Below are 47,792 nucleotides of genomic sequence, written 5' to 3'. Positions count from 1 at the left end.
CTGAAGTTGGGAACAGATGTCCTCCGGAACCGCCATACCCAGACAACGAGCCCGCACCTGTAAAGCAGCACCTTGATTCTTTACGGCTTCACAAGATCGCCAATGTTGCGAACGCCCTGCCGAAGTCCGCCCAGCCCGACGCGAAGAAGGCCCTGCAGGAGATCTACAACGCCGAAGACCGTGACCTCGCGGTCAAGACCGTCGCCGCGTTCTCCAAGACCTACGGCGCGAAATTCCCCAAGGCCGTCAAGAAGATCACCGACGACGTCGACGAGCTGCTGGCGTTCTACGACTTCCCTGCCGAGCACTGGATCCACTTGCGCACAACGACTCCGATCGAGTCGGCCTCCGCCACGGTCCGGCTGCGGACCAAGGTCACCCGAGGCGCCGGCAGCGCGGTCGCTGCCTTGGCCATGGTCTTTGAACTCGTCGAGTCCGCCCAGGCCCACTGGAGAGCCGTGAACGCACCCCACCTCGTCGCCCTGGTCCGAGCCGGCGCCCGCTTCGAACCCGGACAGCTCGCCGAGCGATCGGAAGGGCGAGCAGCATGACCGACTCCCACATCGACGAGGAACCAGCCGAGCACCGGCGCTTCGCCCGTTACCTCTCGGCCCTGGAAACCGTGGCCGAGGCAGACGAAGCCGAGCTGGTGACCGCCGTTCTGCAAGACGAGGACGCACCGATGGCCCAGAGCGTGGTGGTCCGCCACGTCGACCGCCGGGCCGCCGAGCTGCTGGCCGATTCCCGGTTCACGGCCTGGGCCCACACCTTGACCGGCGTCATCGCCGAGCACGACTTCCTTACCCGCCGCCTGCAGGAGTGGAGCCTGCTCAGAGCCATCACGCTGGGCGATTCCTGGGCCCCCGAGGAACTGACCACCGCATCCGACTGGTGCCAGCGCACGGTCACGGCCGGGCAGGTCGCCACTTCGCCCGAAGCCCTCACGCTACTTGCCGAACAGGGACGGACTCGCCGCGTTCGAAACGCAGCCACCCGCCGCCTCCAACACCCCGCGCAGCCAATCTGACTTGATCCACAAGTCTTGACTATTACTCCGAAGAGACGGTGGCCGGGGGCCAGAGCATAGATCCCGCGCGTTGACGGGAGGCGTTCGAGGTGGCCGCGGGGCGCTTCGCGCGGGTCGAGGCACGGCTGCGGGCCCGGTGGCTGCTGGTGCTGGGTCTGCTGTCGGACCCGCCGCGCAAGAACTGCCGGACGATCGCGCAATGGGCCGGTGAGACGGCCCCGTACGGCATGCGGCACCTGCTGTCCCGGGCCGTCCAGGACGCCGAAGCAGTCTGTGATGACGTGCGCGAACACGCCATTGAGCACCTCCACGACGAGGCCGCAGTACTGGTCGTCGACGAGAGCGGCGACGTGAAGAAGGGCACCCCGACCCTCGCCGTCCAGCGCCGGTACACCGGTACCGCCGGCAGGATCGACAACTCCCAGGGCGCGGTCCACCTCGTCGACGCGGGCGATCGGGGACACACGGCGGTGGACCGGAAGCTGTACACCCCGCGCTCCTGGGCGTGCGACCCGCAACGATGCCAGGCAGCAGGGCTCGGCGAGGACCCCGTCTTCGCGACCAAGCCGGAACTGGCCCGCACGATGATCGAACGGGTGCGCCGCTACCCCACCTGGACTCGCTGGGTCACCCCCGCCATGCTCGCCCATGCCTTCCTCGCTGTCGTCCGCGCCGACGAACACTCCGGCAGTCCCGCCCCGGACGGGCCGGTCCCCATGTCCAGCAGCGACGTCTTCGCCGGCCTCCGAGTAAAAATGCCGATGACCGGCATGCTCAACCTCGAAGATCGGAAACGACCCACGCGAAAAGGGCCCTCACAGGCTCGCGCCTGCGAAGACCCTTCGCACCGTCGGGACGACAGGATTTGAACCTGCGACCCCTTGACCCCCAGTCAAGTGCGCTACCAAGCTGCGCCACGTCCCGATGCGTTCACTCGCGGTGACCCGCGTGATCGCGTGAACAGCACCTTACCCCACGTACCCGCGCGGGCAGAAAGAGGGCGGGGGACGGCAGGGAGACAATCGGTCGTATGGGAGACGCGGGAGCAGACGGACGGGACCGGGACGCCGAGGGGCGGGCGCGCAGTGCGCGGCCGCGGGACGGGCTGGGGCGGCCGCTGCCGTACGGCGCGCCGGGTGTCGAGCGGCAGCCCGAGGGGGTCGTACGGACTCCGCAGGCGACGGTCGCCGAGGCGCAGGCGCTGCTCGACGCCGGGAAGCCGTTCCACGCGCACGAGGTGTTCGAGGACGCCTGGAAGTCGGGGCCCGAGGCGGAGCGCACACTGTGGCGGGGACTGGCCCAGCTGGCGGTGGGGCTCACGCACGCGGCCCGCGGAAACGTGACCGGCGGGGCGCGGCTGCTGCGGCGCGGCGCGGGTGCGGTGGAGGAGTGGGCGGGCGGGGGCGGGGGGTCGCAGCCGTACGGGATCGATGTCGACGGGCTCGCGCGGTGGGCTCGGGAGCTGGCCGGGCGGGTGGAGGGCGGTGCCGGGCGCGTGGACGCGCAGGGCGAGGCGCCCCGGCTGCGCGGCTCCCGGTAGCACCGGGGTGACCCGCTGTCAGTGGCATGCGGCAGACTCGGAGGCGTGCGAGAGATTCATGTCATCGGTATCGGCGCGGGCGACCCCGACCAGCTCACCCTCCAGGCGGTCCGGGCGCTGAAGAGCACGGACGTGTTCTTCCTCCTCGACAAGGGGGAGGTCAAGAGCGACCTGACACAGCTGCGCCTGGACATGCTCGACACACACATACCGGACGGCGGTTACCGGGTGGTCGAGGCGCGGGATCCGGAGCGGGACCGGGCCGCGGGCGGCGGGGCGTACTCGCCGGCGGTCGGCGACTGGCGCAGCGCCCGCGCGGACATCTACGAGCGGCTGATCCGCGACGAGCTGGGCGAGGAGCAGACCGGCGCCTTCCTGGTGTGGGGCGATCCGTCGTTGTACGACAGCACGTTGGCGATCCTGGAGGAGGTGCTGGCCCGGGGTTCGGTGCGGTTCGGGTACGACGTGGTGCCCGGGATCAGCAGTGTCTCGGCGCTGGCGGCCCGGCACCGCACGGGGCTGAACCGGGTGGCCCGGCCGGTGCAGATCACCACCGGGCGGCGGCTCGCCGAGGGGCTGCCGGACGGGGTGGACGACGTGGTGGTGATGCTCGACGCGCACCAGGCCTTCCGCCGGTACGCGGACGAGGACATCGACATCTACTGGGGCGCGTACCTCGGCACCCCGGACGAGATCCTGGTCTCCGGTCCGATCGCCGAGGCAGGTCCGCGCATCGAGCGGGTGCGGGCCGAGGCACGTGAGCGCAAGGGCTGGATCATGGACACGTATCTGCTGCGCCGCCACCCGGAGGTTCCGAAGGAGGGCTGAGCGGATCGCTGAGCGGATCCCGGTGACCCCTTCCGGTCTGCGTCGGTAGCGCGCCGCCGGCGTGGAGGTGACCTCGTGGCAGTGACCGAGGAGTCCGTCCGGTCCGACGCGTCCCAGCCGCCCGTGCTGGACGCCCGCCGCCAGGACGGCCTGACGTCCGGACGCCGCGACGACCGGACACTCGGGCGTCCGGGGGTGGTCACGCGGGGCCGAGCCCGAGCCGTTCCAGTACTCCGGAGACGTCCGGCACCGCCACTCGGGCGTCCGGGGGTGGTCACGCGGGGCCGAGCCCGAGCCGTTCCAGTACTCCGGAGACGTCCGGCACCGCCGTCACGCCGTCCGGCAACGGGGGCCGCCGTACAACGACCACGGGCAGCCCGAGGTCTCGTGCGGCGGTGAGTTTGGCGACCGTGGCCGCTCCCCCGCTGTCCTTCGTGACCAGGACGTCGATCAGGCTCCCGGTCAGCAGCGCGGTCTCGTCGGCGACGGTGAACGGGCCGCGCGCCAGCAGCACTTCGGTGTGCCGGGGCAGGGGCGGCTCGGGGGGTTCCACGGACCGTACGACGAAGTGCCGGTCGGTCAGGTGGGCGAAGGCGGACAGTCCGAGGCGACCGGTGGTGAGGAGGACGCGGGGGCCGAAGCGGGGCAGGACGGCCGCCGCCGCGGGCAGCGACGGGACCGGGTGCCAGTCGTCGCCGGGACGTGGCTGCCAGCCGGGGCGGCGCAGGACGACGGAGGGGATCCCGGTGGCCTGGGCGGCGCGGGCCGCGTTCGCGGTGATCGTCGCGGCGAACGGGTGGGTGGCGTCCACCAGCGCGTCCACATGGTGTTCGCGCAGCCAGTCGCCGAGGCCGGCCGCTCCGCCGAACCCGCCGATCCGCACCTCGCCGGCGAGCGTGCCGGGCCGTGCGACCCGGCCCGCGAGCGAGGTGGTGACCCGGACTCCGGGGCGCCCCGACAACTCGGTGGCGAGACGGCGGGCCTCGGCGGTACCGCCAAGGATCAGGACGTGCGGGGACATGGGGCGAGCGTACGGGGGGCTCCGCGGGGGCGAGGCCGTGGGGCCGGTCGACCGGCCGGCGCCGTCACGCGCGACGGCCGCCCGGCGGGGTGCGCCGGGCGGCCGTCGTGGAACCGGACCCCGGTCAGCCCTGACGGGCCTTGAACCGGGGGTCCTTCTTGTTGATCACGTAGACCACGCCGCGTCGGCGGACCACCTGGGCGCCGGGCTTGGCCTTCAGTGAGCGCAGGGACTTGCGTACCTTCATGGTTCTGTTCTCCTCGGGTCGGTCGCCGGGCCGGATCAGCCGCGGGCGGCGGCGGTGCGGCCGTAGCGGCGCTCGAAACGCTCCACGCGGCCGGCGCTGTCCAGGACTCGCGCCCTGCCGGTGTAGAAGGGGTGCGACGCGGACGAGATCTCCACGTCGACGAGCGGGTAGGTGTTGCCGTCCTCCCACTCGATCGTCCGGGACGAGTCGGCGGTGGAGCGGGTCAGGAACGCCGTGTCCGCGGCGCGGTCCCGGAAGACCACGAGACGGGACGCGGGATGAATGCGGGCCTTCATGGGGTTTCCTCTCTCGGCTGCTCTCGGTGCGCCTACGGTCGGTTTCAGCGCTCTTCGCGGAAGTCGACGTGCGCGCCGGCCACCGGGTCGTACTTGCGCAGGACCAGCCGGTCGGGGTTGTTCCGGCGGTTCTTGCGGGTCACGTAGGTGACTCCGGTCCCGGCCGTCGACTTCAGCCTGACGACGGGACGTGCGGTGCTGCGTGCCATGAGGTTCTCCCTTCGCCCACACCCGAGGTTCTTGATCCGGGCATGTCATTCACGACCGGTCCAACAACGCCTCCCGCCGTCGCATTCCCGGGTCACCGGACCGGTCGGTCGCAGGACGGGGCGGCGGACCGGTCAGCGCAGCAGGAGCTGCAGGCCGCCCAGGACCGTCGCGGCGATGACCAGCTGCTCGAACAGCCGCTGGTTGATCCGGTGCACCGCCCACCTGCCGATGAGCGCGCCCGGCACGACGAACACCACGAGCGCGGCGTCCAGGAGCAGCGAGTTGCCGTCGATCAGGCCGAGGCCGGCGCTGAAGGGCACCTTGGAGAGGTTCACGATCAGGAAGAAGAACGCCGAGGTACCGAGGAAGCCGAGCTTGCGGAAGCCGGCCGACAGCAGGTACATCGACATCACCGGGCCGCCCGCGTTGGCGACCATCGTGGTGAAGCCGCCGAGCACACCGTACGAACCGGCCTTCGCCCGGCCCGCGCGGGTGGTGACCTGGTCCGGGTCGTCGGGGCGGTCTGCCGTGCGGCGCCGCCACAGGGTGACCCCGGCCATCAGCAGCAGGATCGCGCCGATCGAGGTCCGTACGACGCCGTCGTCGGCCCAGACCAGGAACAGCGTGCCGATGACCACGCCGGCCGCGACCGCCGGGAACAGCCGCCACAGCGTGGGCCAGTGGGCGTGCCTCCGGTAGGTCGCCACGGCCAGCACGTCGCCCGCGATGAGCAGCGGGAGCAGGACGCCGGTCGAGGCGCGGGCCGGCAGGACGGCGGCGAAGACGGCGAGGCTGACGGTGTTGGCCCCGCTGACGGCGGTCTTGGAGAAGCCGACGAGCAGGGCGGCGAATGCCAGGGCGGCGAACTCCCAGCCGGATATGTGCCAGAGCGTCATCGTGTTCATGCGGGGACCGATGTTATGTCCGGACAACCGGATGGTGTAAGTACCGTCTCGCTGGTCGGCTGCGTTTGCGGCCGTTGCGCCAGGGCACCCGCGCTTCGACGACGGCACAGCTCAGATGGGAGACGCGCACCATGTCCGTGGTGAAGAACACGCTGCCCGACCAGGCGCTCCGGGTCACCGGCGGCGCACTCCAGGAGACCCTGGTGGATCTGCTCGGACTGTCGCTGATGGGGAAGCAGGCGCACTGGAACATCGTGGGGCCGCGGTTCCGCTCGATCCATCTCCAGCTCGACGAGGTGGTCGCCACCGCGCGCGCCTACTCGGACACCGTCGCGGAGCGCGCCGCCGCCCTGGGCCTGCCGCCGGACGGCCGCCCGGAGACCGTCGCCGCCGCCTTCTCGCTGCCCGGCGCCAAGGACGGTTGGCTGCGCGACGACGAGGTCGTCGACCTGATGGTGCGGACCCTGGAGGAGGCGATCGGGCGGCTGCGCGAGCGGATCGCCGCGACCGACGAGCCCGACCCGGTCACCCAGGACCTGCTGATCTCGATCACCGCCGACCTGGAGAAGCAGCGCTGGATGTTCGCCGCCGAGAACAACTGATCCTGCCGAGGACTCACCTGGGCCGATCCCGACGAGCCGCTCGGTCTTCTCGATCCGGCCGGTCTTCTCGATCCGGCCGGCCTTCTCGATCCGGCCGGTCTCCTCGATCCGGCCGGTCTCCTCGATCCGCTCGGCCTACTCGGTCCGGCCGGTCCGATCAGTCCGCCCGATCCGATCAGTCCGATCAGTCCGATCGGTCCGGCGCGTCCGCGTCGAGGGCCGCCGCGCGCAGGGCGGCCGCCACCCGGCTGACCGCCTCGGTCGGCGGATGCGGCAGCCGGGCCAGCAGCTGGCGGCGCTGCTCCTGCGGCCCGCCGCGGACCGGCAGGATCCGGACGCCGGCCGGCGCCGCGGAGGCCAGGGCGGCCGGTACGGTGGTCAGCCCGCAGCCGGCGGCGACGAGATGAAGCTTGGCCAGCCAGTCACGGGCGACGTGGACGATCTCCGGCCGCTCGTCCAGGCCGGGCCACACACCCATCAGCCGGTCCTCGCCCGAGGCGGAGCCCGCGATCCAGCGCTGCCCGCGCAGGTCGGCCACGTCGACGAAGTCGCCGCGGGCCAGGGGATGACCGGCCGGCAGCGCGAGGCACAGGGCACGCTCGGTGAGGGTCTGGAGCACCAGCGGGGGCGATTCGGCGTCCGGCGCCCGGAACGGCGGCGCCGACGCCAGCAGGGCCAGGTCGATGCTGCCGGCGCGCAGGGCACGCACCAGCGCGGGCGTGGTGCCCTCGCGGCCGACGACCTGGAGGCCGGGGTCCGTCCGGCGGAGCGCGGTCAGGGCGAGCGGGACCAGCACGGCACCCGCGGTGGGGAACCAGCCGAGCCGGACCGTCCCGCCCTCTCCGGGCAGCCCGGACAGCTCCCTCGCGGTCGCCTCGATCTCGTCGAGCACGGTCGTCGCGCGCCGCATGACGATGCGGCCGGCCGCGGTGAGCCGTACCCCGTCGCGCCGCCGCTCGAGGAGTTCCGCGCCCGCCGCGCGCTCGATCGCGGCGACCTGCCGGGACACCGCGGACTGGGTGTAGCCCAGCGAGGCCGCGGCGGCGGTGAAGGTGCCCTGTTCGGCGACCGCGCGGAAGACCCGCAGCGCGGTCAGTGACACATCGTTGAAGTCCATGACGTTCACGCATACTAGCCGTGCGTAACTCTCGTTGGACTCATGGACGCGCGGTTCCTAGCGTGGGATGCATGAACGCTTCCCGCATCGCTCTCGTCACCGGCGCCAACCAGGGACTCGGCCGCGCCCTCGCCGAAGGCCTCGCCGCCCGGCTGGGCCCGGACGACCTCCTCCTGCTCACCGGGCGCGACCCGGAACGGGTGACGGACGCCGCCGCCGAGGTCGCCCGGCTGCCCGGAACCCGCGCCCGCGTCGAGGGCCGTGTCCTGGACGTCACCGACATCGACGCGATCGCCCGGCTCGCCGACGACCTCGGGGCCCGGTACGGCGGTGTGGACATCGTCCTGTCCAACGCGGTGGCCCGGGTCCTGCCCGAGGACTCGCAGGCCGAGCGGGCCGACGAGTTCATCGACGTCTCGAACACCGCCACCCATGCGGTCCTGCGCTCCTTCGGCGCGCTCCTGCGCCCGCGCGGGCGGCTGCTCGTGGTGGCCAGTTCGCTCGGCACCCTCGGTCACCTCGACCCGCGGCTGCACCACCTGTTCGACGGGGCGAGCCTCGACCAGGTCGAGTACGCCGTCGAGTCCTGGCGCAGCGCGGTCCACAACCGCACCGCCGCCGAGGCGGGCTGGCCGGTCTGGCTGAACGTGCCCTCGAAGGTGGCCCAGGTCGCCGCCGTCCGCGCGGTCGCCGCCGAGCGCCGCGAGCACGACCTGGCCACCGGCACCCTGGTCGCCTCGGTCTGCCCCGGCATGGTCGACACCGCCACGTCCCGCCCCTGGTTCAGCGACTACAGCGGGGCCCAGTCCCCCGCCGAGGCCGCCCGTGCGGTGCTCGACCTGGTCTTCGCCGAGGACGTCGACCCCGCCCTCTACGGCGAGCTGGTCCGCTTCGGCAAGCCGCTGCCCTGGCACGACGGCACCCCTCCGGTGGAGCAGGACCGCCTCGTCAGGCCGTGACCGCCGGACCCCGCGCCGTCCGGCGGCGCACCAGCCCGGTGGCCCACGCGCGCCGCCGGTGGGAGCTGTCGGAGGAACTCCTCGCCGGCTGAGCCGTGAACCCCGGGTCTGCGGGAGCCGGACGCGCCGCCGGGGCCGACTCCCCGGCGCCGGTAGCGCAGTTCGGCGCGGTCGGCGTGAAACCCTGGCCGGGACGCGTGCATCCGAGCCCGTCGAGGAGGACGTCGTATGCCACCCCTGGTCGACCCCGTACCCGGCGGGAACCCCGGCGATCTGGCCCGGGCCCATGCCCTCGCCCACGAGCTGTCCGCGCAGGGCGTGCGCGGGATCGTGCTGGCCTTCGTGGACACCGCCGGGATCTGCAGGGTGAAGACCGTCCCCTGGCAGGGGCTGCAGTCGGCGGTGGCCTGGGGCGTCGGCATGTCCCCGGTGTTCGACACCTTCCTGGCGAACGACGCGATCGTGCGCACCGACGTGCTCGGTTCGCCCGACGGCGATCTGCGCCTGGTCCCGGACCTGGACCGGCTGGTGGTGCTTGCCGGGCAGCCCGGCTGGGCCTGGGCGCCCGTCGACCGGGTCACCCAGGAAGGTGAACGGCATCCGGGGTGCAGCCGCACCTTCCTGCGCCGGGTCGTCGCCGACGCCGAGGACCGGCACGGCATCACCTTCAAAGCGGGGGTCGAGATCGAGTGGACACTCGGCCGGGCCGCCGCGCCCGCCGACGAGTTCGCACCGGCCACGTCGGGTCCCGCGTACAGCGCGGCCCGGCAGACCGAACTGAGCGACTACGCCGCCGACCTGCTCGCGGCCTTCGAGAAGCAGGAGGTGCCGGTCGCCCAGCTCCATCCCGAGTACGCGCCCGGCCAGTTCGAGCTGTCCACCGACGCCCTGGACCCGGTGGCGGCGGCCGACCAGAGCGTGCTGGTCCGGCAGACCATCCGTGCCGTGTCGCAGAAGTACGGACTGCGCGCCTCCTTCGCCCCGGCCGTCACCGAGCGGGGCGTCGGCAACGGCGGCCACCTGCATCTCTCCCTGTGGCGCCGCGGGATCAACCTGCACGCCGGGGGCGACGCCCGGTACGGCATGACGGCCGCGGCCGAGTCGTTCATCGCCGGGCTGCTGGCACACCTGCCCGCGCTGACGGCGGTGACCGCCCCGAGCCCGGCCAGCTATCTGCGGCTCAGGCCCTCCCAGTGGGCGGGGGTGTACACGGCCTGGGGCCGGGAGACCCGCGAGACCGGCATCCGGATCGTCACCGGCACGGCGGGCCACCAGAGCCATGAGGCCAACCTGGAGGTCAAGCCGGTCGACCTGGCCGCCAACCCGTACCTGGCCCTCGGCTGCGTGATCGCCGCCGGACTCGACGGGCTCGCCTCGGCCGCGCCGCTGCCCGAGGAGGTCACCGACGATCCCGGCCGGCTGGTGCCGGACGAAGCCGTGGCCCGGGGCGTGCGCCGGCTGCCCACCTCGCTCGCGCAGGCCGTCGAGGAGTTCCGTGAGGACAAGGTGCTGCGCACCGCGCTGGGCCCGGTCCTCGCGGACGCCGTGATCGCCGTACGCGAGGGCGAGTCGGGGTCCGTCGCCGGGCTCGACGACGCCGGGGTGGCGGCGGCCTACCGCTGGAAGTACTGATGCCGGGACCGGTCCGGGAGGCCCTCGACGCGCTCCCGCTCGTCGACCACCACTGCCACGGGGCGGTCACCGCCGACCTCACCGGGCCCGAGTTCGAGTCACTGCTGACCGAGGGCGAGGCCTGGCCGGGCGTCTCGCCGTTCGACAGCCCGGCCGGCATCGCCGTACGACGGCACTGCGCACCCCTGCTCGGGCTGGACCGGCACGCGCCCGCCGCCGACTACCTCGCGCGCCGGGCCGAACTGGGCTGGCAGGAGGTCAACCGACGGCTCCTGACGGCCGCGCACACGGAGACGTTCTGCGTGGACACCGGGTACGCCCCGCACCCGGTCACCTCCCCCGCCGAACTCGCGGCGGCGGCCGGGGCACGCGCCTACGAGGTCGTACGGCTGGAGAGCATCGCCGAGGCGGTGGCCGCCCGGGGCATCGACGCGGCCGAGTACGCGGGCGCCTTCCGGGCGGCGGCCGAGGAGGCGGTACGGCGGCCGGGCGTGGTCGCGGTCAAGTCGGTGGCCGCCTACCGCACCGGCTTCGCCCTGGACCCGGCGCGGCCGACGTACGCCGAGGTCACCCGGGCGGCCGCGCTGTGGTTCGCCACGGGCGGCAGGCTCACCGACCCGGCGCTGATGCGCCATCTGCTGTGGACCGCCGTCGGACTCGGGCTGCCGCTCCAGCTCCACGCCGGTTTCGGCGACTCGGACCTGCGGCTGCACCACGCGGATCCGGCCCTGCTCACCGACTGGCTGCGGCTGACCGCCGGGACCGTCCCGGTGCTCCTGCTGCACTGCTGGCCCTACCAGCGCCAGGCCGCCTACCTGGCCGCGGTGTTCGAGCACGTGCACCTCGACGTCGGGCTCGCCCTGCACCACGTGGGCCCGGCGCGGGCCGGGGCGGTGCTGGCGGAGGCGATGGAGATCACCCCGTTCCGCAAACTGCTGTACAGCTCGGACGCCTATGGTGTCGCCGAGTTCCACCACCTCGGTGCGCTGTCCTTCCGGCAGGGGCTGGCCGGAATGCTGCAGGCCCGGGTGGACGCCGACGAAATGAGCCCGACCGACGCGGTGCGGATCGCCGCCTGGACGGGACGCGACAACGCCCGTCGCCTCTACGGACTTCCCGCATCCGACCCCGGCCGCGACTGACCGCGTGCCCTGTCCGGAAAGTATGATCAAGCAATGTCTGACATGACCGAAACCACGCCCGGTTGGCTGTCCTCCGACGAACTGGAGATGGCACGCGCCCGCATGCCGATCCTGTACGTGGAGGCCGTGCCCGTGCGCGTCGACGACAGCGGCGAAGTCACCAGCATCGGCCTGCTGCTCCGCATCGGCCCGGACGGAACGGTCAGCCGGACCCTCGTCTCCGGCCGTGTCCTGCACCACGAGCGGGTCCGTGACGCCCTGCTGCGCCATCTGGAGAAGGACCTCGGCCCGGTGGCGCTGCCCCGGGTGCCGGCCTCCCTGCAGCCGTTCACGGTGGCCGAGTACTTCCCGACGCTGGGCGTCACCCCGTACCACGACCCGCGTCAGCACGCGGTGTCACTGGCCTACATCGTGCCGGTCACCGGTGACTGCCGGCCCCGGCAGGACGCCCTGGACCTGGTGTGGTTCAGTCCGCAGGAGGCCACGCTGGAGGCCGTGCAGAGCGAGATGCCGGGCGGTCACGGGGTGTTGCTGAAGCAGGCCCTGGCCCATGTGGGGTTCGTGAGCTAGGGAGCCTTCCGGGGTACCCGGCCGGCGTGCCGCCGACGGCGTTCAGCCGAGCTGTTCGGCGGCCCAGCGGGCCCAGTCCCGCTCCATCTCGGCCCAGCGCAGGCCGTATTCCAGGGCGATCCGGCCGTTGGTGGTCAACGGCCCCTCGTCCTGCTCCAGTTCGGCTCTGAGCTCCGCGAGCTGCTCGTGGTAGACCCCGGCCAGCTGCTCCCGCTCGGCGAGGACCGCGCGGGCCTGGTCGTCCGACGCCAGACCGAAGAAGAACACCTTGAGCAGCAGTTCGCTGCGGCGCGGCTGCTCCGGGGTCGGGGCGGCCAGCCATTCCCGCAGCTCCTTGAGCCCCTCCTCGGTGACCCGGTACTCCTTGCGCCGGCGCGGCCCCTCGGCGGACACGTCGACCAGCCCGGCCTCCGCGAGGCGGTTCAGCTCCCCGTAGACCTGGCTCTGGGTGGCCGGCCAGACGTGGGCCAGCGAGGTGTCGAACAGCTTCAGCAGGTCGTAGCCGCTGGCGGGCCGGTCGACGAGGAGTCCGATGAGTGCGTGGCGAAGGCTCATGATTCCATCGTAAATCCATTATTGACAGATTCAGTAAGACATCTTGGATTCGACCTGTCAGTGCTGGAATATCAGGGGGCCGGGCCGGGAGACGTTCGAAGGGTTGCCGCGGCAGGTACGGGCGACCACGGGGGCCGGTCGGGGCCGCCGCACGCCGCTCCGGCTAACCCTGGTCCAGCGCGGCGCGCAGCGCCTCGTCGATGCCGGGCCGCCGGAAGGTGAAACCCGACTTCAGCAGACCGTCCGGAACGGCCCGACAGCTGCCCGTGATGCCCTCAGCGAACTCGCCGAGGACGATCCGCAGCGCGAAGGCGGGGACGGCGGCGAGGGTGGGCCGGTGCAGGATCCGGCCCGTCGCACGGGTGATCGCGCGGTTCGTGAGCGGTTCGGGGGCCGTGAAGTTGAGGGGACCTGCGACGTCCTCGTGGTCGATCGCGTGGCGCAGGGCGGCGATGTGGTCGGGCAGCGAGATGAACGGCCAGAACTGGTCGCCGGAGCCGAGCCGGCCGCCGAGGCCGTACCGGAAGAGCGGGAACAGTTTGCCCCAGGCGCCGCCGTCGGCGGAGACCACGAGACCGGTACGCGGGTGCACGACCCGGACGCCGGCCCGCTCGGCCGGTGCGGCGGCGGCCTCCCAGCCGACGCAGACGGAGGCCAGGAAGTCGCTGCCGGCCGGGTCGGACTCGGTGACGACGCGGTCGCCGGTGTCGCCGTAGTAGCCGGTGGCCGAGGCCGAGATCAGCACCCGGGGCCGCACGGCCGCCTCGGCACAGGCCTCGGCGACGGTCCGCGTCCCCCGGAGGCGGCTGAGCCTGATCTCCTGCTTGTACGCCGCGGTCCAGCGCCGGTCGCCGACCCCGGCTCCGGCGAGGTGGACCACGGCGTCGACACCGTCCAGGACGGCCGGGTCCAGCCGGGCGCCGGGCTCCCAGGTCGCGGACCGGCTGCCGTCCGCCGCCCGGCCCGCGGTCCGGGCGCGGGTCAGGCGCAGGACACGGTGCCCGTCGGCGAGGAGGGAACGGGTGAGGGCGGAACCGATGAGTCCGGTGGATCCGGTGATCGCGACGCGCATGACGTTCTCCGATGAGCAACCGTTTGAGAGTTCAAACCAGCGGTCGTCAGAGTACTCCGGCCGGATGTCCGCACGGCATAAGCGAGCACCGCGAACTCCGCCCGCGCACAGGTGCCGACGGGCGGCGGACGCGAAAAAGGGCCCTCACAGGCTCTCGCCTGCGAAGACCCTTCGCACCGTCGGGACGACAGGATTTGAACCTGCGACCCCTTGACCCCCAGTCAAGTGCGCTACCAAGCTGCGCCACGTCCCGGTGCCCGTCTGACCTGGGGTTTCCCTGGCCGAAACGTGCAGGGAAACAATACCGCACTCGGGTCCGTGGTCGCGCACGCGTTTCGTCCGGGGCCGGGATCGGCTCGGCTCCGGGTCCGGCGCCGCCTGCGCCGAGGCACCGAGGGACCGAGGGATCAGCCTTCCGCGTCGGGCAGCCCCAACTCCGGGTAGGAGTCCAGGAGCCGGGGCGGGGCCGCCTGCCGCCAGGAGTCGGCGAGGATGTCGCGCAGCTCACCCTCGTCCTCCAGCGCGGCGAGCCGGACCCGGACCCAGGCGAACTGGGCCTCGTGATCGGCGATCCAGAACTTGCCGGGCTCGGCGAGCACCAGCTCGTCGCGCTCCTCCTTGGGGCAGCGCACGGCGATGGAGGTCTCGTCCTCGGGCAGCGTGGCGAACATCTTCCCGGCGACCCGGAACGTGGGCATGCTCCAGGCGATCTTCTCGCCGGTGTCCGGCAGGGACAGGGCGACTCGGCGTACGTCTTCGGCGTCCGGCATGCCCCGAACCGTAACCGCTGCCACTGACAGTCACCCGCCCGCAGTGCCCACGCGCTTGTAGTAGAGGGTCGTCGGGCGCAGTACGCCGGCGGGGTCGAGGGCGTAGTCGGGGATGACGCCGGCGCGGGTCCAGCCGGCCGAGCGGTAGAGGTGCTCCGCGGGGCTGTCCGTCTCGGTGTCCAGATGGAGCAGGGTGATCCCGGCGGCGGCCGCGGCCTGCTCGGCGACGGCCAGCAGGCCGCGTCCGACGCCCTGGCCCCGGGCGTCGCGGTGGACCATCAGCTTCACCAGCTCGGCACGGTGCGGGCTGTTGGGTTTGCCGGGGTGGGGGAAGGCGAGGCCGACCGTGCCGACGGTCCGGCCGGCGTCGTCCAGTGCGACCCAGACGGCGAGCTGCCGGGCGGCCACGGCGGCGGCCCGCTCCCGCCACCAGGCGACGGCCGGCTCCCGCCCGAGGGTGGCGAGGAAGCCGACGGACGCCCCGCCGTTCACGGTGTCGGCCAGCAGCTCGGCCAGCGCCCCCACCCGCTGTGGCAGTTGGTCCGCGTCCAGGCGCAGTGTCCTCACGGCCGCACCACCGCCAGCACGTACCGCACCCGCGCCGGTCCCGCGCACCGGAACCGGGTCGGCCCCCACACCCGCAGCCGCAGGCAGTCCCCGGCGGCCAGGAGATGCTCGGTGCCCTCGGCCGTCACGGCCAGGCTCCCGTCCAGCACCCAGATGTGCTGCTCCAGGCCGGGCACCGGCGGGCGGTCGTAGCCGATGTCCGCGCCCGCCGCGAGCCGGCCCTCGACGAGTTCGCCGCGCAGCCCGGCGTGCGGCGGCGACACAGACCGGCGTACGAAACCGGAAGCGCGGTCCTCCCACACCTGCTGCTCGGCGGCGCGCAGCACCGGCGCGGGTGCCGCTTCGATCTCGCTGAGCAGCTGGGACATGGTCCGGCCGTAGACGTTGCAGAGGCGGTTGAGGAGGGCTGCCGTGGGGCTGGTCTCGGCCCGTTCGGCCCGGGACAGGGTGGACTTGCTGATTCCGCTGCGTTCCGCCAACTCCCCCAGGGACCAGCCGTGTTCGGCCCGCAGTTGGGCCAGGCGGCCACCGAGGCGGGCGTCGACGGGGTCGGGGACGAGGGCGACCGTCTCAGTCTGTTTCACATCCGGGACGATATCCCTGATGTGAAGCAGCGGTGTCACGGAAGGCTCACAGCCGTGCCGCCTCGCCCAGGGCGTCGAGCACCGGCCGGATCAGCGGATGGTCCTCGGCTCCGCGCCGGACGGCCGCGAAGACGCGGCGGGTCGGCGCGACGCCGTCGACGGGGCGTACGACCACGCCGGTCAGGTCCATGCCGCGCAGCGCGGAGCGCGGGACGAGGGCCACGCCCGCGTCGGCCGCGGCCAGGGCCACCACGGCCCGGAAGTCGTCGGAGGAGTGCTCGAAGCGGGGCTGGAAACCGGCGCTCTCGCAGGCCAGGACGGCCACGTCGTGGCAGGGGTTGCCGGGGTACGGGCCGATCCAGGTGTCCTTGGCCAGTTCGGCGAGGGGGACCTCGGCGGTCCCGGCCAGCCGGTGGTGGAGCGGGACGACGGCGTCGAACGGCTCGGCGTACAGCGGCACGTGGGTGAGCCGGGGGTCGTCGGCGGGCGGGGCCCCGCGGTACTCGACGGCGACCGCGACATCGACCTGCCGGTCCAGGACCATCGGGAGGCTGGCGTCGCCCTCCGCGTCCTGGACGCGGATGCGGATGCCGGGGGCGGTGCCGGCGAGGCGGGCCACGGCCGGGGCGACCACCTGCGCGATGCCGGTGGCGAAGGCGGCGACGGTGACCGTGCCGGCCTCGCCGGAGCCGTACGCGGCCAGTTCGGCCTCGGCCTGCTCCAGCTGGGCCAGGACCGCGTTGGTGTGGGCGAGCAGGATCTCGCCGGCCGCGGTCAGCCGTACGCCCTTGGCGCCGCGCTCGACCAGGCGGTGGCCGGTCTCCTGTTCGAGGGCCGTCAGCTGTTGGGAGACGGCCGAGGGGGTCAGGTAGAGCGCGGCGGCAGCCGCCGTCACCGTGCGGTGGTCGGCCACCGCACGGAGGATGTGGAGCCGCCGCGCCTCGATCATGAGATTGATTATCGCAATATGTCGGGGCCGGTCGGGCCACCGGATCTGCTCGGGCCGCCGGACCCGTTCAGCCCGCCGGATCCGGTCAGGCCGCCAGCTCCGCGCGGGCCGCCACGAAGGCGTCCACCGCACGGTCGACGTCGTCCGTCGAGTGGGCCGCGGACAGCTGGACCCGGATCCGGGCCTGCCCCTGCGGGACCACCGGGTAGGAGAAGCCGATCACGTACACGCCCCGTTCGAGGAGCAGCTCGGCCATGCGGCCCGCCTCGGCCGCGTCGCCGATCATCACGGGGGCGATGGCGTGGTCGCCGGGGAGGACGTCGAAGCCCTCCTCGGTCATCCGGCGGCGGAACAGAGCGGTGTTCTCCGCGAGCCGGACCCGCAGGTCGTCCGCCGCCTCCAGCAGGTCGAGGACCTTCAGGGAGGCCGCCGCGATCACCGGGGCGAGGGTGTTGGAGAAGAGGTAGGGGCGGGAGCGCTGGCGGAGCAGGGCGACGATCTCGGCGCGGGCCGCGACATAGCCGCCGGAGGCGCCGCCGAGGGCCTTGCCCAGGGTGCCGGTGATGATGTCGACGCGGTCCATGACGCCGTGCAGCTCGGGGGTGCCGCGCCCGGTGGGGCCGACGAAGCCGACGGCGTGCGAGTCGTCGACCTTGACCATCGCGTCGTAGCGGTCGGCGAGGTCGCAGATCTCGCGCAGCGGGGCCACGTAGCCGTCCATGGAGAAGACGCCGTCGGTGACGACCAGCCGGCGCCGGGCGCTCTGCGCCTCCTTGAGCTGCCGTTCCAGGTCGGCCAGGTCGCGGTTGGCGTAGCGGAGGCGGCGGGCCTTGGAGAGGCGGATGCCGTCGATGATGGAGGCGTGGTTGAGGGCGTCGGAGATCACCGCGTCCTCCTCGCCGAGAAGGGTCTCGAACACGCCGCCGTTGGCGTCGAAGCAGGAGGAGTAGAGGATCGTGTCCTCCTGGCCGAGGAACGCCGACAGGCGGGCCTCCAGCTCCTTGTGGACCTCCTGGGTGCCGCAGATGAAGCGGACCGAGGCCATGCCGTAGCCCCAGCGGTCCAGGGCCTGGTGGGCGGCGGCGATCACCTCGGGGTGGTCGGCGAGGCCGAGGTAGTTGTTGGCGCAGAAGTTGAGGACCTCGCCGGGGCGGCCGCCCGCGGTGACGGACACGGTCGCGGACTGCGGGGTGCCGATCACGCGCTCGGGCTTGTGCAGGCCGGCGGCGCGGATCTCGTCGAGGGTGGCGCGCAGGTCGTCGCGCACGGAGTCGAACATTCCAGAAGCTCCCAAGGGTTTACGCGCGGATTGGTGCGACGGACTACGCGGTCCAGTCGAGGATGACCTTGCCGCCGCGGCCGCTCGCCGCGTCGGCGAAGGCCGCCTCGAAGTCGCGGTAGCCGTAGCGGCCGGTGATCACGGGGGCGAGGTCGAGTCCGCCTTCCAGGAGAACCGACATCGCGTACCAGGTCTCGAACATCTCACGGCCGTAGATGCCCTTGATGGTGATCATCGAGGTGACGATCCGGGCCCAGTCGACGGGGAACTCCTGGGCGGGCAGGCCGAGTACGGCGATCCGGCCGCCGTGCGTCATGTTGGCGATCATGTCGCGCATGGCCTGGGGCCGGCCGGACATCTCCAGGCCGACGTCGAAGCCCTCGCGCAGCCCCAGTTCCCGCTGCCCGTCGGCGATCCCGGCCCGCGACACGTTCAGGGCGAGGCTGACGCCGATCTTGCGGGCGAGGTCGAGGCGCTCCTCGCTGACGTCGGTGATCACGACATGGCGCGCGCCCGCATGGCGGGCCACGGCGGCGGCCATGAGGCCGATCGGCCCCGCACCGGTGATCAGGACGTCCTCGCCGACCAGCGGGAAGGAGAGGGCGGTGTGCACGGCGTTGCCGAACGGGTCGAAGATCGCGGCCACGTCGAGGTCGACGGGGACCCGGTGCACCCAGACGTTGCCCGCGGGCAGTGCGACGTACTCGGCGAAGGCCCCGTCCCGGCCCACGCCGAGGCCGATCGTGGCCCGGCACAGGTGGCGCCGGCCGGCCTGGCAGTTGCGGCACTTGCCGCACACGAGGTGGCCCTCGCCGCTGACCCGGTCGCCCACCTTGACGTCGGTGACGTCCCGGCCGAAAGCCGCGACCTCGCCGACGAACTCGTGGCCGACCACGAGCGGGGTGCTGATCGCCTGCTGGGCCCAGCCGTCCCAGGCCCTGATGTGCAGGTCGGTGCCGCAGATGCCGGTCCGCAGGACCTTGATCAGTACGTCACCGGGTCCGACCGTGGGCTCCGGCACGTCCGTGAGCCACAGTCCGGGCTCCGCCTTCTCCTTGACCAGCGCCTTCAACGCTACGGCTCCTGTGCGTGAGATCCCGGCCGCGGGGACGCCGAAGCGGCCCGCGGCCGGGGAGGGGGGTGGAATCTCACTGCAATCTGCCGCACCCGGGGGCATCGGTCCATCGAGGATTTCTTAAGCGCCGCCACAGCTCGGCTTCACGCCCGCGGAACACCCGGCAGGAGAGGGCTAGTCGAGGCGGGAGACCTGGTAGTGGGCGATGTGCCAGTCCTCGCCCGTCCGGGTGACGAGGACCGAGAGCTTCACGTCCAGCGGAGGCCGGTCCGTGAAGGAGAACTCGGCGGCCAGGTAGCCGAGGACGACGTCGCCGGCGGGCCGCCGGGTCTCCAGGACGCGGTACGCCGCCCTCATCCCGAGGGGCTGGGAGTCGTAGTAGGCGGCGACGCCCTGCCGTCCGACGCTGTAGGGGTGCAGTCCCTGGAAGACGGCGTCCTCGGTGAACTGGGCCGCGACGCGCTCGGGTTGGTGCGCGTCGACGGCCGCCTGCCACCGGTCCAGGACTGCGCTCAGGATCGCCGTGTCCTCCGTCGTACTGGTCATGTCCGCTCCTTTTCTCCTCGGTGGGGTTCTCCTCGGTGGGTGACGTGCCGGGCCATCAGTGTCCGGCGCTCATACCGCCGTCGACGTGCAGGATCTCGCCGGTGACGAACGGCGCGGTCTCCAGGTAGAGCACCGCGTCGACGATGTCGCCCACTTCACCCATCCGGCCGACCGGGTGCAGGGCGGCGAGGAACTCGTGGGTCTCCGCCGGGTGCATGGGGGTCTTGATGGTGCCGGGCGACACCGCGTTGACGCGGATGCCGCGGGTGGCGTACTCGATCGCCAGGGACTTGGTCGCGGACTGCAGGCCGCCCTTGGTCAGCGAGGCCAGGACCGAGGGGACCCGGACGTCCGCGCTGTCGACCAGGCTGGTGGTGACGCTGACGACGTGCCCGCCGCCCTGGGCGAGCAGGTGCGGGACCGCCTGCTGGGTGAGGTGGAAGAAACCGGCGACGTTGATGCCGGTGACGGCCGCGTAGTCCGCGGCGGTGTACTCGGTGAAGGGCTTCGCGACGAAGACGCCGGCGTTGTTGACCACGGTGTCGATCCGGCCGAACCGCTCGACGGCGGCGGCCACGACCCGCTCGGCGGTCGCCGGGTCGGCGATGTCCCCCTGGACGGCCAGGACGTCGGCGTCGTCGGCGGGGGCGATGGTGCGCGAGGTGGCGACGACCGCGAAGCCGAGCTTGCGGTAGCCCTCGACCAGGGCGGCGCCGATGCCCTGCGAGGCACCGGTGACGATCGCGACCTTCTGCTGCTGCGTGCTCATGCTGACCTTCTCCGTAGTGGCTGACCGGCCACTAGGCGACCGGTCGACTATTCGGAACGTAGGCCGGGTACGGCGGGCGTGCCAGGATCGGATTCCTCCCGGCTGGGAGGAATCCGATTCGGAACGTAGGCCGGGTACGGCGGGCGTGCCAGGATCGGATTCCTCCCGGCTGGGAGGCGTGGCCTCCCAGCGCGGCTCAGCCGCGCAGGGCGTAGGGGTCGTCCGCCGGCAGCCAGGCGTCCGGGGCGTGGATCCCGAGGTCGCCGACGCCTTCGCACAGGGCGTCGACGACGGCCAGGACGCCGGCCCGGTCCTCGCTCGCGCGCCAGACCAGGGACCAGGTCCAGTACACCTTCGGCGCGACGATCTCGCGCCGGACCAGGTCGGGCGGGAGTGGAGCGGTCTGGCCCTTCGGCGAGTTGAGGACGGGCCGGGTGCAGCGCCGGACGTGGTCGAAGTAGGCGGGGCCGGTGACGGCGCCGTCGGAGATGCGGACCGGGCGGGCGCCTACGGCCTGCGTGAGCTCCTCGGCGTACACGTTCCAGGAGGCCCAGGAGGTGACGTCGTCGTCGATCAGGATGTCGGCGTCCCGGGCCGGCAGGTCGCTCGTGTCGGTGCCCTTGGCGACGGCGTACAGCCGGTCCGCGCCGATCAGCCGGGCGCGCAGCCCGTGCCGTTCGAGGTCCTGGCTACGTACCCAGCAGACGGCCAGGTCCAGGCTGCCGTCGGCGACCCGGGCGGCCTGGGTGTGGGAGGGCGCGACCCAGGCGTCCACATGGATCCGGGCCACCGCGGCCGTCCGCGAACCCAGTTCCGGCGGCAGCCAGTTGACGTAGCCGAGCCGTACCGACTCGGAGCCCGAGAGGCGGCCCGCCCGGCGCCTGAGGTCGTCGGCCCGCTCCAGCAGGTCCCGGGTGTGCGGGAGCAGCGCGGCACCGGCGGGGGTGAGGGAGACCGAGCGGCGGTCCCGGTCGAACAGCCGGATGCCCAGGTCCCGTTCGAGCGCCTTGATCTGCTGGGAGAGGGACGGGCCGGCGATGAGCAGCCGCTCGGCGGCCCGGCCGAAGTTCAGCTCCTCGGCGACGGCGACGAAGTACCGCAGCTGGCGCAGTTCCACGCGCGTCATCGTACGCGCGCTGGGAGGCTGCGCCTCTCAGCAGTGAGCCGACCGGTCGTGGCGGTGGCTCCGGTGGCGGCGGACGATGGAGGCACCGACGACGGAGGGAGCACATCGTGCGCGAGTTCCTGGTCGAGATCACCACCGGCATACCCGAGGGCACGGGCCAGGACGAGGTCGACCGGCGGCGGGCCGCGGAGGCCGTCCGGGCGCGGGAACTGGCCGCGACCGGTCACCTGGCCCGGCTGTGGCGCCCGGTGGGCGAGTTGCGCAGCATCGGCGTCTGGTGCGCCGCCGACGAGGACGAGCTCCACGAGAAGGTGCTCGGCACGCTGCCGCTGCGCCCGTGGATGACGGTCACCGTCACCCCGCTGGAGTCCCACCCCAACGACCCGGGCCGGGCCGAGGGCACCCGATGAGCCTTGCCTCCGCGTCTGCCGCCGGCTCCGGCTCCGGCTCCGGCTCCGGCTCTGCGGACGGCTCCAGCTCCCGCTCCGGCTCTGCCGACGGCTCCCGCTCCCGCTGCGGCTCTACCGACGGCCCCGGCTCCCGCTCCAGCTCCGGCCCCGGCTCTGCCGACGACCCCGGCTCTCCCTGGGCGCACGTCGCCAGGGCCGCCGCGGCGCTCGCCGCGGGCATGGGCGTCGGCCGTTTCGTCTACACCCCGATCCTGCCGCTGATGCACGATCAGGCCGGCCTGTCCGCCGGAGCCGGGGCCAACCTGGCCACCGCCAACTACGCCGGCTACCTGGTCGGCGCGCTGGCCGGCACCCTGGCCCCGGCGCTGGTCCGGTCGCGGGCCGTGCTGCGCGGCTCCCTGCTCCTGCTGACCGCCACGCTCGCCGCGATGCCCCTCACCCGCAGCACGGCGGTGTGGGGCGCGCTGCGACTGCTGGCCGGAGCGGCGAGCGCCCTGGTGTTCGTGATCGCCGTCGCCGCTCTGCTGCACCATCTGCGGGACCACCCGGCGCACCTGCCCGGCTGGGCGTTCGGCGGGGTGGGCGCCGGCATCGCGCTGTCCGGGCTGCTGGTCCTGGCCCTGCGGTCCGTCTCCGGCTGGCGGGCGGCCTGGTGGGCGGCCGCCGCGCTCACCGCGGTGCTGGCCGCGGCCTCGTGGCGGTTGCGGCCCGAGGACGCGCCGGCCGCCGCGGTGACCGGCGGCGCCCGGCCCGGGATCCGCACCCGCCGCTGGTTCGGCGCGCTCTTCGTCAGCTACTTCCTGGAAGGCGTCGGCTACATCGTCGCCGGTACCTTCCTGGTCGCGGCGATCGGCCAGGGCTCCCCCGGCTGGGTGGGCAGCGGCGCCTGGGTGCTGGTGGGGCTGGCCGCCGTGCCGTCCTCGGCGCTGTGGGCCCGGCTCGGGCGCCGCTGGTCCCGTCCCGGCCTGCTGCTGACCGCGCTCACGATCCAGGCGGCCGGTATCGCGCTGCCGGCGCTGACCGGGAGTACGGCCGCCGCCCTCGGCTCGGCCGTACTGTTCGGCGCCACGTTCCTGGGCGTGAGCACCCTCGCCCTGGCGACCGGCGCGCACCTGCGCTTCCCGCGCTCCGTCGCCCTGCTGACCGCCGGGTACTCCGTCGGCCAGATCCTCGGCCCCCTGGTCGTCGCCCCGCTGCTGCGGCACGGCTACCACCAGGCCCTGCTCCTGGCCGCCCTGGTCGTCCTCGCGGCCGCCGTCGCCGCCACCGTGCTGCGGATCGGCTTCCCGCACCACATGGGTGCGGACCACACGGGGCCGGTACGGCACCCGCGACCGGCGGAGGCCGCCCGTCCCTGAGCGGGTCCGGCGGTCCCTTGCGGTTCGACAGCGCCCGAAGGGGCGGTGGGGCGCCCTCGGCCGAAGGCCGGAAGAAGGCCAGAAGAGGAACCGCGCGACCGGCCACACGGCGCCGCGGTCGATACACGGCCTGTCACGGCACTTCCAGCGGAGCGCTCAGGCCCCCCTCTCCGGGCCCTGCGCCGCTGTCACGCCCAGCAGGGCCCGGCAGTTGTCCCAGAGCGGGCTCAGCCGGCCGGTGCTGTTGTACAGCTTCGCGAACATCACCTGGCCCTCCAGCTGAGCCACCACCGCCCGCGCCGCCTCCCGGGTGTCGGTCACGCCCACCTCGCCGCGCTCCCGGGCCTCGGCGACGACCGACGCCACCATGTCGACCTGGGCGTCGAAGATCTCCTGCAGCCGTCCGCGGACCGCCTCGGTCCGGTTGCTCAGCTCCAGGGCGAGGTTCCCGAACAGACAGCCCGCCACAGTCCCACAGCCCCGCTGAGCGGCGAGCTGACCGGCCTCGGTCTCCTCGAACAGCCGCCGCAGCCGCCGCAGCGGCTCCGCGTCACCGGTCAGGGCCCGGGTCCAGTCGCGCTGCTGGGCCGCCCAGTGCTCGTCGACGACGGCGAGCGCGAGGGCCTCCTTGGACTCGAAGAAGTAGTAGAAGCTGCCCTTCGGCACCCCGGCGGCCTTGCAGATCTCGGCGACGCCGAGCGCCGCGTAGCCGCGCCCTTCGATCAGCGAGCGAGCGGCGTCGAGGATCTTCCGCCTGGCGTCACTGGTACGTCCCATACCGCCAGGATACGAAGGTACTAGACCGGTCGGCTAGTGAAGGGGCTGTGCCCGTGCCGCTCCCGCCGTCACAACAGCGGCAGACCGTCTGCCTCGCGGCGCTCGATGCGGGCCACCAGCTCCGCCGCCGACGACTTGATGGTCTCCAGACCGGGCCGGCCCCAGGGCCGCGGCTCCACGTCGACCACGCACACCGTGCCGAGCACCGTCCCCGTGCTGTCGATCAGCGGGGCGCCCAGATAGGAACGGATGCCGAACTCGTCGACGACCGGGTTGCCCGCGAACCGCGGGTAGTCGCAGACGTCCTCCAGGACCAGCGCCTTGCGCCGGACCACCACATGGGGGCAGAAACCATGGTCGCGGGGCAGCTCACGGCCCAGTACCGGGGTGCTGCCGTCCGGCCGTACCACGGCCGGTGCCACGTCCGGCAGGTGGAGGCCCGCGAAGAACTGGCGGTTCACGTCAATGAAGTTGACCATGGCGTACGGCGCTCCGGTGACCTCGGCGAGCCGGTCCGCGTAGGCGTCGAGGGCGGGGTCCGGGTCTGCGCCCAGACGTAGTTGGCCAAGGCGCCGGGTGCGTTCGGGGGCCTCCTTGTCCTCCGGCGTGAGCAGCAGCCGGCCGGCCGGGCGCGACGGGTCGTACCTCATGCGCGGGCTCCGTCGCAGTGGACGTGGGTCATATACGGGCTCCGTGAGGGGTGTATGGGGTTCACATGTGGGCGCCGTGGCTCGGCGCGGAGACCGGAGCGTGGGCGATGAGATGGCGGACGAGGGTCAGCAGGGTCTGCACCCCGGAGCTGGAGATCCGGGCGTCGCAGCGGACCACCGGGACCTCCGGGTCGAGGTCGATGGCGGCGCGCACCTCCTCGGGGTCGTAGCGGTAGGAGCCGTCGAACTCGTTGATGGCGACGATGAATCCCAGGCCGCGCTCCTCGAAGAAGTCGACGGCCGCGAAGCAGTCCTCCAGGCGCCGGGTGTCGGCGAGGATGACCGCGCCGAGCGCGCCTTCGGACAGTTCGTCCCACATGAACCAGAACCGCTCCTGGCCGGGCGTGCCGAACAGGTAGAGCACGTGCTCCGGGTCCAGGGTGATGCGGCCGAAGTCCATGGCCACGGTCGTCTCGACCTTGTTCTCGATACCGTCGAGGCTGTCGGTCGCGGCGCTGACCGTGGTGAGGAGTTCCTCCGTGGACAGCGGCGCGATCTCGCTGACCGCACCCACGAAGGTGGTCTTGCCGACCCCGAACCCACCGGCCACCAGGATCTTCAGCGCGGTGGGGAAGGGATCAGAGCTGTCGTCGTAGTCCATCGAGCACTGCCTCCAGGAGGGACCGGTCAGTGGGGTTGTGGTGGAACACGGGGGGCTTGGCGGTCAGCGCCCCGCAGTCGACGAGGTCGGAGAGCAGCACCTTGGTGACCACGGCGGGCAGTTTGAGGTGCGCGGCGACCTCGGCGACCGGGACGGGGGCGCGGCACAGGTCGAGTGCCTGCGCGTGTTCGGGGCCGAGGTAGCCGAGAGGCGTGGACCCGGTCGCCATCACCTGCGACATGAGGTCGAGGGCGATGCTGGGTTCGGTCCGGCCGTTGCTGACCGTGAACGGGCGCACGAGGCGTCCGGCCGCGTCGTCGAGCCAGGGCCCGTCGCCGGCTGCCGCCACCCTCAAGGCCTCATCGCCGTGGATTCGACGGCGTGCTGCCGGGGAGCGGTGACGAGGTACGGGCGGACGCTCTTGACCAGCATCGCCATCTCGTAGCCGAGGACCGCGGCGTCGGCCTCCCGGCCCGCCAGCACGGCGAGGCAGGTGCCGGAGCCGGCGGTGGTGACGAACAGCAGCGTCGAGTCGAGTTCGACGACGACCTGCCGGACGTCCCCGCCGTCGCCGAACCGGACTCCCGCGCTGCGGCCGAGCGAGTACAGGCCGGAGGCGAGCGCCGCCATGTGGTCGGCGCTGTCCGGGTCCAGGCCGTGGACGGACTTGACCAGCCCGTCGCAGGACAGGAGCACCGCGCTGGTGGTGTGCGGCACGCGCTGCACCAGGCCGCTCATCAGCCAGTCGAGGTCGGATACCTGGGCGGTCGGCGCATCGCTCGCCATGATGGATCGACTCCTTGGGGTACGAGGATCAGCGGGAGCGCTGGGGGTGGGGGTGGGGGTGCGGGTGGGGGCGGCTGTGGGGGTGGAAACAGTGCTGGTCATCCGGCAGGTGCGCTCCCGTCGGGCCGGGCGGTGAATTCGGAGGTGTGCACCGGGCGCAGGGCCTGGGAGTACGACTGGGGCCGGGACGCGGACTGGCTCTCGGCGGGGTCCCTGTGGGCCCGGCTGATGTGTGCGGGCGCCATGTGGTCCGTGGCCGGGGAACCCGCGGTCATGAGGTCCGAGGTCGTGTGGTCCGAGGTCGTGTGGCCTGGGGTCATGTGGCCTGGGGCCATGTGCCCTGGGGCCAGGGGATCAGACGCCATGGGGTCCGGCGTCATGTGTGCCGTGTCCACATGTGGTGTCCCCATATGTCCGGCACTCATGTGCATGGCATCCATGTGCGGCGCGTCCAGGTGCGTGGCATGCGACGTGTTGGCCCGGCGATCGCCGGATCCGTCGTGGGTGGACATGTCGGCGAAGCCCATGGTGGTGAACCCGTCATGGGGCGACGCGCCATGTGCCCCGACCACCGGCTCCGCGGCGTTCGGGTCCGTCTCGGTGGCTTCCAGGTGCTGCTGGGCCTCGGCGAGGCCGATGCCGCGCTGGAAGGCGGCCATCAGGCCGGGGTCGTGTCCGGCCGGGTTCTCGTTCTCCGGGCGGGGTGCCGGGCCGCCGCGCAGCTGGGGAACGATGTGCTCCTGGGCGCGGCGACGCGGCAGTTGGGGTTTGCCCATCGTGCCGCGCACCGCGCCGACCCGCGGTACCGGCGGGGCGCCCGCGTGCTCGGCGACCGCCGGCCGGTCCTCGGGGCGGATGCCGGGCAGTGCCTCGGCGGGGTTGGGGCGGGTCTCCTGGGCACCGCGCACCGGCAACGGCGCGGGCGCACCGTCGTGCTGCGCGTGCCGGCGCCGCCCGCCGGTGGCGGGGGCGGGAGTGGGGCTCTGGTGCTGGACGGGCCCGCCGCCGGCCGGCGGTCCGGCCGCGGCGGACCTGCTCCGGGCTCCCGTGTCCGGCCCGGCGGTGCCGCGGACGCCCGCCGACGCCCCGGTGCCGTCGGACGGCCGGGCCCCTCCGGTGCCGGGCGCACCGGTCTGCGTCCCCGGCGCGCCGCCCCCGTGCGCCGTGTCGAGCGGCTGCGGAACCGAACCCGGTGCGCCGGACACGCCCGGCGCCGTGCCCAGCAGGCCCTGCGGGACGACGAGGACGGCCTGGACGCCGCCGTAGATGTTGGTCTGGAGGCGGACGTTGATGCCGTGCCGGCGGGCGAGCTGGGAGACGACAAAGAGGCCGATGCGGCCGTCGGCGAGCAGGCTGGCGACGTTGACCTGGTCGGGGTCGGCGAGCAGGGCGTTCATCTTGGACTGTTCGCCGACCGGCATGCCGAGTCCGCGGTCCTCGACCTCGACCGCGAGGCCTGAGGTGACGAGGTTGGCGCGGAGCAGCACCTGGGTGTGCGGGGCGGAGAACACCGTGGCGTTCTCGACGAGTTCGGCGAGGAGGTGGATGACGTCGGCGACGGCGTGGCCGCGCAGTTCGCCGTCGATCGGCGGGACGAGCTTGACCCGGGAGTACTGCTCGACCTCGGCGATGGCGGAGCGCAGGACCTCCGTCATGGAGACGGGGTTGCTCCATTGCCGCCGGGACACGGCGCCGCCGAGGACGGCGAGGTTCTCGGCGTGCCGTCGGATCCGGGTGGCGAGGTGGTCGACGTGGAAGAGGCCCTTGAGGAGGTCCGGGTCCTCGATCTCGTTCTCGAGTTCGTCGAGGATCGAGATCTCCCGGTGCACGAGGGACTGAAGCCGCCGCGCCAGGTTGACGAAGACCTCCAGTTTCTGTTCGCTGCCGGCCTGGCTGGAGAGCTGGGCCGCCTGGACGACGGCGGTGACGGCGCCGTCGTGCGCGCGGGACAGGTCGGCGGCGAGCAGCTCGAAGTCGTCCGCGTCCTCGGGCGGTCCGCCGCGCGACTTGCGCTGGGGCGGGGTCTCGCCACGGCGCAGCGCGTCGACGAGGGCGAGCAGATCGGCCTCGCCACGGGCGGCGTTGCGGCGCAGGATGCCGACGCGGTCGCTGACCGAGCGGGCGGCGCGGCCCGCGGCCACGGCGGCGATCACGATGCCGGCGGCCGTCACCGAGACCGCTCCGGCGAGCACGGCCACCAGGGTGAGGCTGGGCCGGGCGCCGGTGGAGCGGACGGTGAACAGGACGGCCGCGCAGCCGCTGAGCGCCACCGCGACCGGTGGCAGGACCGCCAGTCGCATGAGCTGAGGCCGTATGTGGGTCTCGGGCAGCGCGGGAACGGGTCTGGCGACCGGTCGTCCGTGCCGGCCGCCCTCACGGCGGTCGGCGCGGGCGGCCGGTGCACGGAGGTGAGACATCTGCGTCCTCGTACTGGTCCGTCGGGCCTGGTTTCTCGCGCGGGGCGCGCGAGTCGGGCATGCGCCATCGCGGTGCCGGGCGAGGGGACCGCAAAAGAATTCGGCCCCGTGTCGCCCGACGGACACTCACAGTAGTCGCCGACGCATCATGTGCGGTGGGCAGTTGACAAAGTCCCCCGGAGATGGTCCCGCTCTGGTATGAGCCGTCGTACGAAAGACCGATAACCCCCTCGGCGCCCCACCCTCGAACAGTCACCCACCGATCCGACCTGCTCAGAAACGGTCACACGCAGAAGATGCGGGCCAGGGCCTCCGGTGCCCCGTCCCGCTCGCCTCCCCTCCGCCCGCGGCCCTCGGACGGCCCGTCAGGGCGGCTGTGCGGTCGCCCACCCCCCGTCCAGCACCCCCCAGAGCGTCACCCACGGTGACCGCCGCGGCTCCGGCGGCCCTTCGTCGGCGCGCGGGGCGGGCCGTCGTGCGCGTCGATGCCCGTCACGGCGTCGGTCGCGGCCCGCGCGAGGTCCGGGCGGCTCAGGACCTCCGTGCTGTCGACGAACTGGTCCACCGCGCCGGCCCTGCGCAGCTCCCGTATGTCCGGGTCCTTGATGCGGGCGGTGAGGGCCCGGGTGAAGCGGTCGGCGCGCAGCACCCGGTAGGGGCGGGAGTGGTAGGGGCGGGTGACCGGGTCGACCCGGTCGGTGAGGTTCAGTTCGTTGTGCAGGTGGGCGACGATCTCGTACGCCTGCGCCAGATGCCGCTCCCGGAGGTGCCAGTCGGTGGCAGCGAGGACCGCGGCGAGTTCGGAGGTGAGCCGCGGGGCCGCGGGGGTGCGGGCGAAGGCGCTGCCGAGCCACTTGCCGTACGGCGGGTAGCGGCGGTCCATCAGCAGGCAGAGCCGCATGAGGTCGCGGACCAGGCGGGCGGCCTCGACGGCCGAGCCCAGTTCGTCGCCGGCCTCGCCGCAGCGGCCGACGAAGGCCTCCTCCTGGGAGATGCGCTGCCATTGGCAGGCGAGGACGTGCAGCCACAGGTCGTGCGGGTACCAGCGCAGGGCGGCGCGGGCCGGGGTGAGCGTGTGCAGGCCGTCGTGGAAGACGGCTCCCGCGGTGGCCTCGGCGAGAATCTGGGTGGGCAGGGCGAGCCAGTGCGCCGGGGTGACCCCGGAGGCGGGGTCGAAGCCGAGGGTGGCCCGGAACCAGGAGGAGACACCGGTCACTTCCACGCGGTGGTGCACGGGACCGTCGGTGACCCGCATGACGCGGATGTCGCGGTCCCCGGTCGCGGCGAAGTGGGTGGGCCAGCCCTGGAAGGTCTTCGGCAGGTGTTCGGAGAGCACATGTCTGATGCGTCCGGCGTGGCGGTTCACGTCGTGGGAGTGGAGGAAGAGCTGGAGCCGCGGGCCCCATTCATGGTCGGTGGAGCGCTCGGTGTCGTAACCGAGCACCTCGGAACCCGCGCCGATGCGGGCGGCGGAGTGGGGGGTACCGGGAGCGGCCTCCTCCAGGAGGGGGCGGACGGCCTCGGTGTAGAAGCGCCGGGAGAGCTCAAGTCCCGGTAAGAAAGCAGGACTTGGCATATGTGCATGGCTCATGACGATGCCCCTGCCCAGGTTGTGCAGGGGCATGCACGTCACTTTCACGGCATCGCCACAGCCGTGCGGGAGTCATCGGTGTTTCGTCACGTTCGGCGCCGGATGCCCGTCGTCACCGTTCGCCCGCGAGGCCGAGGTCGTCCTGCCCGGGGATGCCCTCGGCCCGCTTCTCGCGCTGCCACGGCCGGGCGACGGGCGCCGAGACCGTACGCCACCAGGGGTCCGCGGGCAGCTTCCCGGACGGCTCGAAGGGCTCGCCGGGGCGCGGCAGTGCGACCGCCTGGCCCGCCTCGTCGCCGGCGTCCTTGGTCCACTCCCCCGGCTCGGCCCAGGCGTGCGGGGCGAGGTTGAAGGTGCCCCAGTGGATCGGCAGCAGCACGCCGTGCGGCTGTCCGCCCTGGAGGTCGAGGTGGGCGCGCATGCCCTCCTCGGGCGTCATGTGTATGTCGGGCCAGAACTCGCTGTACGCACCGATCTGGATCATCGTCACGTCGAAGGGCCCGTGGTCGGCGCCGATCTCCTTGAAGCCGTCGAAGTAGCCGGTGTCGCCGCTGTGGTAGATCCGGTGCTCCTCGCCGGCGACGGCCCAGGACGCCCACAGGGTGTGCTGGGTGTTGCGCAGCCCGCGACCGCAGAAGTGCCGGGCCGGGGTAGCGGTCAGGGTGAGTCCGCCGATCCTGGTCTCCTCGTGCCAGTCCAGCTCGCGCAGCCGGCCTGCGGGGACACCCCACTGTTCGAGGTGGGCGCCGACGCCGAGCGGTACCGCGAACACGGTGTCCGTGCCGGCCAGCGCCTTGATGGTGGGCAGGTCGAGGTGGTCGTAGTGGTCGTGCGAGATGACCACGACGTCGACCGGGCCGAGCGCGGCGAGCGGCAGCGGCACCGGGTGCAGCCGCCTGGGCCCGGCGAACGGGAACGGGGAGCAGCGCTCGCCCCAGACGGGGTCGAACAGCACGCGGTGTCCGTCGATCTCGGCGAGGACGCTGGAGTGGCCCATCCACGTCACCCGCAGACCGCCGGCGACGGGCCGGGCGAGGTCGGCGACCGTGGTGGGGTGCACCGGGACGGTGCCCCGGGGGGCTCTGCGGGCGCGCTGGTCCTTCTCGAAGTAGGTCTTGGCGAACTCCAGCATCGAGCCCGAGGGCCGCGTCCGGGCGGTGCCGCCGGGGTTCTGGAAGACACCGTCCTTGAAGTGCGGGGAAGCCTGGATACGGGCCATGCGCGCGCCGCCGGGGTCCGCGCCGAAGGCAGCGGGCCGCAGCACGCGGAGCCCGGAGCTCAGGGAACGCAAACCGGTCACGGTACCTCCAGTGGTGTCGCCGAGGTCCCCATTATGGTCGGCCCTTCCGACAGTCGGCGTTGACACCGCACCACCTGCCTCCCAATACTGACCCACTGTTCAGTAACACCGTTCCTTCACACCGCTCTCGAGGAGCCCCTGTGACCGCTCCCCTGATGTCCCTGGTCTGGACCGACCACGTCACCGGCCGCCGGGGCTTCCTGGTCGTCGACCGGCTGGTGCGGGGCGTGGCCAGCGGCGGTCTGCGGATGCGGCCCGGCTGCACGCTGGAGGAGGTGACCGGACTCGCGCGCGGCATGACGATGAAGGAGGCCCTGCACTACAACCCCGAGGGCCGCTACATCCCGCTGGGCGGCGCCAAGGGCGGAATCGACTGCGATCCGCAGGACCCGGGGGCGTACCCGCTGCTGGTCCGCTACCTGCGCGCCATGCGACCGTACGTGGAGAGTTTCTGGACCACCGGCGAGGACCTGGGGCTCACCCAGGACCTGGTGGACCGGGCGGCGGCCGAGGCGGGTCTGGTCTCCTCGGTCCAGGCCGTGTATCCGCTGCTGGACGACGAGGCGGCGGCCCGGCGGCGGCTGGCGGACGCCTTCGCCGTCGAGGTGGACGGGATCGGCCTCGACGAGCTGGCCGGCGGCTGCGGGGTCGCCGAGTCGGCGCTGGCGGCGCTGGACCGGGCCGGAGTGCCGTACGCGGGGACGCGGGTCGCCCTGCAGGGGCTCGGCACGATGGGCGGGGCCACGGCGCGGTTCCTCGCCCGCGCGGGGCTCACGGTCGTCGCGGTCGCCGACGTCAAGGGGACGATCGCCAACCCGGCGGGTCTGGACGTCGAGGCGCTGCTGCGCGCGAGGGACGCGTACGGCACCGTCGACCGCGCGGTGCTGCGCCCCGGTGACGTGGAACTGCCGGGTGACGCCTGGCTGTCCGCGGACGCGGAGGTGCTCGTGCCGGCGGCGGTGTCGTACGTGGTCGACGCGGCCAACGAGCACCTGGTCACCGCCCGCTGGATCGTCGAGGCGGCCAACATGCCCGTGCTCTCCGAGGCGGAGGAGCGGCTCACCGCGCGCGGGGTGACGGTGCTGCCGGACGTGGTGGTCAACTCGGGCACCAACGCCTGGTGGTGGTGGACCCTGTTCGGCGACATCGGCCCCGCCGCCGACGAGGCGTTCGCCCACATCCGGCGCTCGATGCGGGCCCTGGTGGAGCTGATGCTGGACCGCGCGGCGGCGGACGGCACGACCCCGCGGGCCGCGGCCCACGCCCTGGTGACCGACCGGCTGCCGGTGATCGCGGAGCGGTTCGGCTGGTACCGCTGACGCGGCCACGCCCTCAGCGGCGCCCGAGTGCCGCGGCGAGCAGCAGCGCGCCCGCGGCCGTGAGGCCGGTGCCCGGCCAGCCGAGCACGTCGAGCAGGGGCGCGGCGACGGCCGTGCCCAGGGCGCCGACCGAGAAGTACACCACCAGGTAGACGCTGCTGAGGCTGCCGGAGCGGGCGGGGTCGAGGGCGATGACACGGCTCTGGTTGGCGGCCTGGGCGGCGAAGCAGCCGGCGTCGAAGAGGGCGAGGCCGAGGGCCGTGCGCCAGGGGGCGTCCAGGCCCGTGGCCAGCAGGGCGGCACCGGCCGCGGCGGCTGCCATCGAGACGCCGATCACCGTGTGCGGGCCGTACCGGTCGGTGAGGCGGCCGGTGTACGGAAGCGCGGCGAAGCCGAGCAGCCCGGCCAGGCTGTAGAGGCCGATGGCGGTCGGGCCGAGGGAGTGCGGCGGCTGGGCCAGGGCCAGGGTGAGGGCGATCCAGACGAGGTTGAAGGCGAAGTACCAGAGCGCTCCGGTGGCCACCGTGCGGCGCAGTCCCGGCCGGCGCAGGAGCAGCGGCGGGAGGGCGGTCAGGGTGGCCCGGTAGCCGCGGGCGGCGGGCGGCCGGTGCCGGGGCAGGAGCGTCGCGGCGGCGAGCGCGCCGAGCAGGGCGAGGGCGGCGAAGACCAGGAGCATCCGGCGCCAGCCGAAGGCGTCGGTGAGGGCGCCGCCGACGAGCCGGCTGAGCAGGATGCCGGCCGACATGCCGGCGGCCACGAGGGCGACGCCGGTTCCGGCGCGGCCCGGCCGGGCATGACGGCCGGCGATGTTGCCGGCCTGGGCGGCCACGCTCGCGGCGGCGCCGACGAGCAGGTAGGCGGCCAGCAGGACGGCCGCATGGTGTGCGGTGGCGGCGAGCGCCAGGGCGGCGGCCAGGGCCGTGAGCTCTGTGGCGACCAGGCGGTTCGGGGCGAGGTGGTCGGTGAGCGGAAGCAGCAGGGCGAAGCCGGTCATGCTGCCGGCGAGCGCGGCGGTCGGCACCAGGCCGATCGTGGCGAGCGGCACGTCCAGGTCGGTGGCGACCGCCGTGAGCGCGGGCTGCACGGCGTAGTTGTTCGCGATCGCCGTCCCGGCCAGGACGGCCAGCAGGACCGTGCCGCCGCGGGGCAGCGGCGGGGTCACGGCTGCGCGTCGCGGGTGAGGACGACGGCGTAGCGGCATTCGGCGTCGGTGGTGTTGGCGAAGACGCGCTCGGCCGGTGCGCCGAGTTCGACGGTGTCGCCGGCGTCCAGTTCGTGGACCGTGTCTCCGTCGTGGAAGGTGAGGCGGCCGTCGAGGACCCAGACGAGCTGCCGTACGAAGGCGAAGGCCGCGGCAGGGTAGGGCACCCGGGCTCCGGCGGGCAGCCGGATCTCGGCGATCTCCGCCGGGAAGCGCGGGCCGGTGATCTGGCGGCGCCGGTAGCCGGTGCCGGGGTCGCGCCATTCGGCGGCGTCGGCGGCGCGCCGTACACCCGGGGTGTCGGCCGCGGACTCCTGCGCGTCGTGCGCGCCTTCGGCGGGGGCCAGCAGCGAGGCGACGCCGATGCGGAAGGCGGCGGACAGCTTGCCGAGGACGACCGCGGTAGGGCTGCTCTCGCCGCGCTCGATCCGGCTGATCATCGCCGGGGAGACACCGGAGGCGTCCGCGAGCTGTGCCAGCGTCCAGCGGCGGCGCTCCCGCTCGGTGCGGACCCGGGCGGCGATCTGCCGCACCAAGGGGTCGGCCGATGGTTCTACTATGTTGGACATGAATCCAATATACGAGAGAGGGCTGGTGGCCGTGCGTCCGGCCCGGCCGGGTGACGAGGAGGCCGTCCGCGCGATCCGCAACCATGCGATCGAGCACTCGACGGCCCTGTGGACCGAGACCCCGCAGTCCCCCGCCGAGGGCGCGGCCTGGTTCGCCGCCCACCTGGAACGCGGCTCGGCGCTGGTGGCCGAGTCGGCCGACGCGCCGGGCGAGGTGGCGGGGTTCGCGGTCTACGGCCCGTGGCGCGCCCTGGACGGCTACCGGCACACGGTGGAGAACTCGGTCTACGTCCGCGAGGGCAGCCACGGGCTCGGCATCGGCTCCGCGCTGCTCGGCCCGCTCATCGCCGCGGCGCGCGAGGCCGGCCACCACGTCATGATCGCCGGCATCGAGGCCGGGAACGCCGCGTCGGTCCGGCTGCACGACCGGTTCGGCTTCGAGCACGTCGGCACGGTCCGGGAGGTGGGCACCAAGTTCGGCCGCTGGCTGGACCTGACGATCATGCGGCTGCCGCTGGCCTGAGACGGCAACGCGGGTGGCGGGACGACCGATTAGGGTGACCGCGTGGCGAGAGTGCGGTTGAGCGTGGCCGAGCGGCGGGAGGAACTGCTGCGGGCCGCCATCGAGCAGATCGAGGCGCGGGGCGTGGCGGCGGTCCGGATCGCCGATGTGGCCTCGGCCCTCGGGGTGAGCAACGCCCTGGTGCTGTACCACTTCTCGACGAAGGAGAAGCTGGTCGCCGCCGCCTTCACCTATGCCGCCGAGGACGACCTGGCGCATCTGCGCAAGCTGCTGGGCCGCCGTACGTCGGCGCTGCGCCGGCTGCGGGCCGCGGTGCGCTGGTACGCGCCGACCGGACAGGCCAAGGGCTGGCGGCTGTGGATCGAGGGCTGGGCGGTGGCGTTGCGGGAGCCCGCGCTGCGGGACGTCACCAAGGGGCTGGACCAGCAGTGGAAGGCGGCCATCGCCGAGGTCATCGCCGAGGGGGTGGCGGCCGGCGAGTTCCGGTGCCCCGACCCCACGGCGGCGGCGCTGCGGCTGACCGCGCTGCTCGACGGGCTCGCCGTCCAGCTGACCTCGTACCCCGGCGCCGTCCCCCGGGCCAGGGCCCAGGCGTGGGCCGACGAGGCGCTGGCCCGCGAACTCGGGCTGCCCGAGCAGGAGTAAGGGGCGGCCCGCAGTGCGGCCGCCCCTTACCCGCCGGTTCCGCCTCAGGCCACGGAGGCGATCCGCATCTTGATGTCGTCCGGGGAGAGCGCCCCCTTGGCCGTCACGTGGTCGCCGGACGACTCGCCGCGCAGCCGGCGCCCGATCCAGGGGACCAGGTACTCGCGGGCCCAGTGCACGTCGTCGCGGCGGACCTCCAGGGTGCCGCGGGGCGGCAGCGGGGGCCACGGCTGGTCGGGGTCGGCCGGCACCTCGACGCCGAGCACCTGACCGGCGCGCAGCGCCACGCGCGTGTGCCCCTCGGGGGACAGGTGCAGGCGGTCGCCGTCCCAGGCCCGCCGGTCCTGCACGGTCTTGAGGGACCACAGGTCGAGGACCGGGCAGCCGTAGCGGTCGGCGATGGCCCGGACGTGTCCGTTGTACGTGGCGATCTTGCCGCGCAGGTGCTTGAGGACGGGCACGCCCCGGGTGTCGAAGCCGGTGGTCACGAGCACCGTGCCGACGGCCTCGGTCAGCCGGGCCACGGCCCGCTCGAACCGCTCGGCCACCTCGTCGGGGTCGGTGCCGGGGCGGATGATGTCGTTGCCGCCCGCGCAGAAGGAGACCAAGTCCGGGGCGAGTTCCAGGGCCTGCGGCACCTGGTCCGCCACGATCTGGTCGAGCAGTTTCCCGCGCACGGCGAGGTTGGTGTAACTGAAGTCGCCCTCGGGCTGCCGGTCGGACAGCAGTACCGCGAACCGGTCGGCCCAGCCGACGAACGCCCCGTCGGGGCCGGGGTCTCCCACGCCCTCGGTGAAGCTGTCCCCCACCGCTGCGTACGACCCGATCACTGATGCATTGTCACTCTTCGAATCGTCTCCCACATCGGGCCATGATTCACCTTCGGCTGTGACCTACGCGACCGTAATAAGGGGTTGACGCTCGGTGAGATAAGACACCCTTAAATACTTTGCCAATCTTGGAATAAGTCCCTGACCAGCGGCGTTGAAGTGTTGATCGAGTTCCGGGGCCGCGTGTGGGGCGACCCCGGAAACACCGCAGGCCGGGGCCGCGCGGTCAGCCGACGGTGACGCCCTTGGAGCGGAGGTAGGCGACCGGGTCCACGTCCGAGCCGTAGTCGGGGGTGGTGCGGATCTCGAAGTGCAGGTGCGGGCCTGTCACGTTGCCGGTCGCGCCGGAGAGGCCGATCTGCTGGCCCGCAGTCACGGTCTGGCCGACCGAGACCGACAGGGCGGAGAGATGGCCGTACTGCGCGTAGTAGCCGTCGGCGAGCCGGATGACGACCTGGTTGCCGTAAGCGCCGCCCCAGCCGGCCGTGACGACCGTGCCGGCACCGACGGCCTTGACCGGGGTGCCGGTCGGGACGACGAAGTCGACGCCAGTGTGGTAGCCGCTGGACCACATGCTGCCGGCCACGTGGTAGCCGGTGCCGATGGTGCCACCGGAGACCGGGAGGGTGAAGCCGAAAGCAGTCGCGACCGAATTGCCCGAATTGACCGAACTGCTCGAGGAACCCAGGGAATCGGACGAGGCCGAGGAACCAGACGAGGACGGGGCCGAGGACGAGGTGGACGACTGCGGGTTCGACTGCGCCTCGTGACGGGAGCCGGAGTCCGTCGGCGCGGCGTGCCGGCCGCCGAGGGTGAGCCTGAGGCCGGGGTGGATCAGCGAGGGGTTGCCGCCGACCGCCTGCCGGTTGTCGGCGTAGAGCCGGTGCCAGCCACCGCGGACGTTCTGGTCACGGGCGATCTTCGCGAGATAGTCACCGGGGACCACCGTGTAGATCCGCCGTGCGGAATGCGCGGTGCCGGAATTCCCTGCGGGCGCCTCCTTCACCGCGGCCTTCTCGACGACGGGAAGCGACTGGGTGGTCTTTTCGGAAAGGGACTGCGTGGTGGCCGCGTGGGCGCCGGCGGCCCCCATGAGCGGCAGGGCCAGCGCGGCACCGCCGGTTCCGGCGACGGCCATCGAACGAGTGAGGCGCTGGGACTTGGGACGGCGGTGCTTACCCTTCGCGGGCATGGCGCATTCCTCTCCTGCGCCTGCGAGGTGAGCTGTCGGGTTCGGGCTGGAGCTGCCCGGCCACACCGGAAGACGTGGCTACACCCCTAGCCGTCCCGGGAACCGGAACAGGCGGTCATACCTGGCGGGTCCCCCGCTCCTGCCGGGCACGGGTGAGTGTGTGTGGGGACTCCGGGCGGCGGCAGGATTCGGCGTTCCGCCCGGATGTGTGGCGAACGTAAGCGAGTGAGACGGACGTGGACAAGCGCCCGGTTCCGGCCGTCAGGTCCCGACTTGATCCGTTACCGGGAATTCCGGTCACCCTCCGTGAATTCCGGCCCATTCGGATTTCCAATTCGCCTGCGAAATATCGGCATTACGTGAGCATGACGCGCGACGGACGGTCACGAATATGACGCTCCTCACGCACGTCACGCCACGTCCACTTATTCCGGAGCAAGTCGTAATGAAAGTACCAATTCGGGCAGATGCCTCAGATCCGGCGGAGTCGGAAGACCGCCGCATCCAGGTCGCCCTTCAGCCCGGTGCGCAGCCCGTGGTGCAACAGCACCGCACCCCGGTGCACTTCGCCCGTTTCACGGCATTCGTACGACGCGGTCGGGTCAAGCCCCTGCAGCCGCAGCGCCGGCGCCGGCTCGCCGTAGCTCTGCGCCTGCAGCCAGGCCAGGACGACGGTCTCGTCGCCGAGCGTGTACTGCACCGCGCTGAGCCCGCCGGCCGGCGGCCGCAGCCGGAACTGGTCGCCGCGCTGCACCAGGGGCCTGATCTCCTTGTAGAGCTCCACCCAACGGCCGGCCTCGGCGAGCTCTTCCTCGGTCCAGTTCGAGAGGTCGCCGCCGACCCCGAGCGCCCCGGCCATGGAGCTGACGAACCGGAAACGCAGCGAGCTGACCCGGCCGTTGAGCTGGTGGTTCGGGCTGTCGGTGACCCAGGCGGACATCACCCGGGCAGGGTGGATCTGGCTGAAGCCGTGCTGGATGGCGAGGCGGTCCAGCGGGTCGGTGTTGTCGGAGGTCCACACCTCGTCGGTACGGCTCATGATCCCGAGGTCGATCCGCCCGCCACCGCCGGAGCAGGACTCGATGGCGACGTTCGGGTGGGCCGCGCGGATCCGGTCGAGCAGCGCGTACAGCCCGCGCACGTGGTCGACCCACAGGCGCTGCGGGTAGGGCTCGCCGGGCCAGCCCGCGTCCGTGAAGCAGCGGTTGAAGTCCCACTTGACGTAGTCGATCGGGGCGCTGGACAGCAGGGTGTCGAGCTGCTCCCAGAGGTATTCCCGGACGTCCTCGCGGGCGAGGTTGAGGACAAGCTGGTTGCGGAGTTCGGTCCGCTTCCGTCCCTCCTGGTACTGCACCCAGTCGGGGTGGGCGCGGTACAGGTCGCTGTCCGGGTTGACCATCTCGGGCTCGACCCAGATGCCGAACTCCATGCCGAGGGCGTGCACGTAGTCGGCGAGGGGCTTGAGGCCCTTGGGGAAGCGGTCGGGGTTGGGCGTCCAGTCGCCGAGGCCGGCGCGGTCACTGGTGCGGGCGCCGAACCAGCCGTCGTCCACCACGAACAGCTCGACGCCGATCGCGGCGGCCCGGCGGGCGAGGGTGGCCTGCTGCTCCTCGGAGATGTCGAAGGTGGTGGCCTCCCAGGAGTTGAAAAGCACCGGCCGGTCCTGGTCGGCGTCCGGGATGATGTACGCCCGCTGGTAGGCGTGCCAGGCGCGGCTCGCCCCGCCGAAGCCGCCGTCGGTCCACAGGCCCGCGAAGACCGGGCTGGTGTACGACTCGCCCTCGGCCAGCATCAGCAGGCCCGAGTCGTCGTAGCCGGCGCCGCCGGTGATCTGCACGCGCGCGTCGGGAAGTTGGGCGACCGCGATGCGCCAGGAGCCGGACCAGCCGAGGGCGCAGCCCCAGACCTCGCCGCGCTCCTCGGTGGCGTCGGTGTCGAGGGCGACCCAGGGCAGGTGCTGGTGGCTGGTATGGCCGCGGCGGCTGCCGATGACCTTCTCGCCGTAGGTGAGCGGGGCGCTGGTGAGCCGGGACTCGGCGGCCCAGCGGCCGTGCAGCTGGGAGAGCCGCCAGCCCTCGCGGTCGGGGAGCGTCCAGGCGGCGGGGTCGGCGCGCAGCAGCTCCACGCGCGCGTGCGCCTCGTTGTCGACGGTCACCCAGCGCTCGACGACATCGCCGCGCATCCGGTAGTGCAGCGTGATGACGATGCCGTCGTCCGTGAAGCGCAGCCGGAGCTCGTCGTCCTCGACGACCTCGTACGACCCGAAGGTCCACTCGGTGCCCCGGCGCTCCTCGGTCCGCACGGACAGCGCGGGGCGGACGAAGCGGGGGCCGCCCTCGACGGGGTACTCCTCGCGGCCGTCCAGCGGGGACTCGAAGGCCCAGTAGTCGGGCAGTGCCCGGGTGCTGAGCTCCTCGGCGTCGGCGAGCCGGATCCTGGGCCCCCAGTGCAGGTGGAGCAGTTCGTCGGTCTCCGTCAGATGCAGCGCATAGCTGCTGCCGGGGCCCGACAGCAGCCAGGTACGACCGTTTTCGGCGATGTCCACCATCGAGAAACCTCACACAGGTGCCAACAGATCCACTCAAGCACCAACATCATCCGGGGCCACGGGCCCCGGAGGCAAGGGCCACTGGCCGCGGAGGCGCTGCCTGTGGACAACTCATTGCCTGTGGAAACCGATGTCGTATGGTCGGTCCAGTGCCCGTCGACGAGCAGCGCCGACGGGTCCGACCGGGAGGAGCCCCCCGTGACGCAGCAGGTCCCGTCGACCGAGCCCGAGCTGGCCGGTGTGCGCAACTTCCGTGACGTGGGCGGCCTGCCGACCGTGGACGGGCGCCGGGTGCGGCCGGGCGTGCTGTTCCGCAGCGGCCATCTGGCGCACGCGACGGAAGAGGACGCGGAGTTCCTCGGCTCGCTCGGTCTGCACACGATCTTCGACTTCCGCAACGCGGCCGACCAGAAGCTGGAGGGCCCGGACGTCGAGCTGCCCGGCGTACGGAACCTGAACCTGCCGCTGACCGACCCGGCGCACGGCGCCGACTTCTGGAAGATGGTCCGTGAGGGCGAGATCGACCAGCTGCGCGCACTCCTGGGCGACGGCAAGGCCGCGGCCCGGATGGTCACCTCGTACCGCTCGATCGTCAAGGACCGCACCGACGAGCACTCGCGCGTGCTGCACGCGCTCGCCGAGGACAGCGTCCCGGCGCTGATGCACTGCGCGGCCGGCAAGGACCGGGCGGGCATCTCCATAGCCGTGACGCTGCTCGCGGTGGGTGTGGAGCGGGACGCGATCCTCGTGGACTACCTGGAGTCCAACGCCAAGCACCGCCGCTACAAGGTGCGGCGCAGCGGCAGCGGGGAGAGCGTGTACAGCCCCGAGGTGATGGAGCTGCTCAGCCCGCTCTTCGACGCCCGCGCGGAGTACCTCGCGGCGGCCTTCGAGAGCATCCACGAGACCTGGGGCGACGTCGACACCTACCTGGAGCAGGGCCTGAAGCTGGCCCCGGAGACCCGGGAGCGGCTGCGCGAGCGCCTGCTCGACTGAGGCCGGGCGGAAGGCCGCGGCTCAGCCCTTGCCACCGAGGGAGAACAGCAGAAAGAGGAAGCCTGCCAGGACGTGCCCGACGGCGAGATAGATGACCAGCCGGATCCACAGGGACCGGGGGAACTTCTCCTCGATGTTGCTCACGGCAGCTCTCCAGTGATGCCAGTGCTGGGGCCCAGGCACAGGGTGGCCGTGGGGCTCTGCAGCAGGGTGTGGACGAACAGGAGCTCGACCCCGTCGTGGTCCTCGGCGGCGAGCCGGTGCGGGGTCAGCGAGTCGAAGTGCGCGCTGTCGCCGGGCGCGAGCACATGGATCGTGTCACCGAGACGCAGCCGGAGCCGGCCGCGCAGGACGTACAGCCACTCCTCGCCGGGATGCACGCGCACGATGTCGCCCTGGGAGCCGTACGGCACCCGGACGCGCAGCGCCTGCATCCCCCGGCCGGACGCACCGGCCTGCCAGTACGTCCAGCCGCCGGCATGGGTCGGTTCCATGTCGCCGGCCCGCACGATCGCGTCCCGGTCGGCGACGGTCTCCCCCAGCAGATCCGATACCGTCGTACCGTAGACACGCGCGAGCGCGAGCAGCATCGGCAGCGAGGGCTGCCGCTGCCCGGTCTCCAGCCGGGACAGGTGCGCGGGCGACAGCCCGGCGTCGCGGGCGGCGGCCTCCAGGGTGAGGCCGGCGCGGCGGCGCAGGGCGCGCAGCTGCGGGGCGACGACGGGCAGGTCCTCGACCGGCCCGCCCGCCCGCTCGTTCGCGGAGGAGCTCATGCCTCCATTCAGCCGCAGCTTTGTCTCCGAGGCAATTTTCTTGCCTCAGAGACAAAAAGCTAGCGGTTGGCCACCGCCTGCTTGATCAGCGTCTTGCCGAAGTCCCACATCAGGCCGCCACCGCTGTGGGCGTCGTCCATGACGTCGGTGAAGGCGTCCACGAAGCGGTCCACGTCGGACTCGTCGACGACCAGCGGCGGAATGAGCTTGATCACCTCCAGGTGGTCGCCGGAGACCTGGGTGAGGATCCGGTGCCGTTGCAGCAGCGGTACGACGACCATCTGGGCGAACAGGCCCTTGCGGGCGGCCTGCAGCATGGTCCAGCGGCTGCGCAGCTTCAGCGAGCTGGGCCGGCCGAACTCGATGCCGATCATCAGGCCCCGGCCGCGTACCTCGGCGAGCAGCTCGTACTTGTCGGTGAGGGCGGCGAGCCGGGACCTGAGCTGCTCCCCCACGGCCCGGGAACCGGCGACGATCTGGTCGTTCTCCATGACCGAGAGGACGGCGAGCCCGGCCGCCATGGCCTGCGCGTTGGCGCCGAAGCTGGCCGAGTGGACCAGGACGCGGTCCATGGAGGAGTAGACCTTCTTGAAGATCCAGTCCTTGCCGAGGGTGGCGCCGACCGGGACGTACCCGCCGGACAGCGCCTTGGCCACGCACACCAGGTCCGGTTCGACGCCCTCCTCGTGCTGGTAGGCGTAGAAGTCGCCGGTGCGGCCGAGGCCGGTCTGCACCTCGTCGGCGATGAGCAGCGCCTTGTGCTTGTGCAGCAGCTCCTGCGCGGCCCGCAGGTAGCCGGGCGGCGCCTCGTGCACCCCCTTGCCCTGGATCGGCTCGACGATCAGGGCGGCCACGTCGCCCTTCTTCAGCTCCCGGGCGAGCGCGTCGAGATCGCCGAGGGGGACGGCGGTGTCGGGCAGCAGCGGGGCGAAGCCGTCCCGGAAGCCGTCCTCGCCGTTGACCGACAGCGAGCCGGTGGTCAGGCCGTGGAAGGCGTGGTCGCAGTAGAGGACGCGGGGTCTGCCGGTGGCGAAACGGGCGAACTTCAGGGCCGTCTCCACCGCCTCGGTGCCGCTGTTGCCGAAGAAGACCCGGTCCAGGTGCGGGCTGTGCGCGAGGAGCCGCTCGGCGAGCAGTCCGGGCAGCGGCTGGCAGTCGAAGCGGGTGAGGTCGGCCAGCTGGGCGTCCAGCACGTCGTGCAGGGCCTTGCGGACGACGGGGTGGTGGCGGCCCAGCCCCATCACCCCGAACCCGGCGAGCATGTCCAGGTAGTCGTTGCCGTCCGCGTCCCAGAAGTGCGCGCCCTCGGCCCGCTCGTAGACCTTGTCGAACCCGATGGTGTGCAGCATGCGCGGGAGCTGGTGGTTCAGGTACTTCGCATGCAGCTCGTACCGCTCACCGCCACGCTCGGCGAGCAAGGCACCGAGGTCGAACTCCGTCGTCATTCCTTCTCCTTGTAAGCGCCCTCACGGTCAGCGCCCCGTAGGGGCGCTGGGGGTACCCCCAGCCGAAGGCTGGGGGAGGAACTGCGCGACCAGCCCGGACGGCGCCGCACCCGCCGAACGGCCCCCCGCGGCACCCCGCCCCGCGAGACTTGCCCCGATCCGCCCCGCGATCTCCACCGGCGTCAGCCCGATGTCGGCCAGCACCTCCCCCCGCTTGGCATGCGCCAGGAACTGCTCCGGAATCCCGAACCTCCGTACCGGCACGTCCACTTCGGCGTCGCCCAGCGCCAGCGCGACCGCCGCGCCGACGCCGGCCGCCCGGCTGTTGTCCTCGACGACGGCGACCAGTTCGTGCTGGGCCGCCAGCACCGGCAGCGCGGGATCCACGGGCTTGACCCAACGGGGGTCCACCACCGTGCAGTTGATCCCCCGGGCAGCCAGCAGCTCCGCGGCCTGCAGACACACCGGCGCCATCACGCCGACCGCCACCAGCAGCACCCGCGCGTCCTCCCCGCGGTGCAGCACATCCACCCCGCCGACCCGGTCGACCGCCGGGATGTCCGGTCCCACCGACTCCTTCGGGAAGCGGACCAGCGTCGGCGCGTCGTCCACGGCGACCGCCTCCCGCAACTGGAGGCGCAGTTGCTCGGCGTCGCGCGGGGCGGCGATCCGCAGGCCGGGGACGACCTGGAGGATCGACATGTCCCACATGCCGTTGTGCGAGGCGCCGTCGACTCCCGTCACGCCCGCCCGGTCCAGGACGAACGTCACCCCGCAGCGGTGCAGCGCCACGTCCATCAGCAACTGGTCGAAGGCGCGGTTCAGGAACGTGGCGTAGACGGCGACCACCGGGTGCAGTCCGCCGGTGGCGAGGCCGGCCGCCGAGACCGCCGCGTGCTGCTCGGCGATGCCGACGTCCCAGACCCGGCCGGGGAAGCGCTCGGCGAACCTGCCGAGGCCGACCGGGTGCAGCATGGCCGCGGTGATGGCCACGACGTCGTCCCGTTCCTCGCCGATCCGGACGATCTCGTCGCCGAACACCGAGGTCCAGGAAGGGCCGCCCGACGGCGCGAGCGGCTCGCAGGTGAGCGGGTCCATCACGCCGACGGTGTGGAAGTGGTCCTCCTCGTGGGCGAGGGCGGGCTCGTAGCCGCGCCCCTTCTCCGTGAGGCAGTGCACGAGCACCGGCCCGTGGAAGCGTTTCGCCCGTCGCAGCGCCGACTCGACCGCCTTGATGTCGTGGCCGTCGATCGGGCCGACGTACTTGAGACCCAGGTCCTCGAACATGCCCTGCGGGGCGAAGGCGTCCTTGAAGCCCTTCTTCGCGCCGTGCAGGGACTCGTAGATGGTGTTGCCGACCACCGGGGTGCGCAGGAGGACGTCCTTGCCCCAGGCCAGCACTCTCTCGTAGCTGTCGGTGGTGCGCAGCGTCGCCAGGTGGTTGGCGAGGCCGCCGATGGTGGGCGCGTAGGACCGCTCGTTGTCGTTGACGACGATGATCAGCGGCCGGTCCTTGGCGGCCGCGATGTTGTTGAGCGCCTCCCAGGCCATTCCCCCGGTCAGCGCGCCGTCGCCGATGACCGCGACGACATGGCCCTTCTCCCCCTGCACCTGGCGGGCCTTGGCGAGGCCGTCGGCCCAGCCGAGCGCGGTGGAGGCGTGGCTGTTCTCGATGACGTCGTGCTCGGACTCCTCGCGCGAGGGGTATCCGGACAGGCCGCCCTTGCCGCGCAGCTTGGAGAAGTCCTGACGGCCGGTCAGCAGCTTGTGGACGTAACTCTGGTGGCCGGTGTCCCACAGGATGCGGTCGGCCGGGGACTCGAAGACCCGGTGCAGCGCGACGGTCAGCTCCACGACGCCCAGGTTGGGCCCGAGGTGGCCGCCGGTCCTGGCGACCGCGTGCACCAGGAACTCGCGTATTTCTTCGGACAGTTCGCCGAGTTCCGCCTCGGACAGCGCCTTCAGGTCGCGTGGTCCCCGGATGGTCTCCAGAATCGTCACGCTCGGCCCCCTCTCGGTCCGTGCTGTTCAGCTCACCGTGACGGCGGGTGCTCCGGACCCGGCGCCGTCCTGCTCCATCTGCTCGGCGATCTTCATCGCTTCCTCGATGAGGGTCTCCACGATCTTCGACTCGGGCACGGTCTTGACGACCTCGCCCTTGACGAAGATCTGCCCCTTGCCGTTGCCGGACGCGACCCCCAGGTCGGCCTCCCGTGCCTCGCCGGGGCCGTTGACCACGCACCCCATGACGGCGACGCGCAGCGGCACCTCCATGCCCTCCAGGCCCGCCGTCACCTCGTCCGCCAGCTTGTAGACGTCGACCTGGGCGCGCCCGCAGGACGGGCAGGAGACGATCTCCAGGCGCCGCTGCCGCAGGTTCAGCGACTCCAGGATCTGGATGCCGACCTTGACCTCCTCCGCGGGCGGGGCGGACAGCGAGACGCGGATCGTGTCACCGATGCCCTGGGACAGCAATGCCCCGAAGGCGACCGCCGACTTGACGGTGCCCTGGAACGCCGGGCCCGCCTCCGTGACCCCGAGGTGCAGCGGGTAGTCGCACTGGGCGGCGAGCTGCCGGTACGCCTCGATCATCACGACCGGGTCGTTGTGCTTGACGGAGATCTTGATGTCCCGGAAGTCGTGCTCCTCGAAGAGCGAGGCCTCCCAGAGAGCGCTCTCGACCAGCGCCTCGGGGGTCGCCTTGCCGTACTTCTCGAGGAGCCGGCGGTCGAGCGAGCCCGCGTTGACCCCGATGCGGATCGGGGTGCCGTGGTCCTTGGCGGTCCGCGCGATCTCCTTCACCTGGTCGTCGAACTTCTTGATGTTGCCGGGGTTGACGCGGACCGCCGCGCAGCCGGCCTCGATGGCCGCGAAGACGTACTTGGGCTGGAAGTGGATGTCCGCGATCACCGGGATCTGGGACTTCCTCGCGATGGTGGCCAGGGCGTCCGCGTCGTCCTGCGTGGGGCAGGCGACGCGGACGATCTGGCAGCCGGACGCGGTGAGTTCGGCGATCTGCTGGAGGGTGGCGCCGATGTCCGAGGTGCGGGTCGTGGTCATCGACTGGACCGACACCGGGGCGCCGCCGCCGACCGGCACGGGCCCGACCTGGATCTGCCGGGACACGCGCCGCTCGGCGATCGGCCGGGCCGGGACCTCGGGGAGGCCCAGGGAGACTGCGGTCATGCCGTCACTCCCGGTTCCCGGAGACCGTCTCGCGCATCGCGCGCAGCGACTCCTTGAGCGACCCCATGGTGGCGAGGACGGCGGTGGGCTCGTAGCCGCAGTGCGCCATGCAGTTGGCGCAGCGCGGGTCCTTGCCGCGGCCGTACTTGTCCCAGTCGGTCTTCTCGATGAGTTCGCGGTACGTCGGCACGTACCCGTCGCTCATCAGGTAGCAGGGGCGCTGCCAGCCGAAGAGCGAGTAGTTCGGGATCGCCCAGGCCGTGCACGGGAAGTCGACCTTGCCCTCCAGGAAGTCCAGGAAGAGCGGGGAGTGGTTGAGCCGCCACTTCTTCCGGTTGCCGCCGGCGAAGGCCTTCTTGAAGAGTTCCCGGGTCTGCTCCACGCCCAGGAAGTGCTCCTGGTCGGGGGCCTTCTCGTAGGCGTAGGCGGGCGAGATCATCATCTCGTCGACCTTGAGGTCGTCGTTGAGGAAGTTGAGCACCTCGATGATGGTCTGCGGGGTGTCCGTGTTGAAGAACGTCGAGTTGGTGGTCACCCGGAAGCCGCGCCGCTTGGCCTCCTTGATGGCCTCCACCGCCTCGTCGAACACGCCTTCCTTCGCGACGGACTCGTCGTGCCGCTCGCGCAGCCCGTCGATGTGCACCGCGAAGGCGAAGTAGGGCGAGGGCGTGAACTTGTCCATCTTCTTGCGCAGCAGCATCGCGTTGGTGCAGAGGAAGACGTACTTCCGCTTCGCCACCAGCTGCCGCACGATCTCGTCGATCTGAGGATGCATCAGGGGTTCGCCGCCCGCGATGGACACCATCGGCGCACCGGACTCCAGCACCGCCCCGACCGCCTGCGCGACCGGCATGCGCTGCTTCAGCACCCCCGCCGGGTGCTGGATCTTGCCGCAGCCCTCACATTTCAGGTTGCACGCGAAGAGCGGTTCCAGCTCCACGATCAGCGGGAACTTGTCCCGCTTGCGGAGCTTCTGTTCGGCCAAGTAAGTAGCGACCTTGATCGACTGACGCAGCGGCATGGCCATCTGGCTCACCTCCGGGGGAGCAGCAAAGAACGGTGCCATTCGAAGAAAGCTGGAAGAACGGATCGAAGAACGCGGAAAGCAGATATTCCACCGCGCACCGTGCCGATCCGGACGAGTTCATGTTCAGGAGCGTCCACGACCACCCTGACGGCCGCAACGGGGCGCTCACCCGCGTGCACGGCGCTCAGGAGCGTGGCCGC

At 72.4% G+C, this 47,792-nt stretch carries 52 protein-coding genes, 2 tRNA genes, 1 pseudogene and 1 riboswitch (1 of these 56 running past the window's edge); of the genes and pseudogenes, 16 read left to right on the top strand and 39 right to left on the bottom strand.

Annotation, left to right across the window (positions count from 1 at the left end; genetic code table 11):
- The 3 genes and pseudogenes from ACIQVL_RS44110 to ACIQVL_RS44100 all read left to right on the top strand — a co-directional run.
- The coding region (locus tag ACIQVL_RS44110) for a transposase (RefSeq protein ID WP_403478288.1) at positions 1–551 on the top strand (551 nt) is incomplete at its 5' end.
- A complete protein-coding gene (locus ACIQVL_RS44105) occupies positions 548–1,027 on the top strand; it encodes a hypothetical protein (protein WP_403478287.1) in 480 nt (159 codons plus the stop codon). The genes ACIQVL_RS44110 and ACIQVL_RS44105, both read left to right, overlap by 4 nt.
- A gap of 89 nt (positions 1,028–1,116) precedes the next feature.
- A pseudogene (locus ACIQVL_RS44100) lies at positions 1,117–1,761 on the top strand (transposase); the annotation flags it as partial.
- 116 nt (positions 1,762–1,877) lie between these two features.
- Here ACIQVL_RS44100 and ACIQVL_RS44095 read toward each other — a convergent pair.
- A tRNA-Pro gene (locus ACIQVL_RS44095) sits at positions 1,878–1,951 on the bottom strand.
- Between the two features lie 106 nt (positions 1,952–2,057).
- Between ACIQVL_RS44095 and ACIQVL_RS44090 the strand changes: the two genes are divergently transcribed.
- Together ACIQVL_RS44090 and cobF are read left to right on the top strand one after the other, a co-directional pair.
- On the top strand, positions 2,058–2,567 hold the full coding sequence (locus ACIQVL_RS44090; protein ID WP_403435720.1) for a DUF309 domain-containing protein: 510 nt from the start codon (positions 2,058–2,060) through the stop codon (positions 2,565–2,567).
- A gap of 45 nt (positions 2,568–2,612) precedes the next feature.
- A complete protein-coding gene (gene cobF, locus ACIQVL_RS44085) occupies positions 2,613–3,395 on the top strand; it encodes a precorrin-6A synthase (deacetylating) (protein WP_403435719.1) in 783 nt (260 codons plus the stop codon).
- Positions 3,396–3,669: 274 nt separating this feature from the next.
- Here cobF and ACIQVL_RS44080 read toward each other — a convergent pair whose 3' ends face one another.
- The 5 genes from ACIQVL_RS44080 to ACIQVL_RS44060 all read right to left on the bottom strand — a co-directional run bounded on the left by ACIQVL_RS44080 (position 3,670) and on the right by ACIQVL_RS44060 (position 6,074).
- Positions 3,670–4,416, bottom strand: a complete 747-nt coding sequence (locus tag ACIQVL_RS44080) for a cobalt-precorrin-6A reductase (protein WP_403435717.1) — start codon at positions 4,414–4,416, stop codon at positions 3,670–3,672.
- A gap of 124 nt (positions 4,417–4,540) precedes the next feature.
- Entirely contained in the window at positions 4,541–4,663 is a 123-nt protein-coding gene (ykgO, locus tag ACIQVL_RS44075; protein WP_046728129.1) for a type B 50S ribosomal protein L36, read from the bottom strand.
- Between the two features lie 35 nt (positions 4,664–4,698).
- Positions 4,699–4,959: a type B 50S ribosomal protein L31 gene (locus ACIQVL_RS44070; RefSeq protein ID WP_293998721.1), complete on the bottom strand. Its 261-nt coding sequence runs from the start codon at positions 4,957–4,959 to the stop codon at positions 4,699–4,701.
- Positions 4,960–5,003: 44 nt separating this feature from the next.
- Complete coding sequence (gene rpmG, locus ACIQVL_RS44065; RefSeq protein ID WP_093497749.1) at positions 5,004–5,168, bottom strand: 50S ribosomal protein L33; 165 nt, start codon at positions 5,166–5,168, stop codon at positions 5,004–5,006.
- A gap of 132 nt (positions 5,169–5,300) precedes the next feature.
- Positions 5,301–6,074 carry a sulfite exporter TauE/SafE family protein gene (locus ACIQVL_RS44060; protein ID WP_403435713.1) on the bottom strand — a complete coding sequence of 258 codons (774 nt, stop codon included), beginning with the start codon at positions 6,072–6,074 and terminating at the stop codon, positions 5,301–5,303.
- A gap of 131 nt (positions 6,075–6,205) precedes the next feature.
- On the opposite strand from ACIQVL_RS44060, the gene ACIQVL_RS44055 reads away from it, so the two are divergent.
- On the top strand, positions 6,206–6,676 hold the full coding sequence (locus tag ACIQVL_RS44055) for a Dps family protein (protein WP_403478286.1): 471 nt from the start codon (positions 6,206–6,208) through the stop codon (positions 6,674–6,676).
- 184 nt (positions 6,677–6,860) lie between these two features.
- Here ACIQVL_RS44055 and ACIQVL_RS44050 read toward each other — a convergent pair whose 3' ends face one another.
- Positions 6,861–7,793, bottom strand: a complete 933-nt coding sequence (locus ACIQVL_RS44050) for a LysR family transcriptional regulator (protein WP_403435710.1) — start codon at positions 7,791–7,793, stop codon at positions 6,861–6,863.
- Positions 7,794–7,864: 71 nt separating this feature from the next.
- On the opposite strand from ACIQVL_RS44050, the gene ACIQVL_RS44045 reads away from it, so the two are divergent.
- From ACIQVL_RS44045 to ACIQVL_RS44030, 4 genes are all read left to right on the top strand, one after another.
- Positions 7,865–8,752 carry an SDR family NAD(P)-dependent oxidoreductase gene (locus tag ACIQVL_RS44045; RefSeq protein ID WP_403478285.1) on the top strand — a complete coding sequence of 296 codons (888 nt, stop codon included), beginning with the start codon at positions 7,865–7,867 and terminating at the stop codon, positions 8,750–8,752.
- Positions 8,753–8,980: 228 nt separating this feature from the next.
- Entirely contained in the window at positions 8,981–10,384 is a 1,404-nt protein-coding gene (locus tag ACIQVL_RS44040) for a glutamine synthetase family protein (protein ID WP_403435707.1), read from the top strand.
- Positions 10,384–11,526, top strand: coding sequence for an amidohydrolase family protein (locus tag ACIQVL_RS44035; RefSeq protein WP_403435705.1), 1,143 nt, complete (start codon positions 10,384–10,386; stop codon positions 11,524–11,526). The genes ACIQVL_RS44040 and ACIQVL_RS44035 overlap by 1 nt, the downstream gene beginning before the upstream one ends.
- A gap of 42 nt (positions 11,527–11,568) precedes the next feature.
- Entirely contained in the window at positions 11,569–12,096 is a 528-nt protein-coding gene (locus ACIQVL_RS44030) for an NUDIX hydrolase family protein (RefSeq protein WP_382726724.1), read from the top strand.
- A 42-nt stretch (positions 12,097–12,138) separates the two neighbouring features.
- Here ACIQVL_RS44030 and ACIQVL_RS44025 read toward each other — a convergent pair whose 3' ends face one another.
- The 12 genes from ACIQVL_RS44025 to ACIQVL_RS43970 form a co-directional block, all read right to left on the bottom strand.
- On the bottom strand, positions 12,139–12,651 hold the full coding sequence (locus ACIQVL_RS44025; protein ID WP_403435703.1) for a PadR family transcriptional regulator: 513 nt from the start codon (positions 12,649–12,651) through the stop codon (positions 12,139–12,141).
- Positions 12,652–12,814: 163 nt separating this feature from the next.
- Complete coding sequence (locus ACIQVL_RS44020; RefSeq protein ID WP_403478284.1) at positions 12,815–13,723, bottom strand: TIGR01777 family oxidoreductase; 909 nt, start codon at positions 13,721–13,723, stop codon at positions 12,815–12,817.
- A 179-nt stretch (positions 13,724–13,902) separates the two neighbouring features.
- Positions 13,903–13,976 (bottom strand) — tRNA-Pro (locus tag ACIQVL_RS44015).
- A 154-nt stretch (positions 13,977–14,130) separates the two neighbouring features.
- Complete coding sequence (locus tag ACIQVL_RS44010; RefSeq protein ID WP_403435699.1) at positions 14,131–14,493, bottom strand: MmcQ/YjbR family DNA-binding protein; 363 nt, start codon at positions 14,491–14,493, stop codon at positions 14,131–14,133.
- 30 nt (positions 14,494–14,523) lie between these two features.
- Positions 14,524–15,060: a GNAT family N-acetyltransferase gene (locus tag ACIQVL_RS44005; protein ID WP_403478283.1), complete on the bottom strand. Its 537-nt coding sequence runs from the start codon at positions 15,058–15,060 to the stop codon at positions 14,524–14,526.
- A complete protein-coding gene (locus tag ACIQVL_RS44000) occupies positions 15,057–15,644 on the bottom strand; it encodes a helix-turn-helix domain-containing protein (protein ID WP_403478282.1) in 588 nt (195 codons plus the stop codon). Before ACIQVL_RS44000 ends, ACIQVL_RS44005 begins: the two co-directional genes overlap by 4 nt.
- Before the next feature lie 46 nt (positions 15,645–15,690).
- Positions 15,691–16,593 carry a LysR family transcriptional regulator gene (locus ACIQVL_RS43995; protein WP_403435695.1) on the bottom strand — a complete coding sequence of 301 codons (903 nt, stop codon included), beginning with the start codon at positions 16,591–16,593 and terminating at the stop codon, positions 15,691–15,693.
- An 85-nt stretch (positions 16,594–16,678) separates the two neighbouring features.
- Positions 16,679–17,872 carry a glycine C-acetyltransferase gene (locus tag ACIQVL_RS43990; RefSeq protein ID WP_403478281.1) on the bottom strand — a complete coding sequence of 398 codons (1,194 nt, stop codon included), beginning with the start codon at positions 17,870–17,872 and terminating at the stop codon, positions 16,679–16,681.
- 43 nt (positions 17,873–17,915) lie between these two features.
- Positions 17,916–18,944, bottom strand: a complete 1,029-nt coding sequence (gene tdh / locus ACIQVL_RS43985; RefSeq protein WP_403478280.1) for an L-threonine 3-dehydrogenase — start codon at positions 18,942–18,944, stop codon at positions 17,916–17,918.
- Positions 18,945–19,121: 177 nt separating this feature from the next.
- On the bottom strand, positions 19,122–19,493 hold the full coding sequence (locus ACIQVL_RS43980) for a YybH family protein (protein WP_403435690.1): 372 nt from the start codon (positions 19,491–19,493) through the stop codon (positions 19,122–19,124).
- 55 nt (positions 19,494–19,548) lie between these two features.
- Positions 19,549–20,262: an SDR family NAD(P)-dependent oxidoreductase gene (locus ACIQVL_RS43975; RefSeq protein ID WP_403478279.1), complete on the bottom strand. Its 714-nt coding sequence runs from the start codon at positions 20,260–20,262 to the stop codon at positions 19,549–19,551.
- A gap of 196 nt (positions 20,263–20,458) precedes the next feature.
- A complete protein-coding gene (locus tag ACIQVL_RS43970) occupies positions 20,459–21,388 on the bottom strand; it encodes a LysR family transcriptional regulator (RefSeq protein WP_403478278.1) in 930 nt (309 codons plus the stop codon).
- Positions 21,389–21,495: 107 nt separating this feature from the next.
- Here ACIQVL_RS43970 and ACIQVL_RS43965 point away from each other — a divergent pair, with 107 nt between their 5' ends.
- Complete coding sequence (locus tag ACIQVL_RS43965; RefSeq protein ID WP_403435685.1) at positions 21,496–21,798, top strand: muconolactone Delta-isomerase family protein; 303 nt, start codon at positions 21,496–21,498, stop codon at positions 21,796–21,798.
- Positions 21,799–22,016: 218 nt separating this feature from the next.
- The gene (locus ACIQVL_RS43960; RefSeq protein WP_403478291.1) at positions 22,017–23,156 is read left to right on the top strand and encodes a YbfB/YjiJ family MFS transporter; all 1,140 of its coding nucleotides are present in this window, start codon (positions 22,017–22,019) and stop codon (positions 23,154–23,156) included.
- A 156-nt stretch (positions 23,157–23,312) separates the two neighbouring features.
- On the opposite strand, the gene ACIQVL_RS43955 is transcribed toward ACIQVL_RS43960, so the two are convergent.
- The 8 genes from ACIQVL_RS43955 to ACIQVL_RS43920 all read right to left on the bottom strand — a co-directional run bounded on the left by ACIQVL_RS43955 (position 23,313) and on the right by ACIQVL_RS43920 (position 31,338).
- Complete coding sequence (locus ACIQVL_RS43955) at positions 23,313–23,933, bottom strand: TetR/AcrR family transcriptional regulator (protein WP_403435682.1); 621 nt, start codon at positions 23,931–23,933, stop codon at positions 23,313–23,315.
- A 68-nt stretch (positions 23,934–24,001) separates the two neighbouring features.
- Positions 24,002–24,583, bottom strand: a complete 582-nt coding sequence (locus tag ACIQVL_RS43950; protein WP_403435681.1) for a GAF domain-containing protein — start codon at positions 24,581–24,583, stop codon at positions 24,002–24,004.
- A 61-nt stretch (positions 24,584–24,644) separates the two neighbouring features.
- Positions 24,645–25,244 carry an ATP/GTP-binding protein gene (locus ACIQVL_RS43945; protein WP_351495158.1) on the bottom strand — a complete coding sequence of 200 codons (600 nt, stop codon included), beginning with the start codon at positions 25,242–25,244 and terminating at the stop codon, positions 24,645–24,647.
- Positions 25,222–25,593, bottom strand: a complete 372-nt coding sequence (locus tag ACIQVL_RS43940) for a DUF742 domain-containing protein (protein WP_366357425.1) — start codon at positions 25,591–25,593, stop codon at positions 25,222–25,224. Before ACIQVL_RS43940 ends, ACIQVL_RS43945 begins: the two co-directional genes overlap by 23 nt.
- Positions 25,594–25,595: 2 nt before the next feature.
- Complete coding sequence (locus ACIQVL_RS43935; protein ID WP_089107225.1) at positions 25,596–26,030, bottom strand: roadblock/LC7 domain-containing protein; 435 nt, start codon at positions 26,028–26,030, stop codon at positions 25,596–25,598.
- Between the two features lie 98 nt (positions 26,031–26,128).
- A complete protein-coding gene (locus ACIQVL_RS43930; RefSeq protein WP_403478277.1) occupies positions 26,129–28,447 on the bottom strand; it encodes an ATP-binding protein in 2,319 nt (772 codons plus the stop codon).
- A gap of 415 nt (positions 28,448–28,862) precedes the next feature.
- Entirely contained in the window at positions 28,863–30,023 is a 1,161-nt protein-coding gene (locus ACIQVL_RS43925; protein WP_403435677.1) for a DUF4037 domain-containing protein, read from the bottom strand.
- A 127-nt stretch (positions 30,024–30,150) separates the two neighbouring features.
- The gene (locus ACIQVL_RS43920) at positions 30,151–31,338 is read right to left on the bottom strand and encodes an MBL fold metallo-hydrolase (protein WP_403478276.1); all 1,188 of its coding nucleotides are present in this window, start codon (positions 31,336–31,338) and stop codon (positions 30,151–30,153) included.
- 140 nt (positions 31,339–31,478) lie between these two features.
- Here ACIQVL_RS43920 and ACIQVL_RS43915 point away from each other — a divergent pair, with 140 nt between their 5' ends.
- Positions 31,479–32,657, top strand: coding sequence for a Glu/Leu/Phe/Val dehydrogenase dimerization domain-containing protein (locus ACIQVL_RS43915; RefSeq protein ID WP_403435674.1), 1,179 nt, complete (start codon positions 31,479–31,481; stop codon positions 32,655–32,657).
- A gap of 13 nt (positions 32,658–32,670) precedes the next feature.
- On the opposite strand, the gene ACIQVL_RS43910 is transcribed toward ACIQVL_RS43915, so the two are convergent.
- Entirely contained in the window at positions 32,671–33,819 is a 1,149-nt protein-coding gene (locus tag ACIQVL_RS43910) for an MFS transporter (RefSeq protein WP_403435672.1), read from the bottom strand.
- The gene (locus ACIQVL_RS43905) at positions 33,816–34,427 is read right to left on the bottom strand and encodes a helix-turn-helix domain-containing protein (RefSeq protein ID WP_403435671.1); all 612 of its coding nucleotides are present in this window, start codon (positions 34,425–34,427) and stop codon (positions 33,816–33,818) included. Before ACIQVL_RS43905 ends, ACIQVL_RS43910 begins: the two co-directional genes overlap by 4 nt.
- Here ACIQVL_RS43905 and ACIQVL_RS43900 point away from each other — a divergent pair.
- Together ACIQVL_RS43900 and ACIQVL_RS43895 are read left to right on the top strand one after the other, a co-directional pair.
- A complete protein-coding gene (locus ACIQVL_RS43900; protein ID WP_403435669.1) occupies positions 34,426–34,950 on the top strand; it encodes a GNAT family N-acetyltransferase in 525 nt (174 codons plus the stop codon). The two genes, ACIQVL_RS43905 and ACIQVL_RS43900, sit on opposite strands and share 2 nt — an antisense overlap.
- Before the next feature lie 42 nt (positions 34,951–34,992).
- Positions 34,993–35,595: a TetR/AcrR family transcriptional regulator gene (locus ACIQVL_RS43895; protein ID WP_403435667.1), complete on the top strand. Its 603-nt coding sequence runs from the start codon at positions 34,993–34,995 to the stop codon at positions 35,593–35,595.
- Positions 35,596–35,639: 44 nt separating this feature from the next.
- On the opposite strand, the gene ACIQVL_RS43890 is transcribed toward ACIQVL_RS43895, so the two are convergent.
- The 3 genes from ACIQVL_RS43890 to ACIQVL_RS43880 all read right to left on the bottom strand — a co-directional run bounded on the left by ACIQVL_RS43890 (position 35,640) and on the right by ACIQVL_RS43880 (position 40,165).
- Positions 35,640–36,425, bottom strand: coding sequence for an SGNH/GDSL hydrolase family protein (locus ACIQVL_RS43890; protein ID WP_403435666.1), 786 nt, complete (start codon positions 36,423–36,425; stop codon positions 35,640–35,642).
- A gap of 226 nt (positions 36,426–36,651) precedes the next feature.
- Complete coding sequence (locus ACIQVL_RS43885; RefSeq protein ID WP_403478275.1) at positions 36,652–37,617, bottom strand: peptidoglycan DD-metalloendopeptidase family protein; 966 nt, start codon at positions 37,615–37,617, stop codon at positions 36,652–36,654.
- A 4-nt stretch (positions 37,618–37,621) separates the two neighbouring features.
- Positions 37,622–37,782: riboswitch (cyclic di-AMP (ydaO/yuaA leader) on the bottom strand.
- Between the two features lie 307 nt (positions 37,783–38,089).
- On the bottom strand, positions 38,090–40,165 hold the full coding sequence (locus ACIQVL_RS43880; RefSeq protein WP_403435663.1) for an alpha-galactosidase: 2,076 nt from the start codon (positions 40,163–40,165) through the stop codon (positions 38,090–38,092).
- Between the two features lie 198 nt (positions 40,166–40,363).
- Between ACIQVL_RS43880 and ACIQVL_RS43875 the strand changes: the two genes are divergently transcribed.
- Positions 40,364–41,161: a tyrosine-protein phosphatase gene (locus ACIQVL_RS43875; protein WP_403478274.1), complete on the top strand. Its 798-nt coding sequence runs from the start codon at positions 40,364–40,366 to the stop codon at positions 41,159–41,161.
- 21 nt (positions 41,162–41,182) lie between these two features.
- Here ACIQVL_RS43875 and ACIQVL_RS43870 read toward each other — a convergent pair whose 3' ends face one another.
- The 7 genes in view from ACIQVL_RS43870 to ACIQVL_RS43840 are tightly spaced (at most 59 nt apart) and all read right to left on the bottom strand, a layout consistent with a single transcriptional unit that may run on beyond the window.
- The gene (locus tag ACIQVL_RS43870; protein ID WP_355714737.1) at positions 41,183–41,305 is read right to left on the bottom strand and encodes a DUF6126 family protein; all 123 of its coding nucleotides are present in this window, start codon (positions 41,303–41,305) and stop codon (positions 41,183–41,185) included.
- The gene (locus ACIQVL_RS43865; RefSeq protein ID WP_403435659.1) at positions 41,302–41,934 is read right to left on the bottom strand and encodes a helix-turn-helix domain-containing protein; all 633 of its coding nucleotides are present in this window, start codon (positions 41,932–41,934) and stop codon (positions 41,302–41,304) included. The genes ACIQVL_RS43870 and ACIQVL_RS43865 overlap by 4 nt, the downstream gene beginning before the upstream one ends.
- Positions 41,935–41,993: 59 nt before the next feature.
- A complete protein-coding gene (locus tag ACIQVL_RS43860; protein ID WP_403435658.1) occupies positions 41,994–43,379 on the bottom strand; it encodes an aspartate aminotransferase family protein in 1,386 nt (461 codons plus the stop codon).
- A gap of 27 nt (positions 43,380–43,406) precedes the next feature.
- Positions 43,407–45,380 carry a 1-deoxy-D-xylulose-5-phosphate synthase gene (gene dxs, locus ACIQVL_RS43855; protein ID WP_403435657.1) on the bottom strand — a complete coding sequence of 658 codons (1,974 nt, stop codon included), beginning with the start codon at positions 45,378–45,380 and terminating at the stop codon, positions 43,407–43,409.
- 27 nt (positions 45,381–45,407) lie between these two features.
- Complete coding sequence (gene ispG, locus ACIQVL_RS43850) at positions 45,408–46,565, bottom strand: flavodoxin-dependent (E)-4-hydroxy-3-methylbut-2-enyl-diphosphate synthase (protein ID WP_403478273.1); 1,158 nt, start codon at positions 46,563–46,565, stop codon at positions 45,408–45,410.
- Positions 46,566–46,569: 4 nt separating this feature from the next.
- Entirely contained in the window at positions 46,570–47,592 is a 1,023-nt protein-coding gene (gene hpnH / locus ACIQVL_RS43845; RefSeq protein ID WP_181803030.1) for an adenosyl-hopene transferase HpnH, read from the bottom strand.
- 5 nt (positions 47,593–47,597) lie between these two features.
- On the bottom strand, positions 47,598–47,792 hold the 3' portion of the coding sequence (locus ACIQVL_RS43840) for a 1-hydroxy-2-methyl-2-butenyl 4-diphosphate reductase (protein WP_403435653.1). The gene runs 447 nt beyond the window's last position; only the last 195 of its 642 coding nucleotides appear in the window; the start codon falls outside the window, past its right edge; the stop codon is at positions 47,598–47,600.

The organism is Streptomyces sp. NPDC090499 (assembly GCF_044769305.1).
GTDB lineage: Bacteria > Actinomycetota > Actinomycetes > Streptomycetales > Streptomycetaceae > Streptomyces.
The sequence above is the reverse complement of the archived record's forward strand: the minus strand, read 5'-3'. Positions and strand labels throughout refer to the sequence as shown.

Coding starts and splice junctions, on each gene's coding strand:
- ACIQVL_RS44105 (WP_403478287.1), top strand. CDS start 548: ATGACCGACTCCCACATCGACGAGGAACCAGCCGAGCACCGGCGCTTC.
- ACIQVL_RS44090 (WP_403435720.1), top strand. CDS start 2,058: ATGGGAGACGCGGGAGCAGACGGACGGGACCGGGACGCCGAGGGGCGG.
- ACIQVL_RS44080 (WP_403435717.1), bottom strand. CDS start 4,416: ATGTCCCCGCACGTCCTGATCCTTGGCGGTACCGCCGAGGCCCGCCGT.
- ykgO (WP_046728129.1), bottom strand. CDS start 4,663: ATGAAGGTACGCAAGTCCCTGCGCTCACTGAAGGCCAAGCCCGGCGCC.
- ACIQVL_RS44070 (WP_293998721.1), bottom strand. CDS start 4,959: ATGAAGGCCCGCATTCATCCCGCGTCCCGTCTCGTGGTCTTCCGGGAC.
- rpmG (WP_093497749.1), bottom strand. CDS start 5,168: ATGGCACGCAGCACCGCACGTCCCGTCGTCAGGCTGAAGTCGACGGCC.
- ACIQVL_RS44060 (WP_403435713.1), bottom strand. CDS start 6,074: ATGAACACGATGACGCTCTGGCACATATCCGGCTGGGAGTTCGCCGCC.
- ACIQVL_RS44055 (WP_403478286.1), top strand. CDS start 6,206: ATGTCCGTGGTGAAGAACACGCTGCCCGACCAGGCGCTCCGGGTCACC.
- ACIQVL_RS44050 (WP_403435710.1), bottom strand. CDS start 7,793: ATGGACTTCAACGATGTGTCACTGACCGCGCTGCGGGTCTTCCGCGCG.
- ACIQVL_RS44045 (WP_403478285.1), top strand. CDS start 7,865: ATGAACGCTTCCCGCATCGCTCTCGTCACCGGCGCCAACCAGGGACTC.
- ACIQVL_RS44040 (WP_403435707.1), top strand. CDS start 8,981: ATGCCACCCCTGGTCGACCCCGTACCCGGCGGGAACCCCGGCGATCTG.
- ACIQVL_RS44035 (WP_403435705.1), top strand. CDS start 10,384: ATGCCGGGACCGGTCCGGGAGGCCCTCGACGCGCTCCCGCTCGTCGAC.
- ACIQVL_RS44030 (WP_382726724.1), top strand. CDS start 11,569: ATGACCGAAACCACGCCCGGTTGGCTGTCCTCCGACGAACTGGAGATG.
- ACIQVL_RS44025 (WP_403435703.1), bottom strand. CDS start 12,651: ATGAGCCTTCGCCACGCACTCATCGGACTCCTCGTCGACCGGCCCGCC.
- ACIQVL_RS44020 (WP_403478284.1), bottom strand. CDS start 13,723: ATGCGCGTCGCGATCACCGGATCCACCGGACTCATCGGTTCCGCCCTC.
- ACIQVL_RS44010 (WP_403435699.1), bottom strand. CDS start 14,493: ATGCCGGACGCCGAAGACGTACGCCGAGTCGCCCTGTCCCTGCCGGAC.
- ACIQVL_RS43995 (WP_403435695.1), bottom strand. CDS start 16,593: ATGATCGAGGCGCGGCGGCTCCACATCCTCCGTGCGGTGGCCGACCAC.
- ACIQVL_RS43990 (WP_403478281.1), bottom strand. CDS start 17,872: ATGTTCGACTCCGTGCGCGACGACCTGCGCGCCACCCTCGACGAGATC.
- ACIQVL_RS43980 (WP_403435690.1), bottom strand. CDS start 19,493: ATGACCAGTACGACGGAGGACACGGCGATCCTGAGCGCAGTCCTGGAC.
- ACIQVL_RS43975 (WP_403478279.1), bottom strand. CDS start 20,262: ATGAGCACGCAGCAGCAGAAGGTCGCGATCGTCACCGGTGCCTCGCAG.
- ACIQVL_RS43970 (WP_403478278.1), bottom strand. CDS start 21,388: ATGACGCGCGTGGAACTGCGCCAGCTGCGGTACTTCGTCGCCGTCGCC.
- ACIQVL_RS43960 (WP_403478291.1), top strand. CDS start 22,017: ATGGGCGTCGGCCGTTTCGTCTACACCCCGATCCTGCCGCTGATGCAC.
- ACIQVL_RS43955 (WP_403435682.1), bottom strand. CDS start 23,933: ATGGGACGTACCAGTGACGCCAGGCGGAAGATCCTCGACGCCGCTCGC.
- ACIQVL_RS43950 (WP_403435681.1), bottom strand. CDS start 24,583: ATGAGGTACGACCCGTCGCGCCCGGCCGGCCGGCTGCTGCTCACGCCG.
- ACIQVL_RS43945 (WP_351495158.1), bottom strand. CDS start 25,244: ATGGACTACGACGACAGCTCTGATCCCTTCCCCACCGCGCTGAAGATC.
- ACIQVL_RS43935 (WP_089107225.1), bottom strand. CDS start 26,030: ATGGCGAGCGATGCGCCGACCGCCCAGGTATCCGACCTCGACTGGCTG.
- ACIQVL_RS43930 (WP_403478277.1), bottom strand. CDS start 28,447: ATGTCTCACCTCCGTGCACCGGCCGCCCGCGCCGACCGCCGTGAGGGC.
- ACIQVL_RS43925 (WP_403435677.1), bottom strand. CDS start 30,023: ATGCCAAGTCCTGCTTTCTTACCGGGACTTGAGCTCTCCCGGCGCTTC.
- ACIQVL_RS43900 (WP_403435669.1), top strand. CDS start 34,426: ATGAATCCAATATACGAGAGAGGGCTGGTGGCCGTGCGTCCGGCCCGG.
- ACIQVL_RS43905 (WP_403435671.1), bottom strand. CDS start 34,427: ATGTCCAACATAGTAGAACCATCGGCCGACCCCTTGGTGCGGCAGATC.
- ACIQVL_RS43885 (WP_403478275.1), bottom strand. CDS start 37,617: ATGCCCGCGAAGGGTAAGCACCGCCGTCCCAAGTCCCAGCGCCTCACT.
- ACIQVL_RS43880 (WP_403435663.1), bottom strand. CDS start 40,165: ATGGTGGACATCGCCGAAAACGGTCGTACCTGGCTGCTGTCGGGCCCC.
- ACIQVL_RS43865 (WP_403435659.1), bottom strand. CDS start 41,934: ATGAGCTCCTCCGCGAACGAGCGGGCGGGCGGGCCGGTCGAGGACCTG.
- ACIQVL_RS43860 (WP_403435658.1), bottom strand. CDS start 43,379: ATGACGACGGAGTTCGACCTCGGTGCCTTGCTCGCCGAGCGTGGCGGT.
- ispG (WP_403478273.1), bottom strand. CDS start 46,565: ATGACCGCAGTCTCCCTGGGCCTCCCCGAGGTCCCGGCCCGGCCGATC.
- hpnH (WP_181803030.1), bottom strand. CDS start 47,592: ATGGCCATGCCGCTGCGTCAGTCGATCAAGGTCGCTACTTACTTGGCC.